The organism is Saccharopolyspora sp. NPDC002376, from assembly GCF_053593195.1.
Genome location: NZ_JBSFBZ010000048.1, coordinates 1 through 57,122, shown reverse-complemented (window position 1 = coordinate 57,122; position 57,122 = coordinate 1). Strand labels below are relative to the sequence as shown.

Genomic DNA, 57,122 nt, shown 5'->3' with positions numbered 1-57,122 from the left:
GCACGGTCAGTGGCGCGTCCTAATCTGGCAAGGTGAGCGACTCCGGCAATCCCCCGTCATCTGGTGGTTGGATCCGTCGCCTCTTCGCCGCTTGTCGACGGCACCCGGTCGCCCTCTCCTTGGCGATGGGCGCGTCGGTCACAGCGGTCGGCTTGGAGGCCCTGGTTCCGCTGCTGACCAAGGTGGCGGTGGACGATGCCGTCGCGCGCACCACCGACCGGCTGTGGTGGGTCGTGGTCGCGCTGCTGGTGCTCGGCGTGTTCCGCTTCGGCGCGGCGTTCGTGCGCCGCTACAGCGCGGGGCGGTTGGCGCTGGACGTGCAGCACGACATGCGCCGCGCGGTGTTCGCCGCGATGCAGCGGCTGGACGGCGGCAAGCAGGACGCGTTGCGCACCGGGCAGGTGGTGTCGCGGTCAATCAGCGACCTGCAGCTGGTGAACTCGCTGCTGGCGATGCTGCCGCTGGCGGCCGGGACCGCGATGCTGGCGCTGTTCGCGATCATCGCCATGCTGTGGCTGTCGCCGCTGCTCACCGTGGTTTCGCTGGTCGTCGCACCGCTGATCGCGGTGGTCACCGCGCGCAGCAAGAAGCGGTTGTTCCCGGCGACCTGGTCGGCGCAGCAGCGCGCCGCCGACATCGCCCAGCACGTCGAGGAAACCGTCACCGGCGTTCGGGTGGTCAAGGGCTTCGGACAGGAGGAGCGCGAGGTCGGGCGGCTTCGGACCCGGGCGCGGCGGCTGTTCGGCGAGCGGCTGCGCGCCGCGCGCATGACGTCCACACCGGCGGCGAGCCTGGCTGCGCTGCCCTCGGCCGGGCAGGTCGGGGTGCTGGGGCTCGGCGGCTGGATGGTGCTGCACGAGCAGGTCAGCCTGGGCACGTTCGTGGCCTTCGCCGCATACGTGGCGATGTTGTCCGGACCGGCCCGGATGTTGTCCAGCGTGGTGATCCAGGCGCAGCTGGCCCGCGCCGGTGTCGAGCGGATCAACGAGCTGATCGACTCTCAGCCCGAGGTGCAGGAGAAGCCGGACGCGGTGCGGCTGCCGGAGGGCCCGCTGGAAGTCCGGTTCGACGACGTGACCTTCGGCTACACCCGCGATCAACCGGTGCTGTCGGAGGCATCGCTGCTGGTCCGGCCGGGTGAGACGGTGGCGCTGGTGGGCCCGGCGGGCTCGGGCAAGTCGACGGTTTCGCTGCTGCTGCCGCGCTTCTACGACGTGCACTCGGGCAGCGTCGCGATCCGGCCCGCCTCCGACGGCGCGGCCGCGCACGACATCCGCGACCTGCGGTTGGACTCGCTGCGCAGCGCGGTGGGCGTGGTGTTCGAGGAAGCGTTCCTGTTCTCCGAAAGCATCCGCGGCAACATCGCCTACGGCCGTCCGGACGCCTCGGAAGCCGACGTGATCGCAGCGGCCAAGGCCGCCGAGGCGCACGAGTTCATCAGCTCGCTCCCCCACGGCTACGACACCGAGGTAGGCGAGCGCGGCCTCACCCTGTCCGGCGGGCAGCGCCAGCGGGTGGCGCTCGCGCGGGCGCTGCTGTCGAACCCGCGGATCCTGGTGCTCGACGACGCCACCTCGGCCGTCGACCCGGCGACCGAAGCGGCGATCCACGACACCCTGAGCTCGGTGACCGCCCAGCGCACGACGCTGCTGATCGCGCACCGCCGCTCGACGCTCGCGCTAGCCGACAGGATCGCCGTGTTGGACGAGGGCCGGGTGGTCGACGTCGGCACCGAGGAGGAGCTGTCGCAGCGCTGCGAGCTGTTCCGGTCGCTGCTGGCCGGGCCCGGCGAGTCCATCGACAACCGCCGCAGCGCCCTCACCCCGAACGACTCCGACATCACCCCCGAGCTGTGGCCGGAGCCGGAGGAGCCCGAACCCCTCGCCGCCGCTCCGATGGCGGGTTCGCGCGGCATGGCCGGCACGGCGATGCCGCCGACGCCGGAGCTGGTCGAAGGCATCCGGAAGCTGCCGCCGACGACCGACGAACCGCACCTGCGCGGTGAGGACCCGACCGCGCCCGACCCCGACTTCAAGCTGTCCCGGCTGCTGCGACCGATCCGCTGGGGCCTGCTGGTGACCGTGCTGCTGGTCACCGGCGACGCGCTGACCTCGATCGCACTGCCGTCCCTGGTGCGCCAGGGCGTCGACGGCGGTGTCGGCACCGGGAACGTCGACGTCCTGTGGTGGGCGACCGCGCTGGCCGCGGTGATCGTCGGCTTCGGCTGGGTGGTGGTCAAGCTGCAGACCGTCGTCACCGCCAGGACCGGCGAAACACTGCTCTACCTGCTGCGATTGCGCAGCTTCGCGCATCTGCAGCGGCTCGGCCTGGACTACTACGAGCGCGAGCTCGCCGGCCGGATCATGACCCGGATGACCACCGACGTCGACGCCCTGTCGACGTTCCTGCAGACCGGCCTGGCGACGTTCGTGGTCAGCGTGCTCACCCTGTTCGGCATCGCCGGTGCGCTGCTGATCACCGACGTGTCGCTGGCCCTGGTCGCGATGGCCGTGCTGCCGGTGCTGCTGGTGGCGACGGCGATCTTCCGCCGGGTCTCCTCGATCGCCTACGCCGAAGCGCGCGAGCGGGTCAGCACGGTCAACGCCGACCTGCAGGAGAACGTCTCGGGCATGCGGGTGGCGCAGGCGCACCGGCGCGAGAGGCACGCGGCGAAGGTGTTCGCGCAGCGCAGCGACGCCTACCGCCGTTCGCGGCTGCGCGCCCAGCGCTACATCGCCACGTACTTCCCGTTCGTCGCGCTGCTGTCCGAGATCGCCCAGGCCGCGGTGCTCGGCGTAGGCGCCGCGCGCGTCGCTTCCGGTGACCTGACGCCGGGCGTGCTGGTCGCGTTCCTGCTCTACCTCGGGTTGTTCTTCTCCCCGGTGCAGCAGCTGTCCGGCGTCTTCGACGGCTACCAGCAGGCCATGGTCGGGTTGCGGCGCATCGGTGACCTGCTGCGCACGCCGACCTCGGTGCCCGCGCCGGACGACCCGGCGCCGGTGCCCGAGCGGTTCGGCGGCGAGGTCGAGCTGCGGTCGGTGTCGTTCCGCTACCCCGGCACCGAGCAGTACGCGCTGCGCGACGTGTCGCTGCGGGTGCGCCCCGGCGAGACCGTCGCGCTGGTCGGCGCCACCGGCGCGGGCAAGTCGACGCTGATCAAGCTGATCGCCCGGTTCTACGACGTCACCGACGGCGCGGTGCTGATCGACGGGGTGGACGTCCGCCACTACGACCTGGCGGCGTTCCACCAGCGGCTGGCGGTGGTGCCGCAGGAGGGGCACCTGTTCACCGGCGACGTCGCGGACAACATCGCCTACGCGCGCCCGGGCGCCGAGCCCGTCGAGGTGGAGGGCGCGGCGCGGGCCGTCGGTGCGCTGCCGGGGATCGCGATGCTGAACAGCGGGTTCCGCCAGCAGGTCGGCGAGCGCGGCCGCGGCCTGTCCGCCGGTCAGCGGCAGCTGGTCGCGCTGGCCCGCGCCGAGCTGGTCGATCCCGACGTACTGCTGCTCGACGAGGCCACCGCGGCGCTGGACCCGGCCACCGAGTCGATGGTGATCGCGGCCAGCGACCAGCTGGCGGCGCAGCGCACCACGTTCGTCGTCGCGCACCGGCTGGCAACGGCGGCCCGCGCGGACCGCATCGTGGTCGTCGACGACGGCCGGATCGTCGAGCAAGGCCCCCATGCCGAGCTCCTCGCCGAAGGCAGCCACTACGCACGCCTCTGGCGAGCAGCGGACCCCAGCGCCCAAACCTCCAACATCGCCTAAGAGCCCGTCTCCGGAGGGCGGGCTGAACGCCTCCGGCGCTTCAAAGACAAAGAAGACCAAAGAGAGGAACCGGACACGCTCCGCAGTGGGGTGGACACTCGGAGATGACCGCATTGGTGCTGGTGAGGCGCTTGATGTGATGCTGTCTGGGATTCGGGAGAGTCGGTCACAGCCCGGGAACACGGCGTGTCGTTGAAACGTCATACTGGTTGCGGGCGACAACCCAGATGGAGTACTAGCAAGCGATGCTGAACCGCAAGTGAGGCAGCTAGGGTGCGGCCGTTGATCGTTCACGTGAGCCAACCGGGTCGATCCCGGCGCAAGCTGGGCTTTCCTGATCGATTTTGTGACAGAGCTCGTCAGCCGAACGGCCGTCCTGTGTGCCAACCTCGCGAATCGGACCGCTAGCCTGGTACCCGAGTGTGTCTGTAAATCACGAGCATATGGATTGAGGCGAACGCGAGCCGTGTCCAGCAGCCCTGCGTCACAGTTCGGCCCCAACGAGTGGTTGATCGAAGAGATGTACGAGCAGTACCTCCAAGATCCCACTTCAGTAGACTCGGCGTGGCACGAATTCTTCGCCGACTACAAGCCGGGCCAGGCAGCCACCGACAACACCGCTGCTGCCGCCGCCGCTGCAGCGGCCCCGACCACCACGGTGACCGCGACGCGCGCCGGCGAGACCAACGGTCAGGTCCCGCCGCCCGCCGCGACTGCCGCTCCGGTGGCGGCCAAGCCCGCCGCCGCTCCCAAGCCTTCCCCGCAGCAGGCCGCCAAGGCCGCCCCGGTCAAGCAGCCGCAGGCCGGTGAAGAGGTCAAGACGCTGCGCGGTGCCGCGGCTGCGATCGCCAAGAACATGGACCAGTCGCTGACCGTGCCGACCGCCACGAGCGTGCGCGCGGTACCGGCGAAGCTGCTGTTCGACAACCGCATCGTCATCAACAACCACCTCAAGCGGAACAAGGGCGGCAAGGTCTCCTTCACGCACCTGATCGGCTACGCGCTGATCCGTGCGGTCCGGGACTTCCCGAACATGAACCGCCACTACGGCGAGGACGCCAAGGGCAAGCCCGCGGCCGTCACGCCGGAGCACATCAACCTGGGCCTGGCGATCGACCTGCCGGCCAAGGACGGTTCCCGCAACCTCGTGGTCGCCTCCATCAAGGGCTGCGAGGACATGACGTTCCACCAGTTCTGGCAGGCCTACGAGGACATCATCCGCAAGGCCCGTGCCAACGCGCTGACCGCGGACGACTTCGCCGGCACCACCATCTCGCTGACCAACCCGGGTCCGTCGGGCACCAACCACTCGGTGCCGCGGCTGACCAAGGGCCAGAGCGCGATCATCGGCGTCGGGGCGATGGACTACCCGGCCGAGTTCCAGGGCGCCAGCGAGAAGGCCCTGGTCGACATGGGCGTCAGCAAGATCGTGACGCTGACCTCGACCTACGACCACCGGGTCATCCAGGGCGCCGAGTCCGGCGACTTCCTGCGCCGCGTCCACCAGCTGCTGCTGGGCGAGGACGGCTTCTTCGACGACATCTTCGCCTCGCTGCGCATCCCGTACGAGCCGGTGCGCTGGACGAAGGACATCCCGGAGGGCGCGGTCGACAAGACCGCCCGGGTGCTCGAGCTGATCGACGCCTACCGCACCCGCGGTCACCTGATGGCCGACATCGACCCGCTGAACTACCGGCAGCGGCGGCACGAGGACCTCGACGTCCTGTCGCACAGCCTGACGCTGTGGGACCTGGACCGGGAGTTCGCCGTCGGCGGGTTCGCCGGCAAGGAGCACATGCCGCTGCGCGACGTGCTCGGCGTGCTGCGCGACTCCTACTGCCGCACCGTCGGCGTGGAGTACATGCACATCCTGGAGCCCGACGAGCGCGAGTGGCTGCAGCAGCGGGTCGAGAAGAAGCACACCAAGCCGGAGCCGACCGAGCAGAAGTACATCCTGTCGAAGCTCAACGCGGCCGAGGCGTTCGAGACCTTCCTGCAGACCAAGTACGTCGGCCAGAAGCGCTTCTCGCTGGAGGGCGCGGAGACCGTCGTGCCGCTGCTGGACGCGGTGCTCGACACCTCCGCGGCGCACGACCTCGACGAGGTCGTCATCGGCATGCCGCACCGCGGTCGGCTCAACGTGCTGGCCAACATCGTCGGCAAGCCGATCTCGCAGATCTTCCGGGAGTTCGAGGGCAACCTCGACCCGGGTCAGGCGCACGGCTCCGGTGACGTCAAGTACCACCTGGGTGCCGAGGGCAAGTACTTCCGGATGTTCGGCGACGGCGAGACCAAGGTGTCGCTGACCTCCAACCCGTCGCACCTGGAGGCCGTGGACCCGGTGCTGGAGGGCATCGTCCGCGCCAAGCAGGACATCCTGGACAAGGGCCAGGAGGGCTTCACCGTCCTGCCGGTGCTGCTGCACGGCGACGCCGCCTTCGCCGGTCAGGGCGTGGTGGCCGAGACGCTGAACTTGTCGCTGCTGCGGGGCTACCGCACCGGCGGCACGGTGCACGTGATCGTCAACAACCAGGTCGGCTACACCACTGCGCCGGAGCACTCCCGCTCCAGCAAGTACTGCACCGACGTGGCGAAGATGATCGGTGCGCCGGTGTTCCACGTCAACGGCGACGACCCCGAGGCCTGCGTCTGGGTCGCGAAGCTGGCCGTGGAGTACCGCCAGGCGTTCGGCAAGGACGTCGTGATCGACATGGTCTGCTACCGACGCCGCGGTCACAACGAGGGCGACGACCCGTCCATGACCCAGCCGAAGATGTACGACGCCATCGACAAGATGCGCAGCGTCCGCAAGGTCTACACCGAATCCCTGATCGGCCGCGGCGACATGACCGTCGAAGAGGCCGAGAAGGCGCTCAAGGACTACGCGGCTCAGCTGGAGCACGTGTTCAACGAGGTCCGCGAGCTGGAGAAGCACCCGCCGGAGCCGAGCCCGTCGGTGGAGTCCGAGCAGAAGGTGCCGCGCGGCCTGGCGACCAAGATCTCCAAGGAGACCTTGGAGCGCATCTCCGAGGCGCAGATCAACCTGCCCGAGGGCTTCACCCCGCACCCGCGGGTCAAGCCGGTGCTCGAGCGCCGCGCCAAGATGGGTCGCGAGGGCGGCATCGACTGGGCGTTCGGTGAGCTGCTGGCGTTCGGTTCGCTGGTGATGGAGGGCCGCGGGGTCCGCCTGACCGGTCAGGACAGCCGCCGCGGCACGTTCGGCCAGCGCCACTCGGTGCTGATCGACCGCAAGAGCGACAACGAGTACACCCCGCTGCAGAACCTGTCGGACGACCAGGCGAAGTTCCTGGTCTACGACTCGGCGCTGTCGGAGTTCGCGGCGCTGGGCTTCGAGTACGGCTACTCGGTGGCCAACCCCGAGGCACTGGTGCTGTGGGAGGCGCAGTTCGGCGACTTCTTCAACGGCGCCCAGTCGATCATCGACGAGTTCATCTCGTCCGGTGAGGCCAAGTGGGGCCAGCGCTCCGACGTGGTCATGCTGCTGCCGCACGGCCACGAGGGCCAGGGCCCGGACCACACCTCGGGTCGCATCGAGCGCTGGCTGCAGCTGTGCGCCGAGGGTTCGATGACGGTCGCGCTGCCGTCGACCCCGGCGAACTACTTCCACCTGCTGCGGCGCCACGCGCTGGACGGCATCCAGCGTCCGCTGGTGGTGTTCACGCCGAAGTCGATGCTCCGCCTGAAGGCCGCGACCAGCCCGGTCGAGGACTTCACCGAGGGCAAGTTCACCTCGGTGATCGACGACCCGACGCAGCCGAACCCGGCCGATGTCCGCAAGATCGTGATGTGCACCGGCAAGCTCTACTACGAGCTGGCCGCGCACCGCGAGAAGGAGGGCATCACCGACACTGCGGTCGTCCGGCTCGAGCAGCTGTACCCGCTGCCGCACCGGAAGCTGGGCGCGCTGCTGGAGCGCTACCCGAACGCCACCGAGGTCCGCTGGACCCAGGAGGAGCCCGCCAACCAGGGTGCCTGGCCGTTCCTGGGCCTGGCGCTGCCGGAGCTGTTCCCGCAGCTGGTCGGCAAGCTCAAGCGGGTCTCGCGCCGTCCGATGGCCGCCCCGGCCACCGGTATGGCCAAGGTCCACGAGGTCGAGCAGGCCGAGATCGTGCGCACCGCGTTCGCCTGATCTGATCGGCTGAAGCGGGCCGTCGGTTCCACCCGGAACCGGCGGCCCGTTTTCGCACTTCAGGACGATGATGCGGTTCCGCTTCACCGCCCCGGCAAGACGTTTCGTACCCTGCTGTTCTGGTCGCACTGATTCCACGCGCCAGAAAGCGAAAACCCCCTAGGAGGAAGCGGTGTACTTCACCGACCGCGGCATCGAGGAGCTTGAGGACCGTCGCGGTGACGACTCGGTCACCCTGTCCTGGGTGGCCGACCGGATGCGCGCCTTCGTCGACCAGAACCCGGACTTCGAGGACGCCACGGAACGCCTGGCCACATTCCTCGCCCGAGACGACGCCGACGACGAGTAACCCCACTCGGCACCCCGAACGCCCGCGCGAACCAGCCAGCCAGCTGGCAACGGGACCCCGTCCCCGTCCGCGCGGGCGTTCGCGCGACTTGCCCCCGAAACGAGCGAACTGGGCGTCGAGCATTGATAGGGTCCCCCGCTTGGGGAGGACGAATGACCTATCAGGTTCTTATCGGGGAGCTTCGGAAGGCTTCGGACGCAACGCTCTCGGCGGTTGAACAAGCCGGGGAATCGAAGCTCTGTGCCGTGGGGGAAAAGATCAGCCAGGCTTTGCCCGGCTCAACGGCTGCCCCGGCGGCATCGAGCACCAGCCGCAGCTGGATGGACAGCGTGAAGCGCTGGTGTCGTTCCGGTACAACACACGCCGAAGCCCTGATCCGGAGCGCCGACACGTACGAGGCGACAGATCAGGATGCCGCGTCGGACATCAAGGCTGCGGGTGGTGCGTGATGACGACCATCGCGAACATCCGCCAGTGGAAGCCGGCCCTGCTCGACGAAGCGATCGACGATCTGAAACGCGAAGAAGATCGCCTGGTGCGGCTGGACGACGAACTCGCCGAGTCCGGCAAGCCAGCGGATTGGCAAGGCGACGCGGCCCAGGCTGCCGAGGACCGGCATCGCGACCTTGGCGAGAAGCTGCGAGAGCTCGTGGTCGAGGTGGCAGCAGTGCGCCGTGCCCTCATCGAGAACGTGGACGAGGTCCAGGCGGTGCAGCGGCAGCTGGCCGAGGCCGACTCCCTGGCGAGTTCCTACCGCTTCCACATCTGCGACGACGGTCGGATCGAAGACTTGGAGCACGTGGTGGTCGGCGGCCCCGGCAGCCGACTCGACGACGAAGACCGCTACCGGATGGAGCAGATCCGGCCCGACCTGGTGGACCGCGTCAAACGCCTGCTGACCCAGGCCGACGACGCAGACGCCGAACTGACCAAGGTCCTGCGGGACGCAGACCTGAACATGATGGAAACCAACGAGAACGGATCGCTCGCGGACGCAGCGGCCCTCGGAGACGCGCGCGGCCTCGCCGAGACGGTCGAACCACCCCCGCCAGGGACTCCGGCCGAAAATGCGCGGTGGTGGAACTCCCTACCTGCCGAAACACGAGCGGCAATGGCGGAGGCACCACCAGCATGGCTGGGCAACATGGACGGCATCCCGGCTACGATCCGGCACACCGCCAACGTCAACCGCCTCGACGACGAGCGCATGATGCTCCAAGCTCAAGCGGACCGCCTTCGATCGAAAATGGACAAGCCATACCCCGGCCCCGGCGGCAGGTTCAACAGGTCACTCGACCAAGCAGAACTCGATCGAGTCGATGCCAAGCTGCAGTCCTTGGACGAAATCGAGAAAGTCCTCGGCCCAGAGCATGACAAGCGACAGCTCTTGGTCATGGACAGCTCCGGCGAACGCATGAAAGCAGCAGTAGCGACCGGCAACGTGGACACGGCCAGCCACGTAGCGGTCTTCACCCCCGGCCTGGAAAGCAGGGTGGAAGACGGCCTTAAACCCTACGACTCAGCGATGGCCAGGCTGCAGAAAGATGCCGCCCACCAGTCACTTCGATACGGCGATGGCGGCGAGGTTGCCACCGTGACCTGGATCGGATACGAAGCTCCGCAGCTGTCCGAAACCCTGGACCCAGCCGACTCGGTCGCGACTGACAACCCAGCCAAGCACGGCGCCGAGGATCTCGCGAATTTCTACCGCGGGATCAACGAATCTCGATCAACCGAACCGCACCTCGTCGCTTTGGGGCACTCTTACGGTTCAACCACCACCGGCTATGCCTTGCAGCAAGACGGGACGGGAGTGGACGACGCCGTCGTCATGGGCTCGCCGGGCATGGGTACACCCCATCATTCGATGATCAACGTTCCAGATGGGAACCTGTACAACCTGGAATCGGACTGGGATCCCGTTGCTGACGTCGGAAGGTTTGGCTCCGATCCGTCAAACATGCCTGGTGTCGACAACCTCTCGACGCACGACGCAGTTTCGCCCGATGGGCAGCACCTTGTCCGCTCGACCGGGCACAACACGGGCAACGACGGAACGGGTTACCTCGATGCCGGAACCACCAGTCAATACAACGTAGGCGTGATAGTTGGCGGAGTTCCCGAACGAGCCGTGGACGCCAAGGGGTGACCAGAAAATTGCCGATTAGACTTTTAAAAGGCATGGCGCTTGTCGTATTCATTACTTTTGCCATGACTGGATGTGGGGGTACCCCGGTGACTTCGAAATTCGAGGGCGACGAGGCGACACAACGCGCCGAGTTGATGAGCCGCCCCAGCATCGAGGAGGCCAGCGCTCGGTATCTCGAGATGCTGGGACGGATGCGAGACGCACTGTCTGCGGAGTTCCCCTGGCTGCAGTGGGTCCACAACCAGGACCTGAACCACGCCGGGTGCGCCAACTTCGACAGCCCGGACGGAGAGATTCAGACGCTCGGGATTTGGAGTGCGAACGGCAACCTCCCGGACGAGCAGTGGCCGCGGGCGCAGCAGATCGCCGACGACATCTCACGTGAATACGGGTTCGGACCCTCACGTGCCATCGTCGATCGCCCCGCAGACCACGAAGTCGTCGGCAAAGACCAATTCGGCGCCACCTACGAATTTGGCACCGGGAAGAGAACGGTCCTCAGCGGCGGCACCGACTGCCACCTGCCGCAGGTGGCGAAGGACCGCATCGCCGCGACCGGGCGGTAGCGGCGTCACTCTTTCTGGTTGCTGTGTAGTGGGGCTAACCAGGCAGTGCAGAACTTCGCGATGGACGGTTGGGGCTGGTCGGGCCAGACTCCGTTTCGATGCAGACATCGAGAGCGGAGGAACCGTGCGCGCACTGGTGAAGACCTCGCCCGCGCCCGGCCTGGAGCTGGCCGAGGTCCCCGACCCGACACCGGGGCCAAACGACGTGGTGGTGCGCGTGCTGCGCACCGGGATCTGCGGGACCGACCTGCACATCGCGTCGTGGGACGAGTGGGCCGCCCGGACCGTGCCGACGCCGCTGGTGGTCGGGCACGAGTTCGCCGGGGAAGTCGTTGCGACCGGCAGCGCCGTCACCCGGGCCTCGGTTGGTGACTTCGTCAGCGGCGAGGGCCACATCGTGTGCGGGAAGTGCCGGAACTGCCTGGCGGGCCGCCGGCACCTGTGCGCGCACACCAAGGGGCTCGGCGTGCACCACGACGGGGCGTTCGCCGAGTTCGCGGTGCTGCCCGAGCAGAACGTATGGGTGCACCGCAGCGAGATCGACCCCGATGTGGCGGCGATCTTCGACCCGTTCGGCAACGCCGTGCACACCGCGCTGAGCTTCCCGGTCGTCGGCGAGGACGTGCTGATCACCGGCGCCGGGCCGATCGGGCTGATGGCCGCCAGCGTGGCCAAGCACGCGGGCGCTCGGCACGTGGTGATCACCGACGTCAGCGAGCACCGGCTGGAGCTGGCGCGGCGGATCGGCGTCGACCTCGCGGTGGACGTGTCCAAGACCCGGCTCGCCGACGCGCAGCAGCAGCTGGACATGAGCGAGGGCTTCGACGTCGCGATGGAGGTGTCCGGCCAGCCGGCGGCGCTGCGGGAGACCGTGGAGAACATGTCGCACGGCGGCCGGATCGCGATGCTCGGGCTGCCCGCCGAGGAGTTCTCGGTGGACTGGAGCGCCGTGGTGCTGAAGATGCTCACCGTCAAGGGCATCTACGGGCGCGAGATGTTCGAGACCTGGTACTCGATGTCGGTGCTGCTGGAGTCCGGGCTGGACCTGTCCCCCGTGATCACGCACCGCTTCCCGTACACCGAGCACGCCGAGGCGTTCGAGACGGCCCGCAGCGGTCGCTGCGGCAAGATCATCCTCGACTGGACAGCGAAGGGTTCCGCCTGATGTACACGATCGCCGACGGACTGCGCGCCGAACTGGACGAGATCCGCGCCGCGGGCCTGTACAAGGACGAGCGGGTGCTGGAGTCGCCGCAGAGCGCCCGGGTGGGTGTCGCCGACGCGGAGGTGCTGAACTTCTGCGCGAACAACTACCTGGGTCTGGCCGACCACCCCGCGCTGCTAGCCGCCGCCGAGCAGGCCCTTGCCAAGTGGGGTTTCGGGATGGCCTCAGTGCGGTTCATCTGCGGCACGCAGGCCCCGCACAAGGAGCTGGAGCGGCGGCTCTCGCAGTTCCTGGGCACCGATGACACGATCCTGTACAGCTCGTGCTTCGACGCCAACGGCGGGCTGTTCGAGACGCTGCTCGACGAGCGGGACGCGGTGATCTCCGACGAGCTCAACCACGCGAGCATCATCGACGGCATCCGGCTGTGCAAGGCCCGCCGCGGCCGCTACCGCAACCGGGACATGGCCGACCTGGAGCGGCTGCTGCGGGAGAACTCCGACGCGCGGCGCAAGCTGATCGTCACCGACGGCGTGTTCTCCATGGACGGCTACCTGGCGCCGCTGGACGAGATCTGCGCGCTCGCCGAGAAGTACCAGGCGCTGGTCGTGGTCGACGATTCGCACGCGGTCGGCTTCACCGGGCCGACCGGTGCTGGCACGCCCGAGCTGTTCGGGGTGACCGGCAAGGTAGACGTCGTGACCGGCACGCTGGGCAAGGCGCTGGGCGGCGCCAGCGGCGGTTACGTGTCCGGGCGGGCGGAGATCGTGGAGCTGCTGCGTCAGCGGTCCCGGCCGTACCTGTTCTCGAACTCGCTGGCCCCGTCGATCGTGGCGGCGTCGCTGGCCGCGCTGGACCTGGTGGCTTCGAAGCCGGAGCTGCGGCAGCGGCTGCGGGACAACAGCGAGCTGTTCCGGCGGCGGATGACCGAGGAGGGCTTCGACCTGCTGCCCGGCGAACACCCGATCATCCCGGTGATGATCGGCGACGCGGCCGAGGCGGCCCGGATGGCGGACCTGCTGCTGGCCGAGGGCGTGTACGTGATCGGGTTCTCCTACCCGGTGGTGCCCAAGGGCAAGGCCCGCATCCGCACCCAGATGTCGGCGGCGCACTCCGCCGCGGACGTGGAGCGGGCGGTTGCGGCGTTCGTCGCGGCCCGCGCCAGGATGGATAGCATCGACGTGTGATTGACCCGCGGCGGCTGCTGATCCTCCGCGCGCTCGCCGACCACGGCACGGTGCGCGCGGCGGCGGAGCGCCTCTACCTGACTCCGTCGGCGGTGTCTCAGCAGCTCACCGCGTTGGAGAACGAGGTCGGGCAGCCGCTGCTGGTGCGCCAGGGGCGGCGGGTCCGGTTGACCGCCGCGGGTGAGCTGCTGGTGGAGCACGCCAAGGCGGTACTGGCCGAGCTGGAGCGGGCCGAGGCGAGCCTGGCGGCCTGCGCGGAGGGCACGGTCGGCACCGTCGAGGTGGCGTCGTTCGCGTCGGCCATCACGCAGGTGGTGGCCCCGGCGATCGTGGCGCTGCGCGGTCGCGCACCGGACGTCCGAGTGCTGGTGCGCGACGCCGAGGCGCACAACAGCCTGATGATGCTGCTGGCCGGGGAGATCGACATCGCGATCTCGATGGAGTACACCTCCACGCTGCAGGCCGACGCGCGCCGGGTGATCCGCTTCCCGCTCTACACCGAGCCGTTCGACGTCGTGCTCCCCCGCGATCACGCGCTCGCGGACGCCCCGGAGGTGGCGTTGAGCGAGCTGCGCGACGCGGAGTGGATCGCGCCGCTGCCGGGCAACCCGTGTCGGGCGGTGGCCCAGGTGTGCTGCGAGAACGCGGGTTTCGTCCCGAACATCACGCACACCTCGGACGACTTCCGCGCCGTCGAGGCACTGGTGGCGGCGGGTACCGGGGTGGCGCTGGTGCCGCGCACAGCGATCTCCGGCGATCTGGGCGCGGTGTCGCACCCGGTCGCCGGAAAGGCACCCACCCGGCAGGTTTTCGCCGCTGTCCAATGTGGACGTGATGAGCATCCGCTGGTGCGCGTGGTGCTCGACGCCCTGCTGGAGCACCCCGGCGCCGAGTGAGTCAGCCAAGCAGCTCGTCGAACCTGCCCAGCGGGTTTTCCCTGGTCGGCAGGGCTGTCACGAACGGCAGCAGCTCCCGTTTCGCAACTTCGTGGATCCGGCGCAGCTCGGCGACCGGTTCGGGGTGCTCGTCGACCCGCAGGTCGAGGTACGGGTACAGCGCGCCGTTGTTCACGTGCAGCGCAGCGCTCTGCTTGCCTCGCCGGTCCCCGCCTGCTCGCTGGCCCGCTTCGAGCGAGGCGAGCAGTCGTTCGTGCAGCGGCTCGCCCGCGGCGGCCTCGAACTGCTCGGCCATGGCGTCCACCGTTCGCGCGTCCACCAGCATGTTCCCCGCGACGGCGTAACCGGACCCGACCCGGTGACCGCGCCACGGATGCGTTTCCGGACCGGTGTGGGCCGCAGCGCGACCACACCGGTCCACGACGATCACCTGACGCGACTCCGCTCCCGGATCCGAAGCGAGGAGCTTGCTCAGCGTCTCTTCGGCCGAGTGAGTCCGGAGCAGCTCCAAACCGTCGATCCCGAGCAGCGGGTTGATCAGCGCTTGGGTCGCGACGGTGCCGGAATCGGCGTGCGCGTGCACGGCCAGCGATCCGATCGCCGGCATGCAGGTGCTGATCGCAACACCTGCACAGCCGGCAGCCACGTCGTAGGCAGCGATCGAAAACGTGCCCGCGTACACGCCGAACCGCTTCAGCCGCGGTGTTGCCCGTGGGGCACCGCGCGCACGAGCGTCACCTCTGCCGTTCCGCCGTTGGGGACGTCGTAGGTCCGCGTTTCGCCCTGACGGGCTCCGGACAGCGCGGCACCGAGGGGCGACTCCGGCGAGTAGACGTCGAGGTCGTCATCGGCACCGTCGCGCACGCCGAGCAGGAACGTCTCGGTTTCGCCGTCGTCGAAGCGGACGGTGAGGACCATGCCGGGTTCGGCGACCCCGTCGTCCGGCGGGGTTTCACCGACCACCGCATCCCGCAGCAGCTCCTGGATCTCACGGATGCGGATGCGCCGCTGCCCCTCCTCGGTCAACGGATCGGCCTCGTCGCCACTGCCCTCGGCGCGGCGAGCGAGCAGGTCGTCGAGCTCGGCGCGCAGCCGGTCGTGCGCTTCCCTGGTCAGCCAGCGGGGTTGAGCGGTGGTCATGGTTACCTCGTGTTTCGATCGGTTCGGACGCGTTCGACTCGCAGCGTTCGGATGTGCGGGAATGCCTCTTCGGCCGATCTGGTGGCCGGTGCGCGTTTCCCTCGGGCCGAAATCGGCGGGGCGCTCAGCGGGCTGTGGTTTTCCCTCGCCGCGAGCAGCTGCATCGCATCGGCCGGAGGTTGCCGGGTACACGCCGATCACAGCAGACGTGCGCGGTTACGCAGACCATGACCAGCCCTCCCGTGTTCGACACCGGCGTTCCACACCGAGGATGGCCGAGCCACGAGCCGCACCCATTGTTCTGACCGAACAAAAACCTGATCGAATTTGTCCGCTTTTGCCATCAAGCTCCGAGCGGGAGTGTGCTTACGCGCGCGAGCTGCGTGAACGGAACTCCTCCTCCGCAGTTGCTTCCCACAGCTTCGCTTGTCGCCGCGCTGCGTCCAACAGCCGGGCGGTCACCGGATCCGGCTTCCAGCCTCCTCGACGTCCGAACGTGTGCAGGGCGCGCCGAACTGCTCGTGGAGCACGTCGACCAGTGGCCCGTCTCCGAACCAGCAGGCGGTGGTGTCCGGGCGGAACAGCAGTGCCGGGTGGTCCACTTCCGACTTCGCGCGCACCACGTCGACTCGATCCGCCCAGCCTTCGGGGACCTCCAGCGATCCGGTCAGGTCCAGCAGCACTCCGCGGCCGGAGCGCAGCAGTTCAGCCAGCCGCACCGGACCGTCGGCGGTCACCAAGTCCAGGTCGGGCACCCTGCCTTCGGCGTCCAGGCCGGACATCATGCCCGCCAGGTGGCGGTTGGTGTCGGGCAGGCGCATCAGGTCGGTGAAGATCTCGCGCAACGCCACCACGTCGTCGGTCGCGCGCGGATCGGCCAGCACCCGCTGGGCCGAAGTGTGGTGCAGCACGCGGGATCCCGCCGGATGCCGCTCGGCGTGGTAGCTGTCGAGCAGACCTTCGGGCGCCCACCCGGCCACGGTCGCGGCGAGCTTCCAGCCGAGGTTGAACGCGTCCTGCACCCCCAGGTTCAGGCCCTGACCGCCGAGCGGCGAGTGGATGTGCGCGGCATCGCCCGCGAACAGCACGCGCCCGGACCGGTACTGCTCCACCTGCCGGGTCGCGTCGCTGAACTGCGATGACGTCAGGACTTCCGCGAGCCGCGTCGCCGGACCGTAGATCGCGGTCAGCGCGCGCTGCACGTCGTCCGGGGTCGACGCGGGGCCTTCCGCGCTGCCGAAGGTGAACCGGTATCGGTCACCGCCGACCGGCACGAGCATCCCCCAGAAACCGCCGCCTTCCCCGGTCATCGTGCTGAAATGCCCGACGGTGACGGGAACCGAGTCCGAGACGGCGGCAAGCCGGATCTCCGCCAGCACCGCCTGGTACGTGCCGGGACGTCCGGGGAAAGGCATACCGAGCAACTTCCGCACGGTGCTGTGCGCGCCATCGCAGGCGACGACGTACTGGGCGCGCAGCGGTTCGCCGCCGGCGACGACGGACACCCCGGTGTCGTCCGGCTCGACGCTGGTCACCGGGTGATCGCGCAGCACCTGCACGCCTTGCGCGACGACCGCGGCCTCCAGCACTTCCTCGAACTCCGACTGCGGGATCGAGATCGGGTACGGGATCCGGGTGTTCCACGGCGTGCAGTCCAGCTCCACCGGCAGTACCGCGAAATGGCCTCCGACCTCGGCGCGCGGCAGGGCACGCGACAGCACCGGTTCGAGCAAGCCGCGGGCGTCCAGGAGTTCGGCGGTGCGGGGCTGGACTGCTCCGCCCTTGGTCTGCTCGACGCGTTCGGACAGCTTCTCCACGACCGCAGTTCGGGTCCCGGCCAGCGCCAACTCGTGCGCGATCGCCAATCCGGTCGGGCCCGCGCCGACCACCAGGACGTCCATAAAGTCCTCCTCAGTGCAAAAGTAGACTTAGTGCAATATAAACCCAAGTGCGGGGATCGTCTACCCTGAGGGTGTGGACCAGCAGACCGGGCTCCGCGAGCGGAAGAAGCAGCGCACTCGCGAAACGATCTCGAACACCGCCATCGCGCTGTTCCTCGAGAACGGGTTCGACCCGGTGTCGATCACGCAGGTCGCGGACGCCGCCGAGGTCTCGCGCCGCACCCTGTTCAGCTACTTCCCCACCAAGGAAGACCTCGTGGTGCACCGCTTCGCCGACCACGAGGAGGAAAGCGCCCGCGTCGTGCGCGCACGCCCGACGGACCAGTCCCCGCTGGACGCGCTGCGCGCGCACTTCCTCGACGGACTGCGCCGCCACGATGCGATCACGGGGATCAGCGACAACCCCGAGGTGATCGCGCTCTACGAGCTGATCCTGGACACCCCCGCGCTCTACGCGCGGATCACCAGGTTCTTCGAGAACAGCGAACGCGCGCTGGTGGACGCACTGCGCGAAACCGACGACCAGCCCGACCTGACCGCCCGACTGATGGCGGCCCAGATCACCGCCATCCAGCGCACCCTCTCGCTGAACAATTTCCGCCGCGCTGTCAACGGAATCACCGCGACGGATGCGTATCCGGAAGCGGTGACTGCTGCCGAGCTGGGCTTCGACCTCCTGCACGACGGCCTGCGGCGCTGAATGTCCCGAACCACCGCCGCGCGGTCGAGTTGATCACTACTCTGCACGCCGTAACTGGCCCCTGATCGCCAAACCACCGTCCCCCAAGGACCTCCGCGGACGTTCGGAGACGATGTGAATCTGCTGATCTACTTCCTGGCCGTGCAAGCCGTTGTCGCAGTGCTCTGGTCAAACCCCCTGCGCGGCCGCAAGCTCCTGGTCAAGTGGGGCGTGCCCGAACCGTCGGGCACCCAGATCACGATGGCGCTGCACTACCGGCGGCTGCGGTGGATCTGCTACCCGTTCCTGTTCACCGGAATGGCCGGCGTCTCCATGCTGGTGGCCGGGGATGACCGGGACGGGATGACCTCGATCCCGGCAGCTCTGCTGTTCGCCGCAGCAATCGCCGAGCTGCTGGCGCTCCCGACCAGCAAGCACGCACCACCCGTGCGGCGCCCCTTGTTCTCGCTCATCCCTCGATGGGGCGTGGCGATGTACGGCGCCGCAGTGCTGGTCACGATCGTCGTCGGGATCATCGACCTGCCCGCGGAGGAACTCGCAACATCAGCGCTGACCAGCACCAACGCCCCGAATCCTGGTATCGCACAACGACCGATTCCGATCGCCGCACCGCTGATGGCAACCGCGGTGGTTCTGCTCGCCGTCGCGGTGGTGCTGCGGATGTCCACGACGCGATCGTTCAGCGCCGACCGCGCAGTGGACCTCGCGCTGCGAGTTCGCAGCGCGAGGGTCGCACTGGCGCTCGGCGTGGTGAGCCAAATGGTTTACGTGCTTCCACTGGCCTGGTGGCGGATCCCGGTGGTCGCGAACCAGATGAATCCGGGCGACTCTGCACTGGACTGGGTGCGGCAGGCCGACCGCACCGTCGGCCTACCGCTGGTCGTACTCATCTACATCACCCTGGCCTGCTGGCCCCTGCTCGCCAGTCCACCATCGCCCAAGGGCCTGCTGCAGAAGCACCCGTCCTGACTCGACGCGATTCGCGGATCAGCGGACCCGGTTGCCCTTGCGCCAGACCGCCTGGGTGAGCGGGACGCCCGGGCGGTAGGCGAGCCAGGTGGTGCTGGGCGCGTTCAGGACGTGCACGTCGGCTCGGGCGCCTTCGCGCAGGACGCCGACCGCGCCTTCGCCGGTGTTGCGGCGCAAGGCCTTGGCTCCGCCGAGGGTTGCCGCGCGGATCGCTTCGTCGATGGTCATGCGCATCTGCAGGACCGCCGTGGTCACGCAGAAGGCCATGGACGAGGTGTAGGACGAGCCGGGGTTGCAGTTGGCGGCCAGGGCCACCGTCGCACCCGCGTCGAGCAGCGCTCGGGCGTCCGGGAGCGGCTGGCGGGTCGAGAGGTCGCACGCCGGCAGCAGGGTCGCGACCGTGTCGGAACCGGCCAGGGCGTCCACATCGGACTCGTTCAGGTAAGTGCAGTGGTCCACGCTCGCCGCACCGAGCTCGACGGCGAGCTTCACGCCGGGGCCCTGCTGGAGCTGGTTGCCGTGCACCCGGAGGCCGAGGCCGCGGGCCTTCGCCGCCTCCAGCACCCGACGGGACTGGGCCTCGTCGAACGCGCCGTGCTCGCAGAAGACGTCGCACCAGCCCACGTGCGGGGCCACCGCGTCGAGCATCTCGCCACAGACCAGGTCGACGTAGCTGTCCGCGTCCTCGCCCGGCGGCACCAGGTGCGCGCCGAGGAAGGTCACCTCGTCGGCTTCCGCGGCGACCTTCGCCGAGCGCAGTTCGTCGGCGACCGTCAGGCCGTAGCCGGTCTTGGTCTCCATGCACGTGGTGCCCTGGGCGGCTGCTTCGTCGAGGTGCGCACGCAGGTTCGCAGCCAGCTCCTCGTCGGTGGCGGCGCGGGTGGCGCCGACGGTCACCGCGATCCCGCCCGCCTGGTAGGGCTTGCCGTCCATGCGGGCGGCGAACTCGGCGGTGCGGTCGCCGGCGAACACGAGGTGGCTGTGGCTGTCGACCCAGCCGGGCAGGACCGCGCGGCCTTCGACGTCGACCCGCTCGTCGGCGTCCGGAGCGTCCGATGTGGACCCGACCCAGGCGACGCGGTCGCCGTCGAGGACCAGGGCGGCGTCGGTGAGCGTGCCCAGCTCGTCGTCGTTCGTGGTCAGCTCGCCGATTCCAGTAATAACAGTGGTTGCCATCGCTTGCTGGTCCTTGCTCCTAGTACTTGCTGATCATCTGGGTTCGCGCAGGTCGGCGATCGAGTCGCGCAGTTCTCGCGCGGCATCGATCGCGCAATGCGCTCGGTCGTGCAAGATGCGTTGACCGTCCACAATCACCTCTTGCACATCGTCAGCCCGCGCGACGACCGGAACCGCGCCGGGCTCAGCTCCCGCCAGGCGGGTCGAACCGACGTCGATCGCGACGAAGTCGGCGCGTGCTCCGACTTCGAGCCGACCGGCGTCCGTCCAGCCGAGGGACCGGTGGCCGGATTCGGCTGCCACGTCGAGCAGTTCTCCGGCGCTGAAGTGGCCGCGGGTTTCGGCGTCCAGCCGTTGGTAGGACTCGAGCGCCTGGACTTCGGCGAACGGGTCGATCACCGAGTGCCCGTCGCTTCCGATCGACAGCCCGCTGCCAGCTGCACGCAGCTCCGGGGCGGGGCCGATGCCGTCGGCCAGGTCCGCTTCGGTCGTCGGACACAAGCAGACCTTCGTCCCGCTGCCGCCCAGCAGCGCCACGTCAGCCGCGGCCAGATGGGTGGCGTGGACGGCGGTGGTGTCCGGGCCGAGCGCACCGCGCGATTCCAGCAGCTGCGCCGGCGTGCAGCCGTGCGCGGCGAGGCAGGCATCGTTCTCGGCGCGCTGCTCGGACAGGTGGACGTGCAGCGGTTTACGACGCGCCCAACCGACGACGTCCGGGATCTGCTCGCTCGGCACCGCGCGGACCGAATGCACCGCAGCGCCGAGGTGAACCCGGTCACCATCCACAGTGAACTCATCCATCCGAGCCGCCCAGCCCGCCGCGTCCCCGTCGGAGAACCGCAGCTGCACGCCCTCCAGCTCACGGCCGAAACCGCCTGCCAGATAACAGGTGTCCAGCAGCGTGATCCGGATTCCCGCGTCCCGCGCCGCCTGCACCAACGCCTCGCCCATCGCGTTCGGATCGGTGTAGCGGGCGCCGTTCGCGGCGTGGTGCAGGTAGTGGAACTCGCCGACGCAGGTGATCCCGGCCAACGCCATCTCCGCGTACACGCCGCGCGCGAGCCGGTAGTAGCTGTCCGGGTCGAGCGCCTCCGCCACCTGGTACATCTGCTCGCGCCAGGTCCAGAAGGTGCCGCGCGCACCGGTGTGCCAGCCGCGCAGTGCCCGGTGGAAGGCGTGCGAGTGGGCGTTGGCGAGTCCCGGCAACACCATTCCCGGCAGCCGCTCCGCATCGTCGGCCGGAACGTCGACCGCCACCGCGGTGATCCGGCCGCCGTCGACGTCGAACCGCACGTCCGGCTCCGGGCCCGACGGCAGCCAGGCCCATTCGCACCAGTACGTCGTCATGGCTTCACCCCGCCAGGTGTTCCAGGACGCGCGCGAGCGCTTGCGCGCCTTCGGTGCAGTCGTCGGCTTCGGCGTGCTCTTCCGGGGCGTGGCTGATGCCGGTCGGGTTGCGCACGAACAACATCGCGGTCGGCACTTCAGCAGCGAGGACACCCGCGTCGTGCCCGGCACCCGTGGCCAGCGCCGGAGCGTCGTTCAGCAGTCCGCTGAGCTGGTCGCGGAACGCCGGGTCGAAGTGGACCGTGTCGCCGTAGGACTCCTCGACGACCTCCACCTGGCAGCCCTCGGCGGCGGCGAGTTCCTGCGCGGCGCCGGTCAGATCCGTCACCATGGAGCGGGTTCCCCGGTCCTGCGGCGACCGCGCGTCCAACCATATGTCCACAGTGGACGCGATGACGTTGGTGCCGCCCGGGGTCGGCACCAACCTGCCGACCGTCGCCCGGCCGTCGGCGACCGATCCGGCGGCCCGGCGTGCTTCCACCACCAGCTGCGCGGCGGGCAGCATCGGATCCCGTCGGTCGGCCAGCAGCGTCGCGCCCGCGTGGTTTCCCTGGCCGCTGAACCGGAACCGCCACCTGCCGTGCGCCAGGATCGAGGAGGCCACCGCGACCGGCCGGTCCAGGTCGATCAGCCCGCGCCCCTGCTCCACGTGCAGCTCGACGAACTGCCCGATGCGCCGCAGCGCCTCCTCGTCCCGCCCCACCCGGGACGGGTCCGCGCCGAAGGAGCTCATCGCCTCGGCGAAGGTGACGCCGCTCGGGTCGCGCAGCGCGCGGGCGCGGTCGGCGTCGATGGTCCCGGCCAGCAGTCGCGAACCCAGGCACGGCACGCCGAACCTGCCACCTTCCTCCTCGGCGAACACCACCACCGCCATCGGGCGCTGCGGACGGAAACCCTTCGCCCGCAACAGATCCACGGCGCTCAGCGAGCTGACCACGCCCAGCGGTCCGTCGAAGGCGCCGCCTCCGGGCACCGAGTCCAGGTGGCTCCCGGTGACCACTGCGTCGTCGCCAGGCTCACCCCACCACGCCCAGATGTTGGCGTTGCGGTCGGTGGTGACCCGCAGGTCACGGGCCTCGGCCTGCTCGACGAACCACTCGCGCAGCTCCCGCTCGGCATCGTCGAAGACGTGCCGCGAGTACCCGCCGCGCCGCCGATCCGCGCCAACCCCGTCGATCGCCGCCAACAACGCATCAGGTGTGACCACCTCGACCCCTTCCCACGGACCGCGATCTCAATCAGTTTCAGGCAGAACTGACGCCTGGTTCGTCCTGACAGCTTTAGGCAGAACTGACCGCTCAGCTCACCAGCGGCGTGCGGACGCCGCGCTCCGCCGCGACCTGCTCGGCGCGCTGGTAACCCGCGTCGACGTGGCGGATCACCCCCATGCCGGGATCGTTGGTCAGCACCCGCGCCAACTTCCGCCCCGCCAGCTCGGTGCCGTCGGCGACGGTGACCTGCCCGGCGTGCAGCGAACGCCCCATGCCGACCCCGCCACCGTGGTGCAGCGACACCCACGTGGCCCCAGAAGCCGTGTTGACCAGCGCGTTCAGCAGCGGCCAGTCGGCCACCGCGTCCGAGGTGTCGGCCATCGCCTCGGTCTCCCGGTACGGCGAGGCCACCGAACCGCAGTCCAGGTGGTCGCGGCCGAGGACCACCGGCGCCTTGAGCTCGCCGGAGGCGACCATCTCGTTGAACCGCTCGCCAGCAGCCGCGCGCTCGCCGTAGCCGAGCCAGCAGATCCGCGCGGGCAGGCCTTGGAACGACACCCTCTCGCCCGCCATCCGGATCCACCGGGTCAGGTGCTCGTCCTCGCCGAACAGATCCAGGATCGCCCGGTCGGTCGCGGCGATGTCGGCCGGATCCCCGGACAGCGCCGCCCACCGGAACGGGCCCTTGCCCTCGCAGAACAGCGGCCGGATGTAGGCGGGCACGAACCCCGGGTAGTCGAACGCGCGCTCGTAGCCGGCGAGCTGGGCCTCCCCGCGCAGCGAGTTGCCGTAGTCGAACACCTCCGCACCGGCGTCGAGGAACCCGACCATCGCTTCGACGTGCTCGGCCATCGACTCGCGCGCCCGCTCGGTGAACTCGTCGGGCTTGCCGGCCGCGTAGTCGGCCCAGTCCTCCAGCGCGACGCCCTTCGGCAGGTAGGACAGCGGGTCGTGCGCGGAGGTCTGGTCGGTGACGATGTCGACCGGCACCCCGCGCCGCAGGATCTCCGGCAGCACCTCGGCGGCGTTGCCGATCACCGCGACCGAGTACGCGCGCCGCTCCTCCTTGGCTGCCACGGCTTTGGCGATCGCATCGTCGAGGTCAGCGGCGACTTCGTCGAGGTAGTTGTGCCGGACGCGGCGGTGCGCGCGCTCGGGGTCGCACTCCACGACCAGCGCCACGCCGTCGTTCATGGTCACCGCCAGCGGCTGCGCGCCACCCATGCCGCCGAGCCCTGCGGTGAGCGTCAGCGTGCCCGCCAGGGATCCGCCGAAGCGCTTCGCCGCGACCGCGCCGAACGTCTCGTAGGTGCCCTGCAAGATGCCCTGCGTGCCGATGTAGATCCACGAACCGGCGGTCATCTGCCCGTACATCATCAGGCCGAGCGCGTCGAGGCGGCGGAACTCCGCCCAGTTCGCCCAGTCGCCGACCAGGTTGGAGTTGGCGATCAGCACGCGCGGCGCCCACTCGTGGGTCTGCAGCACCCCGACCGGCTTGCCCGACTGCACCAGCAGCGTCTCGTCCTCGCGCAGCTCGGTCAGCTCGCGAACCATCGCGTCGAAGGACGCCCAGTTGCGCGCAGCCTTGCCCGTGCCGCCGTAAACCACCAGGTCATCGGGCCGCTCGGCGACCTCGGGGTCGAGGTTGTTCTGCAACATCCGCAGCGGCGCTTCGGTGCTCCAGCTGCGCGCCGTCAGCGTCGTACCGCGCGGGGCGCGCACGGGTCGGGCTTGGCTCATGACACCCTCCACTTCACACGAACTCGGTGCTGGCGGCCCGCACGGCGCCAGAGCGGATCAGGTCTTCGACTTCGGCGATCTCCGGGGCGACGTGCCAGAGCTGCGTCAACACCGCGCGGGCCCGGCCGCGGGCGACCGAGACCACCTGGTCGCGGGCCAGCGGTTCCGGACCGAGGTTCAGCGCGTTTTCACGCATACCTCCATACCAACGCCACTACGCGATTCGCATAAGCCCGGATAGGGTGAGAGCGTCTGGCATTCCAGACTGCGGGAGGTTGCAGTGGGCGACAGCAGCGACGTGCCGGCGCTGCGGCGGGGTCTGGCGATCCTGCGGCTGCTGGCTGGGCGGGCCGGACCGGTGTCGGCGGGCGTCATCGCCCGCGACCTGGACCTGCCGCGCTCCACCACCTACCACCTGCTGGCTGAGCTGGTGGCGGCCGGATTCGTCACCCACCTGCCCGAGGAACGACGCTACGGCCTGGGCATGGCGACCTTCGAACTCGGCTCCGCGTACCTGCGCCACGACCCCCTGGAACGCCTGGCCGGACCGCTGCTGCGCCGCCTGGTCGACCAGGTCGGCACCACCACGCACCTGGGCGTCCTGCACGGCGGCGAGTCGCTGTACCTGCTCAAGGAACGCCCGTCCCAGCCGCAGACGCTGGTCACGGACGTCGGCGTGCGCCTGCCCGCCCAGCTGACCGCGTCCGGCCGAGCGATGCTCGCGCACCTGCCCGCGGCGCAGGTGCGCGCCCTGCTGCCCTCCAGTGAGGTGTTCGTCCGCCGGACCGACCGCGGCCCCCGCAACCTCCCCGAACTGCGCCGCCTGCTCGGCACGGAGCAACGCCGCGGCTGGGCCGTCGAGGACGGCTTCGTCACGACGGGCTTCGCGTCGGTGGCGTCGGCGGTGTTCGACCACGGAGCCCGCCCGATCGCGGCGATCAGCGTGACCTTCCGCCACCTGTGCGAAGGCCCGGAGTGCGGCGAAACCTGGTCCGACCTGGCCACCCACGTCCACCGAACAGCAGCAGAACTGACCACCAGAATCAGCGGCCGCGCGACCTGACGGCGACCACGACGCCCGAGCACAGCTGTTGACGCGGTGGCGACGTCCGTCGATGGGTCTCCTACCTGTATCCGCAGGCTGACTGGTGCCACTACCGCGTGAACGGTGGCGATACAGCGCGGACGCTGGTGAGCACCGCCTCCGGCGGCGGAGCGATCGGTGGTGAACGGCCGTCGATTTTGCTTGAAATTGGCTGGCTCCGGACCGCAGCGTTCCGTCCAGAACGACGCCAATTTCAGGCAAAATTGCCTCGCGCACGAGGTGACCACCTACCGCTTTGAACCCAAAATCAGCCCCGTCCCAAACCGGCATCGTTCCCCGAAAAGCCCGCCCTGTATCACCGCTGTCGGCTCGGAAGCGACCGTCTCACGGCCACAGCACCCCAGGGTGACGGAAGCGCGCAGGGCGCCTCCATGCACTGGAGACGCCCTGCGCGCGTGCGGTCAGAGGCCTGCGCTCGTGACGAATTCCTTGGCGAGGTCTGCTGGGTTGGCCTTTTCGACCTCGAGGCGGCGGTTGAGGTCCGTGAGCTTGTCCGTGGTCAGGGCATTGGAGACCTTGTTCAGGGCTTCGGCCTGCTGCGGGGTCAGCTTTCCCTTGTGCGCCAAGGGGACCACGTTCTGGGCCGGGAACATGTTCTTCGGGTCGTCCAGCTTCACCAGCTTCTCCTCCCCGATCTGGGAGGACGTGGTGAACAGGTTCGCGACCTGGATCTGCCCGTCGACCAGCGCGTTCACCGTGATCGTGCCGGCCTCGACCGGGCGGATCTCCTTGAACGTGCAGCCGTAGTCCTCGGCGATCTTGGACTCCCAGCGGGACTTCCACTCCGCCGGGGCGCCCAGCACCAGCTCACCGCAGCGCGGCCCGAGGTCGGCCATCGAACGCAGCCCGCTGTCCGCGGTGGCCGAGGTGACGGTCAGGACGTCGGAGTCCTCCGCCGGGGACTGCTCGAGCAGCTCCATCTCGCCCGGCACGGCCTGCTTGAGCTGGTCGTAGACCTGCTGCGACTCGGTCGCCGAGGACTTCGGGTCCAGGTACTCCAGCAGGTTCCCGGTGTAGTCGGGCACCACCGCGAGCTCGCCGTTCTTCACCGCGTTGACGTAGAACTCGCGGGCCCCGATGCGGGGTTTGGTCTCCACCTCAGCGCCGGTGGTCTTCAGCGCCTCGGCGTAGATGTGCATCAACAGCTCGCTCTCCGCGAAGTCCGCCGAGCCGAGCACCAGGGTTCCGCCCTGGTTCCCGTTGTTCTCCAACGGGTTCTGCGATCCGCAGCCGGTCAGCAGCAGCGCCGCCGCAGCAGCGCACACCAGCAACCGCTTCATCAGTCGTTACCTCCTCGTCGAGCGGCCAGCTGCAGACCGCGCGGCACCAGCAGCCGGGTCGCGCCGGCCAACACCAGATCGAGCAGCACCGCCAGGACCGCGATGACGATCGCGGCCGAGGCCATCTGCGCGTAGTCGCTGATCTTCAAACCGTCCAGCAGGATCCGTCCCAGCCCGCCGAGGCCGACGTAGGCGGCGACGGCCGCGGTAGCCACCACCTGCAGCATCGCGCTGCGCACCCCGCCGAGCACCAGCGGCAGCGCGGTCGGCAGCTCCACCTGCCACAGCCGCTGCCCGGACGTCATCCCCATGCCCTTGGCGGCGTCCACCGCGTCGGCCGGAGCGTTGCGGATCCCGGCGTAAGCGCCGGAGAGGATCGACGGGATCGCCAAGATCACCAGCCCGGCCAGTGCGGGCAGTTCGCCGAGCCCGAAGCCCAGCACCAGAATCGTCACCACGCCCAGGGTCGGGAGCGCGCGCATCGCGTTGCTGAGCCCGACCACGAACACCGAACCGCGCCCGGTATGTCCGATGTAGACGCCGAGCGGCACGGCCACCACCGAGGCCGCCGCCACCGACACCACGCAGTAGTAGAGGTGCAGCAGGGTCTGCGCCAGGATCCCGCCCGGCCCGGTCCAGTGCGCGGGGTTGATCAACCACGCGATCAAATCGCCGATCACGCCGCCTTCACCCCCACTCGCGCCCACGGGGTGAGCAGCCGCCACAGCACCACCAGCAGCAGATCCACCACCAGCGCCAACAGCAGGGTCAGCACGATGCCGATGAGGATCTGCTCGGGGTAATCGCGCTGGAACCCGTCGGTGAACAACCGGCCCAGACCACCGATGCCGACCAGCGCACCCACGCTGACCAGGCTGATGTTGCTGACCGACGCCACCCGGACCGCGGCGGCCAGCACCGGAACCGATAGCGGCAGCTCAACGGTGAGGAACCGCCGGGTGGGCCGGAAGCCCATCGCGGTGGCGGCGGCGACGATGTGCGTGGGCACCGAGTCGAGCGCGTCCTTGACCGGACGCACCAGCAGCGCCGCGGTGTAGAGCGTCAGCGCGATGATCACGTTGATCGGCGACAGCAGCGGGGTGCCCAAGATGCCGGGGATCAGCACGAACAGCGCCAGCGACGGGATCGTGTAGACGACGTTCGAGGTGCCCTGCAACGGGCCGCGCAACCAGCGCACCTGCTGCGCCAGCCGCCCCAGCGGCAACGCCAGCAGCACGCCGAGCACCAGCGGCACCAGGGCCAGGTAGACGTGTTGGGCGAGCTGGCCGAACACCAGCTCGCGATTGCTCGGACTGCCGAAGTAGTCGATCACGGCAGCCCCTGGGGTCGGCGGTGCCGCTCGATCGCGCCGAGCACGTGCTCCGCGGTGACCACACCGACGTACCCACCGTCACCATCGACCACTACGCCCAACCCGGTCGGCGCCGACAGCGCAGCATCCAACGCACCGCGCAGTGGAGTGCCCCGCGTGTACAGCGATCCACCTGCGACGAGCCGGTCTTCGGCCAGCGCACCGTCCACTTCGGTCTCCGGCGGCAGCCAGCCGCGCGGCCGACCGGACTCGTCCAGCGCCAACCGCCACAGATCCTGCCGGTTCACCCGAGCACCGAGCTCGACGGTGTCCACCGGCTGCGGCCGCAGGCCATCGGAGTCCACGAAGGACAGTCGGCGGTAGCCGCGGTCGCGACCGACGAACGCGGTCACGAAGTCGTCGGACGGTTCGGCCAGCAGGTCGTCGGGTTCGGCGTACTGGGCGAGGTGTCCGCCCTGCCGCAGCACCGCGACCTTCTCCCCCAGCTTGATGGCCTCGTCGATGTCGTGCGTGACGAACAGGACCGTCTTGTCCAGCTCGTCCTGCAACCGCAGCAGCTCGTCCTGCAGCCCCTCGCGCACCACCGGGTCGACAGCGCTGAACGGCTCGTCCATCAGCAGCACCGGCGGATCGGCCGCCAGCGCCCGGGCCACCCCGACGCGCTGCTGCTGACCGCCGGAGAGCTGAGCCGGGTAGCGCTTGCCCAGCTCCGGCTGCAATCCGACCAGCTCCAGCAGCTCCCCAGCGCGCTTGCGGGCCTCCTGCTTGCTGCGTCCGTGCAGCAGCGGCACCGTCGCGATGTTGTCGAGCACGTTGCGGTGCGGGAACAACCCCGCCTGCTGGATCACGTAACCGATGCCACGGCGCAGCTCCGCCGGGTCGCGCTCGCGCACGTCAGTACCGCCGACGAGCACCTTGCCCGACGACGGTTCGATCATCCGGTTCACCATCCGCATCAACGTGGTCTTCCCGCACCCCGAAGGGCCGACCAACACGGTGATGGTGCCTGTCCCCACCGACAGACTGAGCTCGTGGACGGCGACGGTGCCGTTCTGGTACTCCTTGCGCACGGCTTGGAACTCGATCAAGCGAGCCCCCTCAAGTAGTCGCGGTCCGCTTTAAACCCGGCCGACCCTAGCTCGATCGATGGCATCGTGCGATCGGCGAGACACACGCGTGATCTCGTTCCTCCTGCTGGGAGCGCGACCTCCGAGCAGGGCCCGTAAGCTAATTCACCCGATGAACACTGCTCCGAATGCCGCCACTCCTGATCCCGTCGACGCCGTGCAAGGGTTGCTCACCGACGCCGGTGTTCTCGCACGTCACCTGCGCGAAGTCCTCGCTCAGCTAACCGGTGAGCCCGTCGAGCTCGACGAGCTGATCCGCCGCACCGCGGTGGCGCGGCGAACCGTCGAGGACCTGCTCGCCGCGATCGGTTCCGACCTGGAATCCACCGGCAGCGCGCACCGGCTGTCCGCGCAGGCCCGCGACCGCTACCGGGAACGCTTCGCGCTGGACGAGCTGGGCGCGGCCGCGCCGGCCGAGGCCGAGCAGTTGGCGCTGATGCGCGAGTTCGTCGAAAGCGGTCCGCGGCCAGCGGCGGCTCTCGACCACGTCACCGCCACCCCGGAAACCGCGCTGCGCCGCGCCGAATGGCTGCGCGACAACTACGACCTGCGCGGCGCCAACATCCTCTGCCTGGGCGACCACGACCTGACCTCGCTGGCGCTGGGGCTGGTGGTGCCGTCGGCGTCGGTGACCGTCGTGGACCTCGACGAGCGGATCCTGCAGCACATCGACACCGTTGCCGCCGAACGCGGCTTCGACGTCCGCACCCTGCACACCGACCTGCGCTTCGGGGTCCCGTCGGCGGTGGAAGGCTGGGCCGACCTGGTGTTCACCGACCCGCCCTACACCCCGGAGGGCATCGGCCTGTTCGCCGCCCGCGCCGCCGAATGCCTGGCCGGACCGAACAGCCGACTGCTGGTCGCCTACGGCTACAGCACGCGGACGCCCGCGCTGGGGCACAAGGTGCAGCAGGAACTGCTGCGACTGGGCATGGTGTTCGAGGCGATCCTGCCGCAGTTCCACCGCTACTTCGGCGCGCAGGCCATCGGCAGCGCCAGCGACCTGTACGTGTGCCAGCCGACCGCGCACACCCGCAAGCTCGCGCTGCGGCAGGCACCCGGCATCTACACGCACGGGCCGCAGTCGGTGGAGGCGATCGAAGCGACGGCGTCGCCGGAGTTCCTGGGCGCGATCGGCGAACGCCTCGGCAGCCCAGTCTCCTCGCTGCGCGATCCCGGCTGGTCGAAGCCGATCCGACGGCTGCCGCAGCCGCCGGTGTACGATCTGCGGTCGGATCCGGGCCCGTGGCTGGCGCGGATGTTGCTGGCGGGCAACGCCGACCGGGTCAGCTTCCTGGTCGACAACAACCACCCGGACATCACCAACGAACGCGCCCAGCACGCGCTGTCCGAGCTGGTCGAGGCGAAGTACCGGCTGCGCTTCCACCGCAGCACGCCGGACGCCAAGCACGCCCTCGTGGTGGCCGACCTGGTGGAGTCGGACTCGGTGGCGGGATACCTGCTGCAGCGAACGCACGGCAAGCTCGGCAACGTCTGGCGCGAAGCCCTGATCGCGCACGTCGACCCCGAGCTCACCAAGCGCGAGGCCAAGGAACGAGTCGCCGCGCTCGCCCCGACACCGACCGACCTGGACCTGCGCCTGATCGACCTCCCCCGCCACCGAATCGCCGACCTGCTAGCCGTCACCGTCTAGTCGGACGGTGGTGAAGCGGAGGAACTGCTGGACCATCGGGCCCAGGACCACCGCGATCAGCACCGTGCCGAAACCGGCGGTTCCGCCCAGCAGCCAGCCGATGGCCAGCACGACGAGTTCGATCGCGGTGCGCACCAGCCAGATCGGCTTGCCGGTGACGCGGACCGCGCCGGTCATCAGGCCGTCGCGCGGCCCGGAACCGAACCTGGCGCCCAGGTAGACCGCGTCGAAGAAGGTCAGCATCAGCAGGCCCAGCAGGAGATAGCCGACCTGCTGGGCCAGCGAGCTCGGTGCGGACACGAAGCGCGCGACGAAGTCCGCCGAAGTGCCGACCAGGACCACGTTCAGGAACGTGCCCAAGCCCGGTAGCTCGCGCAGCGGGATCCAGCAGAGCAGGACGGCCACGGCGATCAGGTTCGTCGCCCACCCGAACGACAGCCCGGTGCGCAGCGACAACCCCTCCGAGAGCACGCTCCAGCTCGCCGCCCCCAGGGAGGACTCGACCAGGAAGGTGAGCGCCGCCCCGTACCCGACGAGTCCGATGAGCAGCTGGAGCAGCCGCCAGGCCTTCTTCTCCGCCCGGAGCTGCTCGACGGCCGTCATCCGCCTGGCCACGAACTGGCCGGACTTCTCTTGCGCTACCGCAGTCACAGGTGTCCTCGAACGTCCGCTGGTTCCGAGGATCCGCACGACACGGCGGATCCCTGCCCCGATCCTCGAACCAGCCACCCCGGCTCAGCGAGAGCCACCTGAAGATCACTGGCCTTCCGCGCCCTGGGAAGGAACGGATCAGGCGCCAGGGATGGGCATCGGGCCGCGGGCGATGAGGTCGCGGAACTTGCGGGCCGGGAGGGCGCCGGAGAACAGCCAGCCCTGGTAGGCGTCCACGCCGACGCCGGCGAGCACGTGGAACTGGGTGGCGGTCTCCACGCCTTCGGCCACGCATTGCCGGCCCATCGCTCGGGCCATGTCCACCACCGCGCGCGCCACCGCGAAGTCCGAGGCGTCGCCGCCGACTCCGGCGACGAACCGGCGGTCCACCTTGATGATCTGCGCGGGCAGGTCCTTGAGCCGCGCCAGCGACGAGTAGCCGGTGCCGAAGTCGTCCACCGCGAACCGCACGCCGCGCGCGACCAGCTCGGCCATCTCGTGGCGGGTCCGCGACGGCAGGTCCACCAAAGCGGTCTCCACCAGCTCCAGGATCACCCGGTTCCAGCAGATGCCGGTCTCGGCGACGATGTCGGCGACCGCGTCGACGAACTCCGGCCCGCCCGGCACCAGCCCGGCCAGGTTCACCGCCACACCCACCGGTCGCCCACCCTGCACCTGCCAGGTCGCCGCCTCCCGCAGCGCGGTCCGCAGCACCCATCGGTCCAGCTCACGCAGCAGGTCGCCCTGCTCCGCGATGGGCAGGAACGCGTCCGGCGCGAGCATCCCGCGGTCCGGGTGCGGCCAGCGCACCAGCGCCTCAGCAGTCACCACCGCGCCGTCGGCGTCGACGACCGGCTGGTAGTGCAGGGCCAAGCCGTCGCTGTTCAGCGCCTCCCGAAGCTGCCCCTCCAGGTGCAGCTGCCGGTCCGCCGACGCCATCAGCGCCGGGCTGGCCAGCGAGACCTTGCCGGCACCGCGGCCCTTGGCCTCGAACATCGCCGCATCAGCGAAGCGCAGCAGGTCCTCGCCACCGGAGGCGGCGCCGTCGGGCACCGCGGCACCGATCGACGCCGACACCCGGATCAGCTGGCCGTGCACCGGAACAGCAGTGCGCAGCAGGCTGGAAACCCTGGTGGCCAGCGAGTCGACCCCGCCGACTGCGTCGATGTCCGAGCAGATGATCACGAACTCGTCGCCGGACAACCGGGCCGTCGTGCACCCCTCGGGCAGCCCGCCCTCCAACCGGCGGGCCAACGCAACGAGCAGCTCGTCGCCGGCGTCGTGACCCAGTGAATCGTTTACCCGCTTGAAGTTGTCGATGTCGCAGAACAGCACCGCGACCCGGTCCGAATCGGCCCGGCCCAGCAGCTGGTGGAGCAGGTCCTTGACGGCGGTCCGGTTCGGCAGACCGGTGAGGTCGTCGTGGTTGGCCTGGTAGCGCAGGGCTTCGGCAGCGCGGCGCCGCTCGGTGATGTCCTGGAACACCACCAGCCAGAAATGGGTGCCGTCGTCCTGCACCGAGGCGGAGGTGCGCAGCTCGCAGTACACCGGTTCGCCGTCGGAGCGCACCAGAACCCGCTGCGGCACCCGACGGCGGATCCCGGAGTTCTCCGCCGGGGTGGGCAGGTTGGTGTTCTGCTCGTCGGGGTGGGTGATGTCCTTCGCAGACAGCCCGCGCAGCTGGTCGAGCTGGTAGCCGAGCAGGTCGCACAGCGCGTCGTTGGCGTCGACCAACCGCTCCGCCCGGTCGAACAGGCCGATGCCGACCGGAGTGATGCTCACCAGGTCGCTGAACCGCTGGCTGGAGCGCTCCATGCGGGTCACCACGGCCCGCTGCTCGGTGACGTCCTGCGCGGTGCCGACCAGCAGGTTGCGCCCGTCGGCGTCCTTGATCGCGGTGCCGTGCAGCCGCAGGATCCGGGTGGTGCCGTCGATGAGCAGGTAGCGGTGCTCGACCTCGATCGGGTCGTGCTCCTCGACCAACGGCTGCCAGGCCCGCTGCACCCGGCCGCGCTCGTCGGGGTGCACCCGGTCCAGGTAGCTGTCGAAGGTGATCGGCGTGCTGGCGGGCTTACCGATGATCTCGTGCAGCATGTTCGACAGCCGCATGACGTTGGACTGCGGGTCCCACTCCCAGGTGCCCAGCCGGGCGATCCGCTGCGCGTCCTGCAGCTTGCGCCGCTCATCGCGGAGCTGCCGCTCCAGCGCCCGGTGCTCGGTGACGTCCTGCACGGTGCCCTGCACCCGCTCGGCCCGACCCGCCCGGTTGTACTCGGTTCGCCCGGTGCACAGGTAGACGCGCTTGCCCGCGAGGTCGCGCAGCTCCACTTCCAGCAGTTCGTCCTCGGGGGCGGTGAGCACGTCGAGGTAGAACTGGCGGGCCCGTTCCCGGTCGTCGGGGTGGGTCCTCTCGATCATGGCCGGCGCGCCTTCGGCGTTTTGCGCGCCGGAATCGCCGAGGAACTCGCCGAGCACCGGGCTGCGGTAGAACTCGGCGGTCTCCGGGTAGAACACCCAGCTGCCGACCTTGGCGATGCGCTGCGCCTCGATCAACCACCGGCGCTCGTTGCCCTGCTCGGCCTGCACGTGCGCCGAGTCGCGCCCGCTCTCCGCCAGGTCCGAGACGTCGACCAGCACGGTGACCCGCAGCCGGTTGTCCTCGGCGTGCGGCCAGCTCAACGGGCGGACCGGGTACTCGCCGCTCCTGGCGCGCAGCAACGAGACCTGACCGTCGCGGGTCACCAGGTCCGCGAGCCGGCAGCCGATCAGCGCCGCGGGCGCGGTCTCGCCCGCCAGCTTCGCCGCCTGCTCGGTGGCCCGGACGACGATGCCGTCCGCGGTGCTGAGCAGCGCGGGCGCGTCCGGCAGCGGCAGCAGGGCGAACTCCTCGGAGCGGGCACCGGCAAGGCCGAGTCCGCCGGATCTCGTCCGGGCCCTCTCGCTCCGCTCGGTCAACAGCACCCCTCCCGCGTAGCAGCCGCGCGACCGCTGCCCCGGGTTGCACACCATCCCACTGATGAGTGATCTACAACACAACAGGTCGTGCGGCCGACAATACCGGTCGCCGCACCGGCGGTAACGCCATGGTGCCGTGCACAGGACCGGATTCCCTGGATAGGTGACTGTCGTCGCCCGACCTGATGACGCCAAGTGGCGAAAGTCCACAGTCGTTGACGCAACGGGGCCGGGGAGTCCGATCGACTCCCCGGCCCCGTCCAGCACAACTCCGGCCCGGCGCCGCCCGGTCCAGCCGCGGCAACGCCGACTCTTCGGCAGGCCGTCGTGCGCATCAGTGCGATCAGCCCCTGGCGACGCCTTCAGCCCGAGCCGCCTTGGCCACGGCGGCGCTGACCTCGGGTGCGACCCGCGGGTCCAGCGGGCTGGGCACGATGTAGTCCGCGCTGAGGTCGTCGGCGGCGACCGCGGCGATCGCCTCGGCGGCCGCAACCTTCATCCCGTCGGTGATCTTGCGGGCACCGACGTCCAGCGCGCCCTGGAAGATGCCGGGGAAGGCCAGCACGTTGTTGATCTGGTTCGGGAAGTCGCTGCGCCCGGTGGCCACCACGCTGGCGTACTTCTTCGCGACCTCGGGGTGGATCTCCGGGTCCGGGTTGGACAGCGCGAACACGATCGCCCCGTCGGCCATCGTGGCCACCAACTCCTCGGGCAGCTGCCCGACCGAAACGCCGATCACGACGTCGGCACCGTTGAGCGCCTCGGCCTGACCACCGGTGATCCCGCGCGGGTTGGTGAACTCCGCCAGCTCCTGCTTGATCGGGGTCAGACCCTCCCGGCCCGCGCTGATCACACCGCGCGAGTCGAGCACGATGATCTCGCCGACACCGGCGGTGTGCAGGATCTTCGCGCAGGCCACGCCGGCCGCACCGGCGCCGGAGATCACCACGCGCAGCGAGTCCAGCTCGCGACCGGTGACCCGGGCGGCGTTGCGCAGAGCGGCGAGCACGACCACGGCGGTGCCGTGCTGATCGTCATGCATGACCGGGCAGTCCAGCGCCTCGGAGACCCGGCGCTCCAGCTCGAAGCAGCGCGGCGCGGAGATGTCCTCGAGGTTGACCGCACCGAACGACGGACGCAGCCGGACCAGGGTCTCGACGATCTCGTCGACGTCGGTGGTGTCCAGCACCAGCGGGATCGAGTCGAGCCCGGCGAAGGTCTTGAACAGGGCGGACTTGCCCTCCATGACCGGCAGCGAAGCTCGCGGGCCGATGTCGCCCAGCCCGAGCACCGCGGTGCCGTCGCTGACCACGGCCACCAACCGCTGCGTCCAGGTGTAGCGGTCGACCAGCGACGGGTCGCTGGCGATGGCCCGGCTGACCTGCGCCACGCCCGGCGTGTAGGCGATCGAGAGGTCGCGCGCGCTGCTCAGCGGCGCGGTCACCTCGACCCCCAGCTTGCCGCCTTCGTGCGCGGCGAAAATTTCTTCGTTGGTCAATTCAGCACCGTTCGCGGTGCGGTCGTTAACGGCGGTCACGGCGTCCCTCCTGTAGCCATGCCTTCGGCCCGGGCACGTACCGGGCCGGGCGAATGGGTGACGCGAAGTCACCCGGGTAACACCACCGCACCGGGCGTTCCAGTCAGGTGGTGCGTGAATGAACCGAACACAGCTACCCCGGTCGGATAGCGGCTCGGCGGACGCTGCGGTTCGAACAGTGTGCCAGGCCTCCAGATCAATGTCAGCGACCGAGATCACACAAGCCCACCAGCATCTTCAACAAAATGTCAACGAATTCTCGCAGTACGGACGTCCTATTTCGATTCGAAAAGGTCCGTACGTACGTACGGTTTTCATAATTTGCGGAGGCCAGAACGAACTAGGGTTTTTTCGCGGCCTTTTGCAGTACGCGCGTCCTATTAACCCCGCCCCTCCGAACCGTCCCCTATCCCGACCCATAGGCTTTCGGACGTGCAGGCACGTCGACTTGAGAACACGGGCGCGTTCGAGTTCACCCCGAAGTCCTTCCCGGACCAGCGCGGCCTCTTCGTCGCACCGTTCCAGGAGGCGGCGTTCACCGAAGCCGTCGGACACCCGCTGCGGGTCGGGCAGACCAACCACAGCGTGTCCGCGCGCAACGTCATCCGCGGTGTGCACTTCTCCGACGTGCCGCCCAGCCAGGCCAAGTACGTGTACTGCCCGCAGGGCGCGCTGCTCGACGTGGTGGTCGACATCCGGGTCGGCTCGCCCACCTTCGGCCGCTGGGACGCGGTCCGGCTGGACTCCACCGAATACCGCGCCCTCTACGTGCCGGAAGGCCTCGGGCACGCCTTCATCGCGCTCACCGACAACACGGTGATGAACTACCTCTGCTCCACCCCGTACAACCCGGGCGCCGAGCACGGCATCAACCCGCTCGACCCGGAACTCGCGCTCCCCTGGGACGAGCTGGACGGCGAACCGGTCCTGTCCGAGAAGGACCGCACCTCCCCCACCCTCGCCGAGGCCGCCGAGCAGGGCCTGCTTCCGGACTACGAAACCTGCCTCGCCCACTACGAAACCCTGCGAGCCTGACAGCTCAACGCAGGCGCCCCGGGTTCGGCCACAGTCGCCAGCGGACGACACCGAGGACTTCGGCCGGGCCGAGTTCCCGCGAATCCGTCGAGCCGAAGCTGTTGTCGCCCTCGACGTGCCAACCGCCGTCCTCGCGGCGCACCGCGCGCTTGATCGACAGCTGTCCCGGCCGCTGCGCCCACCGGACCAGGACGACGTCGCTCGGGCGGGCGCGACCGCGCAACCGCAGCAGCACGACATCGCGGTCTCGCAGCGTGGGAACCATGGACGGACCCCGCACCAGCAAGCGCCGCCACGGCCACCGCCCGAGCGATCTCACAGCCCACCTCCAGTAGGACGTCGAGGATCTTCCAGAGTAGGGTCGGCCCTGTCGGAGCACTCACTGTCAGGGAGGAAAAATGCGACTGCTGTCGCGCATCCTCAGCCCCCGCCTCGAGGCCACCGCGCACTGCGACCTTCCGTGCGGCGTGTACGACCCGGCCCAGGCGCGCATCGAGGCTGAGTCCGTCAAGGCGGTCCAGGAGAAGTACCAGGCCAATGAGGACCCGGAGTTCCGCACTCGGGCGATTCTGATCGCCGAGCAGCGCTCCGAGTTGGTCAAGCACCACCTGTGGGTGCTGTGGACCGACTACTTCAAGCCGCCGCACTTCGAGAAGTACCCGCAGCTGCACGAGCTGGTCAACAAGGCCACCAAGGCAGCCGGTGCCGCCGGCACCAAGGGTTCGATGGACCCGCAGAAGGGCCAGGAACTGCTGGACCACATCGCGGAGATCGAGAAGATCTTCTGGGAGACCAAGCAGGGCTGAGGCCACAGGCTTCATCAAGACGCCGACCAGCGAAAACATCCTTTCGTTGGTCGGCGTCTTTTTCGTCTTTCGGCCTGCTTCCACGGCCTGACGACGGCCTGGCACCAACACACCGGCAGCCCGCTCTCCCGCAGAATCCCTTGGGTGGGCCTTCGCCACCCTCTTCGTCGCCGGGTGCACCGGCCTCGTCGGCAAGACCAGCTGAACGCACCACCGGGCCCCAGGCGATGGGACGTCCATAATCGACTGTCGTGGACGTTCTCGAACCGATTCACCTTGGGCAGCACCGGCTTTCCGATGGGCGAAACCTCGCCTGGGCCGAGTGGGGGCCGCGGGACGGGCTGCCCGTGCTGCTCTGTCCAGGCGCGGCGACGAGCCGTCATCTCGGCTTCGGCACCGGCGTAGTCGATGCGCTCGGCATCCGGTTGATCTCGGTCGACCGGCCCGGGCTCGGCGCCTCCGATCCGGCGCCGGGCCGCACGCTGAACAGCTTCGCCGAGGACATCGCCGAGCTGCGCCGGGCGGTTCTGGGCTCGGCCGAGCTCGCCGTCGTCGGGTACTCGGCGGGCGGGCCGTTCGCGCTGGCCTGCGCGGCGGCCGGGGTGGCAGTGCGGGCCGCGGTCGTCGCGGGCGCCGACGAGTTCGCGTCCTTCGACAGCGGCCTGTCGGACGACCTGCGGAGCATGGTCGAGCTGGTGGCGGCGGACCCGGCCGCCGCCGAGCAGTCCTTCGCCGAGTTCGGCAGCGCCGATTCGCTGTGGCAGCTGATCACCCGGTTCAGCCCGGAGGTCGACCTGGCCGTCTACCGGGCGCCGGGGTTCGAACCGGTCTTCCGGCAGGCGATGGCCGAGGGCTTCGCCCAGGGCCCGGCCGGGTACGCCCGCGACACCGTCCTGGCCATGAGCCGCTGGCCGTTCGCCGTCGCGGACATCCGCACGCCCGTGGACCTCTGGTACGGGCGGCTGGACACCAGCCCCAGCCACTCCCCCGACTACGGCGCCACGCTGGCCGAACGCCTCCCGGACGCGCACCACCACCTGATCGCGGATGCGGGCGGCTCTCTGCTGTGGACGCACGCCGAGGCGATCCTGCGCCGGTTGGCGGGCGCCGACCGCTGAACCGGTCGGCGCCCGGAGCTCAGCGGCCCAGGAACCGCTCCGCCGAGGCGTCGACGTCGGCCATCACCGCAGGTCACCGGGCACTGTCGAGATCGTTCGCACCAGCTGGTGCGAACCGGCGTCACCGACCAGCTCGGCGCCTACCCGGGCCCCGGAACTGTCCACATTGCACAGTTCGATGCTCCGGCAGGAACCCGCCCTGACCACCACCGAGCCCCGCGGCAACCTGCCCTCCGCGTTCTCGCCGCTGATCGGCCGCGCCAGGCGGAGCGGGGCGATCCGGCCGGAAGATCACCCCCGAGGCGTACCACGGCTTCGTGATCGGCCTCTCGGCTTCGATCTCCGCCGGTACCGACTGGCGGCTCGCGGCGGACGTGCTGCTCGCCGGAGTCGCGGCCGGCTGAACCACCTGTCCTGATCGGTGGGGCGCTTGTCCTTGAGGACATTGCACCGGAGCGGCCAAGCTTGGTGGTGTGCGCAGGAACCGAGTGATCATCGTGGTTCACGACGACATCCAGCTGTTGGACGTCGCGGGGCCGCTGGCCAAGGCCGGCATCCTCACCGGCCGACCGGCGACCACGCACTGGGCGGTCCGCGACGAGCTGGCCGAGCTCGGAGCGCAGGCCAGCACTGATCGCGTGGTGGTGGACGGCGACGTGATCACCGGGGCCGGAGTGTCGGCGGGCATCGACATGGCGCTGCTGCTGGCGGCACGGCTTTGGGGCGAGGACACGGCGAAGCTGATCCAGCTCGCCCTGGAGTACGACCCGCAACCGCCGTTCGACGCGGGCTCGCCCGAGAAGGCCGGGCCGGAGCTGGTGGCGGCCGTTCGTGGAGGGGTGCTTCCCGAGTAGCGCGGTTACGCTCGGGCCGTGGCACAGGACGAGCACCACGTTTACCTCCTCCGACACGGCACCACCCAGTGGTCCCAGACCGGCCAGCACACCAGCCGCTCCGACATCCCGCTCACGGTCGAAGGCGAACTGCGTGCTCGCCAAGCCGGGCAGACCCTGTCCGCGCTGCGCCCGCCCGGACCCGTCACCGTGCTCGCGAGCCCGCGCCAGCGCGCGCAGCGCACGGCGGTGCTGGCTGGTCTGGACGACATCGTCACCGAACCGCTGCTCGCGGAATGGGACTACGGCGACTACGAAGGCCTGACCACTCCCCAGATCCGCGAGCAGGTCCCGGACTGGACGGTCTGGACGCACCCCTGCCCGGGCGGCGAGACCGCAGCGCAGGTCACGGCGCGCGCTGACGACGTGCTGGCCCGCATCACCGACGCCGCGTCCGATGTGGTGCTGGTCGGGCACGGCCACTTCAGCCGCTGCCTGATCGCCCGCTGGCTCGGGCTGCCCGCCACCGAAGGCGCGCGCTTCGCCCTGGACCCGGCCGGGATCACCGTGCTGGGCTGGGAGCGCGACGTGCCGCAGATCGTGCGCGCCAACATCCCGCCCTGGCAGCAGGGCTGATACTCCACCGGCCGGCCGGCGCCGAATATGCTGCTCCGGTAGGCAGAACCCGTGGAGGTACCGATGATCCGCCGTGCGACCGAAGCCGACGTCCCCGCCATGGTCGAGCTGGTGCACGAACTCGCGCTGTACGAGAAGGCGCCCGAGAAGTGCCACCTGACCGAGCAGCAGCTGCGCGAGGCGGTGTTCGGCCCGAACCCGGCGCTGTTCGGGCACGTGGCCGAAGTGGACGGTGCGGTCGTCGGGCTCGCCCTGTGGTTCCTGAACTTCTCCACCTGGGAGGGCGTGCACGGCGTCCACCTGGAGGACCTGTTCGTGCGTCCCCAGCAGCGCGGCAGCGGTCTGGGCAAGGCCCTGCTGCAGACGCTGGCGAAGGAGTGCGTCGACCGCGGCTACGCGCGGCTGGAGTGGCAGGTCCTGGACTGGAACGAACCGGCGATCAACTTCTACAAGGCCGCCGGTGCGATCCCGATGGAGGAGTGGACGACCTTCCGCCTGACCGGCAACGCGCTGAGCGCCTTCAGCGCCTGAGAACCGCAGTCAAAGCCTGTCCTTGTCGCACCGCTACGCAGAAACGAGTTCGGAGACAGGTTTCAGTCCTCGCGGTCCGCGTCGGGGGCGGCATTGCCGTAGTAGGACCACTGCCGCCCCTCGCGGTTGAACATGAAGTACAGGACGGCGATCGCCGGCACCGCGAGCACCGTGCCGATCACTGGCTGCCCGGACGGCCCGAACGCGTACCAGGCGGTGCCCAGGAGCATCAGCTGCAGCAGCAGCGCCGGGGTCCGCGCCCAGTGCTTGCCCTTGAGCATGCCGATGCCCGCCGCGAGCACGCCCGCCGACAGCAGGGCGTAATACCCGGCCTCGGCGAAGGTCTGGCCGCGGTCGAACTCCCCGACCCCGCCGATGTCGGTGGCGGTGCTGCGGATCAGCAGCGCGGCGACGAAGATCAGCCCCGCCACGGCCTGCAGCGTGGTCAGGAGGCCGGCGATGCGCACGGTGCGCGGGACAACTTCGGTCAACACAGTCGCTGTTGCCCTTCCGGAAAGCCGAATTCGGTGACTCTGCGTATGCCCTTCCGATGGTAATACCGCCCGAACGTCGCATGGCTGCGACCACGGTCACCGCGCGATGATCGACTCATGGCTGCCACGGCGATCGCGGATATCGGGGTGTCCGCTGCGTCGTCCGTGCGCCCGACCGGCTCGAGTGGACGACGAACGGATGCGCTCCGGGGTTGCGCATCCGGGATCCACCGGGTCCCGGCGGAGGTCAGCGGCACGGCGCACCCGCTCCTGGTGCTTCAGCCGACCCGCCCCGCCCGCGTCGGGCATCGCGGCCGATCCCACTGCCGATCGCGGCGGAAGGGGGCCCTGCTGGAGAGCTGAACCGCTGGACGGTGCACGGACGCCCGGAGGCCTTCCCCTAGGCTGCGGGTGTGCGCGCCGTACTCGTCGTTAACCCGCAGGCGACGTCCACCACTGCGGCCGGCCGGGATGTTCTCGCCCACGCGCTGGCCAGCGAGCTGAAGCTGGACGTCGTCGAAACGCAGTACCGGGGTCACGCCGCCGACGCCGCCCGCGCGGCCGTCCAGGACGGCGCGGACCTGGTGATCGCGCACGGTGGCGACGGCACGGTGAACGAAGTGGTCAACGGCATGTTCGCGGCAGGCGAGGTCGGTGACCGCGAGATGCCGACGTTGGGCGTGGTGCCCGGCGGTTCGGCCAACGTGTTCGCCCGCGCCTTGGGGCTGCCCAGGGATCCGGTCGAGGCCACGCACCGCCTGCTGTGCGCGGTCGCGGAGCGCAGCTCCCGATGGGTCGGGCTGGGCCGCGCCGATGAGCGCTGGTTCACTTTCAACGCAGGTGTGGGCTGGGACGCAGAAGTCGTCGCCGAAGTGGAGCGGCTGCGCTCGAACGGCCGAAACGTCACGCCCGCGCTTTATGCCCGCACCGCGCTCGCCTGCTACTTCCGAATGGCTCGCCAGGAGCCGCAGATCGGATTGCAGATCGGCGACGAATCGCAGGTCAGCGGGTTGCACAGCGTGTTCGTCTCGAACACCGACCCGTGGACCTACCTGGGGTCCCGACCGGTCCGGATGAGCCCGGAGACCAGCTTCGACACCGGTCTGGGCGTCTTCGCGCTGCAGAACATGCGTGCTTACCCTGTGTTACGACATGTAGCGGAAATGCTACGCGGTAGAGCGAAACCACACGCAAGAAACTCAATTGAGCGTGCAGACGTGGGCCATCTTTGCGTAACCTGTACGGAGCCGTTGCGCTTGCAGGTCGATGGTGACTGCCTGGGTGAACGTTCGGAGATCGAGTTCTTCTCAGTTCCGGAAGCTCTCCGCGTCTCCGTATAACCTTCACGTAACGGATGGACGTCGTTGCCGACTCGCGACCCCCGTCTGCGACCGGCGGCACACTGAAACCCCTGGTCAAGCTCTATAGATCTTTCAGGTGAGTTCCCTCACCACGCGAGATCGAACTCTTGACATCGCGGCAGTTCGTGAAAGTATTCACAAGCACACGGACTCCGTGAAAGCATTCACAAACACCCCGAACGTACGAGCGGCGCGCGTTGGCGCGCCTAGCGAGGAGCAAGGAACGATGGACTGGCGCCACGATGCGGTTTGCCGTGACGAGGACCCGGAGCTGTTCTTCCCCGTCGGGAACAGCGGTCCTGCCGTGCTGCAGATCGCCGAGGCGAAGGCCGTTTGCCGCCGTTGTCCGGTCGCCTCCGAGTGCCTGGCTTGGGCACTGGAGAGCGGGCAGGACGCTGGCGTCTGGGGCGGTATGAGCGAGGATGAGCGACGTGCCCTCAAGCGGCGCAACGCTCGCACCCGGGCCCGCACCAACGCCTGAGTAGCGAAGCTCGCTGAAGACGCAGCGGGTCGATCGCACCCCCGGTGATCGACCCGGCGTCTTCGCCCCGGTCGCAAAGAACGGCCATCGCACCGAAAAACCCACACACCCCGACGAGACCCGGCTGATCCGCGTCGACGTCGGAACCGGAAGAACCGCTCAGCTCACAGCTCGTTCGAGCCGGCGGATCCGGACTCCGACGAGATCGGCCGCGATGCGACACCCAACCGTTGCATCACCAGGATCGACGCACCGCGCGGCGCCCAACCCACCGGGCAGACGTCAGCGCCGGTACTTCAGCGGAACTCGCAACACCGCCTCAGTACCCCGCTGCCGCCCGCGACCGCGCAAGCTCAACGACCCTCGGAGCTCGGATTCCACGAGGGTCCGCACGATCTGCAGGCCGAGGCGTTCGGCGCGTTCGAGGGAGAATCCCTTCGGAAGGCCCTGACCGTCATCCGAGATGACGACGTCCAGCCAACGCGCCGAACGCTCCGCCTGCACCACGACTTCGCCGCCCTGCCCTTCCGGGAAGGCGTGCTCGAAAGCATTCTGTACCAGCTCGGTGAGCACCATCACGAGCGGGGTCGCCAACTCGGCGGACACCACCCCGAACCGACCTTCGCGACGCACCTTCACGCCGGTCTCGGCCGCGGCGACGTCGCTCATCATCGGGATCACGCGGTCCACCACGTCGTCCAGGTCGACCCGCTCGTCCACCGACATCGACAACGTCTCGTGCACCAGCGCGATCGACGTCACCCGCCGCACCGACTCGTCCAGCGCGAGGCGCGCCTCGTTGTTCCCGGTCCGCCGCGACTGCAGCCGCAACAGCGCGGCCACCGTCTGCAGGTTGTTCTTGACCCGGTGGTGGATCTCGCGGATCGTCGCGTCCTTGGACATCAGCGCGCGATCCCGCCGCTTGACCTCCGTGACGTCGCGGACCAGCACCAGCGCACCAGCCTGCTGCCCGCGCGGGCGCAGCGGTAGCGCCCGGAACAGCACCGTCGCACCGCGCGCCTCGGCTTCGATGCGCATGCTGGGCTGACCGCCCATCGCGCGCCGCACCCGCTGAGCCACCTCGTCGGCGTCGAACGGATCGTTGAGCAGCGACCGGGTCAGCGGCGCGAGCTGCGCGCCGACGAGGTCCGCGGCGTGGCCCATCCGGTGGTAGGCCGACAGCGCGTTCGGGCTGGCGAACACGACGGTGCCGGAGCTGTCGAGGCGGATGAGTCCGTCGCCGACCCGCGGGCTGGTGTGCACGTCGGGCGCCGGCTCCGGCGTGGGGAAGGTGCCGTCGGCGACCATCTGGCACAGGTCGGCAGCACTGCCCAGGTAGGAGATCTCCAGCGGGCTCGGCACCCGCGGCACCGCGAGGTTGGTGTCTCGGCTGAGCACCGCCACGACTTCGTCGCCCAGCCGGACCGGGATCGTCTCGCGGCGCACCGGCACTCCGAGGTGCCAGCGCGGATCCTCCTCACGGCAGATCCGGCCTTCCCCGGCCGCGCGCCGCAGCTGCGGGTGCTCATCCTGCGTGACCTCGGTGCCCACCACGTCCTCCGGATGGGCGGTGGGGGCCGTCGTCGGCCGGGCCTGGGCCACGCACAGGAAGCGGGCTTCCGGATCTTCCTGCGGGCCGATCGGCACCCACAGCAGGAAGTCGGCGAAGGACAGGTCCGAGAGCAGCTGCCACTCGGCGACCACGAGCTGCAGGTGGTCGGCCGCGGTACCGGACAGCCCGGTGTGCTCGGCGAGCAGGTCACTCAGCGTGGACAAGATCAGCCCCTCTCCTCACCGCGGCCCGGTAGACCCCGTGTTTAGGAAACCACGACCGGAACCACCCGCCAGCGGCAGGTGGTGGGCATGTCAAACTGAATGCTCGAAACCCCAGCGGAGACCGGGTCGGCCTCGACGCCAGACAGGTCACCGGACTGGTCGGACAGCAGAGCTCGAGGAGGCGCCATGGGCAAGCGGGCCCGCAAGAAGAAGGACCGTAAGAAGAACAAGGCCAACCACGGCAAGCGCCCCAACTCGTGAGCGTCGGCGGCATCCGCCGTCGAACACGCGAATGGCCCCGGACCAGACTGGTCCGGGGCCATTCGACGTTCTGGGGTCATTCAATTGAGGTCCGCTTGGTTCGCACCTCTACCGTGGTTCCGTCGGGACCTCGCTCGATGGTCACCTCGGCCTTGCTCAGAACGGCTTCCCGTATTGAGCTCCGGAGTCGTTCCTTCAACTCCGTCGGCGCGTGCTCACCGCTGCACTTGCGGTGCAGCAGGGCCTTGATGTGCTCCTCGATGCCGAAGTGCTCCAGGCAGCTCCCGCAACCGTCGAGATGCTCCTGCACCGCAGCGCGTCGCTGCTGGTCGCACTCGTTGTCCAGGAACAGCCACACCTCGGCGAGCACGTCCTCGCAGGAGGCTTCGTCGGACTCGCCGCAGTTCATGAAGTGCTCACCTCCCGCTGGGTCTCCCGCAAGAAACCGCGATCGCGGGCGACGTCGGTGAGCATCTCACGCAGCTGCCTGCGACCACGGTGCAACCTCGACATGACGGTGCCGATGGGTGTGCCCATGATCTCGGCGATCTCCTTGTACGCAAAGCCTTCCACGTCCGCGAGGTAGACCACCATGCGGAACTCCTCGGCCAGCTGCTGCAGCGCGGCCTTCACGTCGGTGTCCGGCAACAGGTCCAGCGCCTCGACCTCGGCCGAGCGCAACCCGCTGGAGGTGTGGTTCTCCGCCTGCGCGAGCTGCCAGTCGGCGATCTCATCGGTCGGCTGCTGCTGCGGCTGGCGCTGCCGCTTGCGGTAGCCGTTGATGTAGGTGTTGGTGAGGATGCGGTACAGCCAGGCCTTCAGGTTCGTGCCCTGGGTGAACGACTTGAACGCGGAGAACGCCTTGAGGTAGGTCTCCTGGACCAGGTCCTCGGCATCCGGGGCGTTTCGCGTCATGCGCAGAGCCGCACCGTAGAGCTGGTCCAGCAGCGGCATCGCGTCCTGCTCGAAACGCGCGGCGCGCTGCTCGTCGGTCTCCTCGGTGCGGTCGGAGTCGCGCCCAGTCACGTCCGGGTGCTCTGGGGTGCTTGGCACCAGGCTCCTTTCCCGCCGCCTGGATGGAGTGACAGCAGGCGACGAACCCATGCGCTCGTTCGCATGGTCCAGGTTCGAGGATACGCGCGCCCTACTGCGACTACCTGTCGGTGACGGCCGTCCGCACTCAGGGCGCTCCAGCACGCAGGTGTTCGTCGAATCCATGGTCACGCCCGGTCCAACGGACTGCCGCAACCTGTTATTCCGGCCTTCTAGAGTGACGCGCATGGCAGGTAAGGGCACTCCCGCTACGGCGCTGTTGGCCAAGCGCAAGGTTCCGCACGAGGTGCACGCGTACGAGCACGATCCGCGCGCCGATTCCTACGGGTTGGAGGCCGCCGAGGCGCTCGGTCAGGCTCCGGAGCGAGTCTTCAAGACGCTGGTCGCGGAGGTGGACGGCAAGCTCGCTGTCGGCGTAGTGCCGGTCACCGGGCAGCTCGACCTCAAGAAGCTCGCGGCCGCGGTGGGCGGGAAGAAGGCCAAGATGGCCGAGGTGGCGGCGGCCGAGCGCGCCACCGGTTACGTCGCGGGCGGCATCTCACCGCTCGGTCAGAAGAAGCGGCTGCCGGTCGTGATCGATTCCTCCGCTGCCGGCTTCGGCACGATCTGCTGCAGCGCCGGGAGGCGCGGCCTGGAGATCGAACTCGCCGCTGCGGATCTCGTCGAACTGCTCGACGCGGTGCTCGCCGACATCTCCGCTTGATCAGCGCGCGGGGGAGTGGCCCGACGGACGATGACGAACCACTCCCCCGACGCTGGTGCCACTGCCGCGCAACAGTCGCACCGGGGAACCGAACGGGCTTGGGGGATGACGCCCAGTCCGGGAGGTGTGGGAGTCCGCTGCGAACCGGATCGCGGTCGGGGGCGCCGAACTCTCCGCATGATCGTCCGAAGTTGACGCGAACGGAGCAACGCCGCCGATTTCAAATGATGATTGTCGCAGGTCAGAGCCCTGTGTGATCACCCGTTCGGGGAAATGGCACCTCTCGAACGGGCTACGACTAGTCGATCAGACGGAGTACCCGGCCCAGCCATTCCTGGGCAGCGCGGTGGACCGCGTCGACGTCCGCCTTCAGCGAGTGGTCGCCGGGCACCAGGACGACCTCGCGGTTGTGCGACGGTTCGGGCTGCCCGAAGGCGTCCCGCTCCCCCTGCACCACCAACACCGGCGCTTCGACACCGTCGAGCTCCGGCATCCGGGACTTCTCCGGCTTGCCCGGCGGGTGCACCGGGAATGCCAGGCACAGCACCGCCGAAGCCGCACCGGCCTCCGCGGTCCGGCACGCCACCCGCGCGCCTGAAGACCGGCCGCCGAAGAGCAGCGGGAGATCGGCGAACCAGCGCTCACCGAGGTCCTCGGCCACCGCGAGCCACGCCGCGTCCAACTGCTTGGCCGGGGCCGGGGCCCGTCGACCGGCCACCCGGTACGGCTGCTCGACGAGCGCCACGTGCACGCCGGATTCGGTGGCCGCGCGGGTCACCGCCACCAGGTCGGGCGCGGCGATGCCGCCACCCGCGCCGTGCCCGAGCAGCAGCGCGGCGCGCCCCTCCTCGGCGCAGTGCAGCTCGGCCCGAGCCGGGCCGTGCGGAGTTTCGACCTCGACGCTGGTCATGACTCGAACAGCGCTGCCTGCTCGGCCGGTTCGGGCACCGGCTCGGTCTGCCGCAGCAGATCCGGGTGGTTGTTGCGCATGCTGTTCACCTCGGTGGAGACGGGGTGGAGCACCAGATCGTCGAGCATCCCCTCTGCGGGGGTCAACAGCTCGCTGATCTCACTCCGCTGCGGGTCGAGCCAGTCCGCCCACCGGTCCTGCGGCAGCACCAGCGGCATCCGGTGGTGCACGTCTGCCAGCTCCCCAAGCGCGTCGGTGGTTACCACCGCGCAGGTCACCAGCGGTCGGTCGGTCGAATCCGGCGCCCACCAGGCGGAGAACACTGCGGCCATCGCCAGGCTCGCCCCGTCGCTGCGTCGGCACAGGAACGGCTGCCGCCGCCGGTCACCCGGCTTCCACTCGTACCAACCCGTCGCAGGCATCAGGCAGCGGCGGCGCCGCGCGGACTCGGCGTAGGCGGGTTTGGTGGTGATCGACTCGGCGCGGGCGTTGATCATCGGCGGCCCGCTGTTGATGTCCTTCGCCCAGGTCGGCACCAAACCCCACCGCACCGGGCGGATGCTGCGCTCGGCACCGCGCTGGACGACGATCGGCACCGTCTTCGTCGGCGTCACGTTGAAGTCCGCGAGCACCTCACCGCCGGTGCGATCAGCCGCCGCGAACTGCTCGGCCAACGCCGCCGGATCGTGCTCGACGGCGTACCGACCACACATCAGAACTCCACCCCACGTCGACTCACTTCAGCCCGGGGTCCAAACCTACCGCCTGCGGTTGCGGCTCGAGCGGCACGCGTTCGACCAGCTCGGCACCGTTGTTGCGGACGCTGTTGACCGCGGTGGACACCGGGCGCAGCTCCAGCCCGGCCACCAGTTCCTCCGACGGGGGCGCGAGCAGATCGGAGACGTCCGGCTGGTCCGGGTCGAGCCAGTGCTCCCAAGCGCTGGACGGCAGCAGCAGCGGCATCCGGTCGTGCACTTCGGACAACTGCCCGATCGCGCCGGTGGTCAGCACCGAGCAGGTCACCAGCGGTTCGGCGTCCTCGACCTGCGGATCCCGCCAGGTCGCGAAGATGCCGGCCATCGCCAGGCTGGAGCCGTCCGGGGAGGTCATGAAGAACGGTTGCTTGCGGTCGCCTTCGCGCTTCCACTCGTACCAACCGTCGGCCGGCACCAAGCACCGGTAGCGCTTGATCGAGGTGCGGAAGGCGGGTTTGGTCGTCACGGTCTCGGACTTGGCGTTGATCATCCGGCTGCCGATGGACTTGTCCTTGGCCCACATCGGCACCAGACCCCAGCGCATCACGCGGACGCTGCGCTCGGTCCGCTCGAGGTCCTTCTCCCCGGCCTCGTCCTGCGTGTGCCGCTGCACCACGGTCAGCACCCGCTTGGTCGGCGCGACGTTGAAGTCCGCGCCGGGGGCCGCACCACCGGTGCTGTCCAGGGCGGCGAACTCGGCCGCGAGCTTGCCCGGATCCTTCGTGGAGGCATACCTGCCGCACATGCCCGGTCGAACCTCCGTACCTCGCAGTGGTGTGGTCGACCCCATCCTGGCAGTCCGGATCGTCGCAGGCGAGCGGCACGAACAGGTCTCCGCGGCGAGATGCCACTCCAGCAACTCGAGGCGCCAACGCGCCCCCGGCGCTGAATTCGCCGGGCGAGGTGGGGGATCATTGGCCCATGACCCAGCTCTGGCCTGCTCCTACCGCCTCCGGCGCGGTGCGCGCGACCGTCCCGGTGCCCGGTTCGAAGTCGATTACCAACCGGGCCCTGGTCCTCGCCGCGCTCGCCGACGGCCCGTCGACGCTGCGAGCTCCGCTGCGCAGCCGGGACACCGAGCTGATGGCCAGCGCGCTGCGCGCACTCGGCGTCGAGGTGCTGGACGGGCCGGACAGCTCGTGGCAGATCACCCCCGCCGCGCTGCGCGGACCGGCCGAGGTCGACTGCGGCCTGGCGGGCACGGTCATGCGATTCGTGCCACCGATCGCCGCGCTCGCCTCCGGTCAGATCACCTTCGATGGCGACCCGCACGCCCGCAAGCGCCCGCTCGGCACGGTGCTGGACGCGCTGCGCTCGCTCGGCGCCGACATCGACGGCGATGCCCTGCCGTTCCAGATGCGGGGCACCGGGAAGCTGCCCGGCGGATCGGTGACCATCGACGCTTCCGCGTCCTCGCAGTTCGTCTCTGGGCTGCTGCTGTCGGCACCGCGGTTCGAGCAGGGCGTGGTGGTCCGGCACTCCGGCGAGCCGGTGCCATCGCTGCCGCACATCGAGATGACGGTGTCGATGCTGCGCGCCGCCGGGGTCGAGGTCGACGACCAAGAAGCCGACACCTGGCGAGTGGCCCCAGGCCCGATCCGCGCGCTCGACCTGGACATCGAGCCGGACCTGTCCAACGCCACCCCGTTCCTCGCCGCCGCGGCCGCCACCGGCGGAACCGTCACCGTCCCCGGCTGGCCGACCCGGACCACGCAGGCCGGCGACGCGATCCGCGACATCCTCGCTGAGATGGGCGCGCAGGTGCAGCTCACCGGCGACGGCCTGACCGTCACCGGCCCCGCCGAGCTCAACGCGGTCGACCTCGACCTGCACGACGTCGGCGAGCTCACCCCCACCGTGGCCGCGCTCGCCGCGCTCGCGACCGGGCGCTCCCAGCTGCGCGGGGTCGCGCACCTGCGCGGGCACGAGACCGACCGGCTCGCCGCGCTGCAGACCGAGCTGACCAAGCTGGGCGGCGCGGTCGAGCAGACCGAGGACGGCCTGATCATCGAGCCCCGGCCGATGCACGGCGGGGACTGGCACTCCTACGCCGACCACCGGATGGCCACCGCCGGTGCGATCCTCGGCTTGAAGGTCCCCGGAGTGCTGGTCGAGGACATCGCCACCACCGGCAAGACCATCCCCGACTTCCCCGGGATGTGGGCGGAAATGCTCGGAGAGTCGGTGTGAGCCCGGAGGCGGTCTGATGAGCAAGCGAGGCTGGAGCCACCTCGACGAGTCCGACGTGCGGGTGCGTCCCGGCAAGGGCAGCCGACCGCGCAGCAAGCAGCGCCCGAAGCACGCCGACGCCGAGTCCGCGATGGTCGTCGCCGTCGACCGCGGCCGCTGGACCTGCGCACTGGACGGCCGACCGGACCGGATCGTCACCGCCATGCGCGCCCGCGAGCTCGGCCGCACTCCGGTAGTGGTCGGCGACCTGGTGGACCTGGTCGGTGACACCTCCGGCAAGCCCGACACGCTGGCCCGGATCGTGCGCGTCGCTGACCGGACCAGCGTGCTGCGCCGCACCGCCGACGACACCGACCCCTACGAGCGGGTCGTGGTTGCCAACGCCGAACAGCTGATCATCGTCACCGCGCTCGCCGATCCGCCGCCGCGACCCGGGTTCATCGACCGCTGCCTGGTCGCGGCCTACGCGGGCGGTCTCGCACCGGTGCTGTGCCTGACCAAGTCCGACCTTGCCGAACCCGGCGAGTGGATCAGCACCTACCGCTCGCTGGACATGCCGATCGCGATCACCAGCCTCGACGCGGAACCCGAGCAGCTGCGCGAACTCCTCGTCGGCCGGGTGTCCGCACTGGTCGGGCATTCCGGGGTCGGCAAGTCCACTCTGGTCAACCGGCTGGTGCCGAGCGCCGACCGGGCGACCGGTGAGGTCAGCGGCGTCGGCAAGGGACGGCACACTTCGACCTCCGCGGTCGCCCTGGCGCTGCCCGAGCAGGGCTGGGTGGTCGACACCCCGGGCATCCGCTCGTTCGGCCTGGCGCACGTGACCGCCGACGATGTGATCGCGGCCTTCGAGGGATTCTCCGAAGCGGCGGAGGAATGCCCGCCGAACTGCGGACATCTGGGCGGTTCCGACGACCCGGACTGCCACCTGGACACCTTCGCGGCCGACGGCGGCGGTGCGGAACAGCTCACCTCGCTGCGCCGCTTGCTGCGTTCTCGAGCAGGGCTCGACGACGCCTGACCGCGGAAAACGCAAATCTCAGCCCGCATCCCCCCGTTCGGGACGCGATCGTCCCCTGTGGCATGACGACTTCGTTGTTAGCGTGGTTCGCGGTCGACGTGAGCGAAGGATGTTTTCGCAGCTCACGCATGCCGTCGCGCGGTTTTCCGCCGCGCGAGCCGAAGAGCCGTCAACGGCCCGAGGAGCGCGCCCGATGTCCCGAGCCCGCACCAGGACCGCGGTGATTTCCGCTGGTCTCACCCTGATCGCAGCACTCGGCGGATGCGCCGGCGAACCACCGGTCCCGACGAACGCCATCGCCGCCAACCCGGACCCCCGTCCCACCGCCGAAGCCATGTTGTCCCAGGTCATCAACAGAATCGACGCACGCGGCAGCACGCACAGCCAGGTGCGCGGAAGCCTCGGCGTGGTCGGCGACCTCACCGCCGACGGCATCGTGCGCTACCGCGGCCAACAGACCGATCTCGCGCTCAACGGCCAAACCCGCGGCACCCGCAACCAACCACCGCAGCGCATCGATCTGTCCATCGTGGACGGAATTGGCTACCTGCAAACCCCGCTGGCCCGACCCGCGCCGGACAAGCCGTGGCTGCGCATCTCCCCCGGTGCGGGCGATTTCAGCTCCAAGCTGCTCAGCCCCGTCCTGGACCAGGTGCAGGAGGCCGTCGACCCGCGCGCCACGTTCAGCGGAGTCGAGAAGGCCACCCGCATCCAGAGCAGCGCGCCCGACCAGGTCGACGGCAAGCCCACCATCCGCTACCAGCTGCGCATCGTCACCGCGCAAGCCGCCGACACCGCCACCGACCCGCAGCAGCGAACCCGGTTCCAGAAGGCCGCCGACGCCGGTGAGCCCGAACTCGAATACCAGCTGTGGCTGGACGAATCCGGCCTGCCCGCGCAGTTCGCCGCCACCGGTCAGGTCGCCCAGGCCGGCCAGGTGTCGCTGACCTCGACCTACCGGGACTGGGGCGCTGCCACCGAAATTCACGTCCCCCCGGCCGAAAAGGTCGGTGTGTTCCAGGACGTCCCGCCGCAGGTGCAACGACCGAGGTGACAGGACATACCCAACAATTTCCACCGAAAGTGCGATCGGCCGGCTCGATGCGCTGTTACGTTCGCCGTATTGCATTCTTCGCGCAGAAAGGACGTTTCGTGCGTCGCATTGCCACCGCCTTGTCCGCTGTCGCTCTGGCAGCCTCCCTCGGGGCCTGCAGCCAGGGTGGGTCGCCGTCCGGCTCGAACAACGCCGACGAGACCAACTCCGGCCCGTCGATCACGGACGTCTCGTCCCTGGTCAACGTGGCGAAGACCACCATGGACGAAAAGAAGACGGTCACCGTCTCCTTCGAGGGAACCGGTCCGATCGCCGAGCTGTACGAGAACATGAAGTGCCAGGTCGACGTCGAGAAGGCCGCGATGGGCTGCGGCGGCGGCGAGATCGAGATGACGATCAACGGCGACGGCATCTTCATGAAGAGCCCGGATATAGCCCAGCTCGCCGGTGACCCGAGCAAGCAGTGGGTCAAGATGCCCGCGACTGAGGAAATGACCCAGCAGTTCGGCGAGCTGGGCAAGATCAGCGACCTCGAGGCCATGCTGCCGCCCGGCTCCAGCATCCAGTCGAGCGCTGAGGAGCAGGTCGAGGGCCAGGACGCGACCCGCTACGACGTCGTGACCGACCTCAAGAAGGCCGCCGAGGAGGCCCCGGAGGCCCAGAAGGCGGGCTTCAAGGTCCTGCTGGACTCCGGCGTCAACGAGATCAAGCAGACCGTCTGGGTCGACGCCGACAAGCTGCCGCTGAAGGTCACCGTGATCAGCCCGGCGATGAAGATCCAGGGTCAGGACATCCCGGAGACGACGCTGACCATGCACTACGCGGACTGGGGCAAGCCGGTGGAGATCACCACGCCGCCCGCCGACCAGGTGCAGGACATGCCGAGCACCCCGGGTCTGCCTGGCTGACGCCCGCTGACGTCCGCCGGGCGGTCCAGCATCGCCCGGCGGACTCACCCCGCTACATCAACTCCAGCAAGAACGGCACTTCCTGCGGCGCGTACCAGGCCAGTTCGTGGTCCTCCGCGTCGCCCAGCGCGAACTCCGCATCCGGATCGCCGAGATCGGCGGCGTCGATCACCGCCGCCGCCGCGCGCACCGCGTCTTCAGCCTCCGTCGCGTCCACGTGCACTGCGGCGATCTGCTTCCACTGCACCGGCCCGGACACCTTCACCACCGCGTGGTCCAGATCCGGGCGCAGCGTCACGTCATCGACGTCGGCGGAGATCACCACCCGCCGCAGTTCCGGCTTCTCATCAGCGCTCGGCTCACCGGCGATCAGCCGCAGCGACGCCCGCGACGCCTCCCGCATCGCCGCGTACTCGAGCTCTTCGGTGTCGCCGCTGGCGTAGGACTCCCGCAGCGCAGGCGTCAGCGCGAACGCGGTCCCGCCCAACGGCTGCAACTGCTTGTCGGCCACCAGTTGCCGAAGCATCGGCAGCGTGGCGGGCAGGTAAACCCTCATGCCTCGACCATCCCCATCTTCTCCTCCACTGCATCAGCTCCAGCTGGAACGCGACCACGACCGGCGGGCGGGGAAACCCTCACGCCTCGACCGTGCCGATCATCTCGTCCACCGCTTCCCCGATCATCGCCGCCAGCACGTCCACATCGGGCATCGCATCCCGATCGGCGTTCAACCCGAAGTACACGCCGCCGTCGTAGGAGGTCACCCCCACCGACAGCGACTGGTTCTTGGCCAGCGGCACCACCGGGAACATCTCCATCATCCTCGCCTCCGCCGCGTACAGCGGCACCTGCGGTCCGGGAACGTTGGTCACCAGGACGTTGAACAACCGGTCCGAGAACTGGTTGGCCACCCGCGCGCCCAGCGCGTGCAGCGTCGGCGGCGCGAACCCCGACACCTTGACCAGCGCCCCGGCTGCCACCGACTGCCCGGACTCCGCGTGCGCCCGCATGGCATGGCTGACCTGGTGCAACCGCACCGTCGGATTGCCCTCGCCGACCGGCAAGTCGACCAGGTACGCCGAGACCTTGTTGCCCACCGAACCGACCGGCAGGCTGCTGGTCTCCGGATAGGTCGCCCGCGCCTCGGCGTCGTCGGAGCGGACCGACACCGGGACCATCGCGCGAACCGTGGTCGACGGCGCGACCACCTCACCACGAGACAGCAACCAGTTCCGCAGCGCCCCGGTGACCACCGCCAGCACCACGTCGTTGACCGTGCTGCCATGCGCCCGGCGAACCGCTCGCAAGTCCTCGAGCTTCGCCCGCGCGACGGCGAACCGGCGTTGTGCGGAGGTCGGCGCGTTCAACGGCCCGCTGGGCGCCGGGACCACCGCGGTGCGCAGCGCTGAAGCAACACCGCCCAACGCGCGGGAGACCTTCTGCACCGTGGCAGTCACGTCCACCATCGCCGCGCGGACGTTCTCGACCACCTCGCCCGGTCGCTGCACGGCGTCGGTCATCGCCTCCACCACCAACTCGGCCAAGCCCGGCTCCGGGCGCGGCATCCACAGCTCGTCGACGTCCGGGACCTGCCGATTCCGCTCCACGTCGAAGATCACCTGACCGATGTCGAGCGCACCGATGCCGTCCACCATCGCCTGGTGGGTCTTGGTGATCACCGCGACCCGGTTCTTCGACAGGCCTTCCACCAGGTACACCTCCCACAGCGGGCGGGTGTGGTCGAGCTTGCGCGACATCAACCTGGCGGCCAGGTCGTACAACTGCGTGTCGCTGCCCGGTTTGGGCAACGCTGAGCGGCGGACGTGGTAGGTGAGGTCGAAGTCCTGGTCATCCACCCACACCGGCCGCGCGAGCTTCCCCGGCAGCTGCATGACCCGCTGCCGGTAGCGCGGCACGAACCCCAGCCGGCGGTCGATCAGCGACAGCACCCGGTCGTAGTCGAATCCGCTGCGGGGGCGCCGGAACACCGCAACACCGCCGACGTGCATCGGCGTGGTGTAGTCCTCGAGGTAGAGGAAGGACGCGTCTACTGCAGAGAGACGATCGGACATGTCCGCGATCCTGGCACACACACGCCCGGTACCGAGGGGTTCCAGTGGCCCGCCGCCCACAACCGCATGTGACACTTGGTCACGTGACCAGCGAAGTTTCCCCGAAAGACCGATTCGTCACCGTCTACGGCCGCAAGCCCGTGCTGGAGGCGCTGACCGACCACGACCTCCGCGTCGACAAGGTGGTCCTGGCCGAGGGCCTGCGGGGACCGATCATCGAGGAGATCAAGGAAGCGGCCGCCGACCGAGCGGTCCGCGTCCACCGGGCGAGCGCTCACCGGGTCAAGGTGCTGGCCGGCAACGGCCGCCACGACCAGGGCGTGCTGGCCGACGTGGTGGCCCGCAAGATGCGTCCGCTCACCGACGCCCTCGAAGACCCAGCAACCGCGCCGGGCAAGATCCTGCTGCTGGACGGCCTGACCACGCCGGCCAACGTCGGCATGATCCTGCGCACCGCGACGGCCGCCGGGATCGACGGCATCGTGGTGCCGCACCGAGGAGTCGCCAGCCTCGACCCGCTGGTCATCAAGGCCTCGGCCGGCGTCGCGTTCCACGCCCCGGTGCTGCGGACCCGCACTGCTGGTGAGGCCGCGGAGATGCTCAGCGACGCGGGATACCCGCTGTACGCGCTAGAAGCGGACGCCACCGACACCATCTACGGCACCGAGTTCGGTTCCCGCGCGGTGTTCGTGCTGGGCAGCGAGACCGCGGGTCTGTCCGAAGAGGTGCAGTCCCGGATCACCCAGCCGCTGGCCATCCCGATGGCGGGCGGCGTGGAGTCGCTCAACGTCGCCAGCGCTGCCTCGGTGCTCTGCTTCGAACTCCTCCGCCGCAACCTCTCCTGAGGCGAATATCCACGCTGTTGTGCGGGGAACCCACCACCTGGGTTCCCCGCACAACAGCGATCAGAAAAGTTCTGGGAATAACAGAAGGCCTCTCCTTCCCAGCGCATAGCCGGAAAGGAGAGGCCTCCTGTGAATAGTGTGTCGGCGGTGTCTTACTCTCCCACACCCTGTCGAGTGCAGTACCATCAGCGCTGGGGAGCTTAGCTACCGGGTTCGGAATGGGA

53 protein-coding genes and 1 rRNA gene are annotated in these 57,122 nt (G+C 69.4%); 28 read left to right on the top strand and 26 right to left on the bottom strand.

What is annotated here, in order from left to right:
• Window positions 1-32: 32 nt before the first annotated feature.
• From ACWCO2_RS27115 to ACWCO2_RS27075, 9 genes are all read left to right on the top strand, one after another.
• A complete protein-coding gene (locus ACWCO2_RS27115) occupies window positions 33-3,767 on the top strand; it encodes an ABC transporter ATP-binding protein (protein ID WP_450130594.1) in 3,735 nt (1,244 codons plus the stop codon).
• Between the two features lie 520 nt (window positions 3,768-4,287).
• A complete protein-coding gene (locus ACWCO2_RS27110) occupies window positions 4,288-7,917 on the top strand; it encodes a multifunctional oxoglutarate decarboxylase/oxoglutarate dehydrogenase thiamine pyrophosphate-binding subunit/dihydrolipoyllysine-residue succinyltransferase subunit (protein WP_450130598.1) in 3,630 nt (1,209 codons plus the stop codon).
• Between the two features lie 172 nt (window positions 7,918-8,089).
• Entirely contained in the window at window positions 8,090-8,266 is a 177-nt protein-coding gene (locus ACWCO2_RS27105) for a DUF6104 family protein (protein ID WP_270949096.1), read from the top strand.
• 152 nt (window positions 8,267-8,418) lie between these two features.
• Entirely contained in the window at window positions 8,419-8,715 is a 297-nt protein-coding gene (locus tag ACWCO2_RS27100) for a hypothetical protein (protein ID WP_450130593.1), read from the top strand.
• Window positions 8,715-10,415, top strand: coding sequence for an alpha/beta hydrolase (locus tag ACWCO2_RS27095; protein ID WP_450130592.1), 1,701 nt, complete (start codon window positions 8,715-8,717; stop codon window positions 10,413-10,415). The genes ACWCO2_RS27100 and ACWCO2_RS27095 overlap by 1 nt, the downstream gene beginning before the upstream one ends.
• A 32-nt stretch (window positions 10,416-10,447) precedes the next feature.
• Entirely contained in the window at window positions 10,448-10,981 is a 534-nt protein-coding gene (locus tag ACWCO2_RS27090; protein WP_450130591.1) for an LppA family lipoprotein, read from the top strand.
• A 124-nt stretch (window positions 10,982-11,105) separates the two neighbouring features.
• A complete protein-coding gene (gene tdh / locus ACWCO2_RS27085; RefSeq protein WP_450130590.1) occupies window positions 11,106-12,146 on the top strand; it encodes an L-threonine 3-dehydrogenase in 1,041 nt (346 codons plus the stop codon).
• Window positions 12,146-13,333 carry a glycine C-acetyltransferase gene (locus tag ACWCO2_RS27080; protein WP_450130589.1) on the top strand — a complete coding sequence of 396 codons (1,188 nt, stop codon included), beginning with the start codon at window positions 12,146-12,148 and terminating at the stop codon, window positions 13,331-13,333. Before tdh ends, ACWCO2_RS27080 begins: the two co-directional genes overlap by 1 nt.
• Window positions 13,330-14,229: a LysR family transcriptional regulator gene (locus tag ACWCO2_RS27075; protein ID WP_450130588.1), complete on the top strand. Its 900-nt coding sequence runs from the start codon at window positions 13,330-13,332 to the stop codon at window positions 14,227-14,229. Before ACWCO2_RS27080 ends, ACWCO2_RS27075 begins: the two co-directional genes overlap by 4 nt.
• A gap of 1 nt (window position 14,230) precedes the next feature.
• Here ACWCO2_RS27075 and ACWCO2_RS27070 read toward each other — a convergent pair whose 3' ends face one another.
• The 3 genes from ACWCO2_RS27070 to ACWCO2_RS27060 all read right to left on the bottom strand — a co-directional run bounded on the left by ACWCO2_RS27070 (window position 14,231) and on the right by ACWCO2_RS27060 (window position 17,270).
• A complete protein-coding gene (locus ACWCO2_RS27070; protein ID WP_450130587.1) occupies window positions 14,231-14,911 on the bottom strand; it encodes a DUF1028 domain-containing protein in 681 nt (226 codons plus the stop codon).
• Window positions 14,912-14,922: 11 nt separating this feature from the next.
• A complete protein-coding gene (locus tag ACWCO2_RS27065; protein WP_450130586.1) occupies window positions 14,923-15,369 on the bottom strand; it encodes a GreA/GreB family elongation factor in 447 nt (148 codons plus the stop codon).
• 458 nt (window positions 15,370-15,827) lie between these two features.
• Window positions 15,828-17,270 carry an FAD-dependent monooxygenase gene (locus ACWCO2_RS27060; protein ID WP_450130585.1) on the bottom strand — a complete coding sequence of 481 codons (1,443 nt, stop codon included), beginning with the start codon at window positions 17,268-17,270 and terminating at the stop codon, window positions 15,828-15,830.
• A 73-nt stretch (window positions 17,271-17,343) separates the two neighbouring features.
• On the opposite strand from ACWCO2_RS27060, the gene ACWCO2_RS27055 reads away from it, so the two are divergent.
• Entirely contained in the window at window positions 17,344-17,970 is a 627-nt protein-coding gene (locus tag ACWCO2_RS27055) for a TetR/AcrR family transcriptional regulator (protein WP_450130584.1), read from the top strand.
• Between the two features lie 114 nt (window positions 17,971-18,084).
• Window positions 18,085-18,939, top strand: coding sequence for a hypothetical protein (locus tag ACWCO2_RS27050; protein WP_450130583.1), 855 nt, complete (start codon window positions 18,085-18,087; stop codon window positions 18,937-18,939).
• An 18-nt stretch (window positions 18,940-18,957) separates the two neighbouring features.
• On the opposite strand, the gene hutI is transcribed toward ACWCO2_RS27050, so the two are convergent.
• The 5 genes from hutI to ACWCO2_RS27025 form a co-directional block, all read right to left on the bottom strand.
• The gene (hutI, locus tag ACWCO2_RS27045) at window positions 18,958-20,115 is read right to left on the bottom strand and encodes an imidazolonepropionase (protein ID WP_450130582.1); all 1,158 of its coding nucleotides are present in this window, start codon (window positions 20,113-20,115) and stop codon (window positions 18,958-18,960) included.
• Window positions 20,116-20,148: 33 nt separating this feature from the next.
• On the bottom strand, window positions 20,149-21,462 hold the full coding sequence (locus ACWCO2_RS27040; protein ID WP_450130581.1) for a formimidoylglutamate deiminase: 1,314 nt from the start codon (window positions 21,460-21,462) through the stop codon (window positions 20,149-20,151).
• Window positions 21,463-21,466: 4 nt separating this feature from the next.
• A complete protein-coding gene (locus tag ACWCO2_RS27035; RefSeq protein ID WP_450130580.1) occupies window positions 21,467-22,669 on the bottom strand; it encodes an allantoate amidohydrolase in 1,203 nt (400 codons plus the stop codon).
• A gap of 91 nt (window positions 22,670-22,760) precedes the next feature.
• Complete coding sequence (gene hutU / locus ACWCO2_RS27030) at window positions 22,761-24,413, bottom strand: urocanate hydratase (RefSeq protein WP_450130579.1); 1,653 nt, start codon at window positions 24,411-24,413, stop codon at window positions 22,761-22,763.
• A gap of 13 nt (window positions 24,414-24,426) precedes the next feature.
• Window positions 24,427-24,609, bottom strand: coding sequence for a hypothetical protein (locus tag ACWCO2_RS27025; RefSeq protein ID WP_450130578.1), 183 nt, complete (start codon window positions 24,607-24,609; stop codon window positions 24,427-24,429).
• 84 nt (window positions 24,610-24,693) lie between these two features.
• On the opposite strand from ACWCO2_RS27025, the gene ACWCO2_RS27020 reads away from it, so the two are divergent.
• On the top strand, window positions 24,694-25,476 hold the full coding sequence (locus ACWCO2_RS27020) for an IclR family transcriptional regulator (protein WP_450130577.1): 783 nt from the start codon (window positions 24,694-24,696) through the stop codon (window positions 25,474-25,476).
• 443 nt (window positions 25,477-25,919) lie between these two features.
• On the opposite strand, the gene ACWCO2_RS27015 is transcribed toward ACWCO2_RS27020, so the two are convergent.
• The 4 genes from ACWCO2_RS27015 to ACWCO2_RS27000 are packed head-to-tail and all read right to left on the bottom strand — an operon-like array spanning window position 25,920 to window position 29,219.
• Window positions 25,920-26,798 (bottom strand): ABC transporter substrate-binding protein, encoded by an 879-nt coding sequence (locus ACWCO2_RS27015; RefSeq protein WP_450130576.1) that lies wholly within the window; start codon window positions 26,796-26,798, stop codon window positions 25,920-25,922.
• The gene (locus ACWCO2_RS27010) at window positions 26,798-27,478 is read right to left on the bottom strand and encodes an ABC transporter permease (protein ID WP_450130575.1); all 681 of its coding nucleotides are present in this window, start codon (window positions 27,476-27,478) and stop codon (window positions 26,798-26,800) included. Before ACWCO2_RS27010 ends, ACWCO2_RS27015 begins: the two co-directional genes overlap by 1 nt.
• Complete coding sequence (locus ACWCO2_RS27005; protein ID WP_450130574.1) at window positions 27,475-28,131, bottom strand: ABC transporter permease; 657 nt, start codon at window positions 28,129-28,131, stop codon at window positions 27,475-27,477. Before ACWCO2_RS27005 ends, ACWCO2_RS27010 begins: the two co-directional genes overlap by 4 nt.
• Window positions 28,128-29,219: an ABC transporter ATP-binding protein gene (locus tag ACWCO2_RS27000; RefSeq protein WP_450130573.1), complete on the bottom strand. Its 1,092-nt coding sequence runs from the start codon at window positions 29,217-29,219 to the stop codon at window positions 28,128-28,130. Before ACWCO2_RS27000 ends, ACWCO2_RS27005 begins: the two co-directional genes overlap by 4 nt.
• 151 nt (window positions 29,220-29,370) lie before the next feature.
• Here ACWCO2_RS27000 and ACWCO2_RS26995 point away from each other — a divergent pair, with 151 nt between their 5' ends.
• Window positions 29,371-30,912, top strand: coding sequence for a bis-aminopropyl spermidine synthase family protein (locus ACWCO2_RS26995; RefSeq protein ID WP_450130572.1), 1,542 nt, complete (start codon window positions 29,371-29,373; stop codon window positions 30,910-30,912).
• Here ACWCO2_RS26995 and yczE read toward each other — a convergent pair.
• The 3 genes from yczE to ACWCO2_RS26980 form a co-directional block, all read right to left on the bottom strand.
• Window positions 30,895-31,563 carry a membrane protein YczE gene (gene yczE, locus ACWCO2_RS26990; RefSeq protein WP_450130571.1) on the bottom strand — a complete coding sequence of 223 codons (669 nt, stop codon included), beginning with the start codon at window positions 31,561-31,563 and terminating at the stop codon, window positions 30,895-30,897. The genes ACWCO2_RS26995 and yczE overlap by 18 nt on opposite strands.
• A 138-nt stretch (window positions 31,564-31,701) precedes the next feature.
• Entirely contained in the window at window positions 31,702-34,524 is a 2,823-nt protein-coding gene (locus ACWCO2_RS26985) for a sensor domain-containing protein (protein ID WP_450130597.1), read from the bottom strand.
• Between the two features lie 337 nt (window positions 34,525-34,861).
• Complete coding sequence (locus ACWCO2_RS26980) at window positions 34,862-36,055, bottom strand: NAD(P)-dependent malic enzyme (RefSeq protein ID WP_450130570.1); 1,194 nt, start codon at window positions 36,053-36,055, stop codon at window positions 34,862-34,864.
• A gap of 432 nt (window positions 36,056-36,487) precedes the next feature.
• Here ACWCO2_RS26980 and ACWCO2_RS26975 point away from each other — a divergent pair, with 432 nt between their 5' ends.
• Entirely contained in the window at window positions 36,488-37,090 is a 603-nt protein-coding gene (locus ACWCO2_RS26975) for a dTDP-4-dehydrorhamnose 3,5-epimerase family protein (protein WP_450130569.1), read from the top strand.
• Window positions 37,091-37,094: 4 nt separating this feature from the next.
• Here the strand turns inward: ACWCO2_RS26975 and ACWCO2_RS26970 are convergent, their stop codons facing one another.
• On the bottom strand, window positions 37,095-37,355 hold the full coding sequence (locus ACWCO2_RS26970) for a S26 family signal peptidase (RefSeq protein ID WP_450130568.1): 261 nt from the start codon (window positions 37,353-37,355) through the stop codon (window positions 37,095-37,097).
• A gap of 133 nt (window positions 37,356-37,488) precedes the next feature.
• Between ACWCO2_RS26970 and sodN the strand changes: the two genes are divergently transcribed.
• The 5 genes from sodN (at window position 37,489) to ACWCO2_RS26945 (ending at window position 41,014) form a co-directional block, all read left to right on the top strand.
• Window positions 37,489-37,896: a superoxide dismutase, Ni gene (sodN, locus tag ACWCO2_RS26965; RefSeq protein ID WP_270949062.1), complete on the top strand. Its 408-nt coding sequence runs from the start codon at window positions 37,489-37,491 to the stop codon at window positions 37,894-37,896.
• A 251-nt stretch (window positions 37,897-38,147) separates the two neighbouring features.
• Window positions 38,148-39,014 carry an alpha/beta fold hydrolase gene (locus ACWCO2_RS26960; RefSeq protein ID WP_450130567.1) on the top strand — a complete coding sequence of 289 codons (867 nt, stop codon included), beginning with the start codon at window positions 38,148-38,150 and terminating at the stop codon, window positions 39,012-39,014.
• Between the two features lie 473 nt (window positions 39,015-39,487).
• Window positions 39,488-39,868 (top strand): DJ-1/PfpI family protein, encoded by a 381-nt coding sequence (locus ACWCO2_RS26955; RefSeq protein ID WP_450130566.1) that lies wholly within the window; start codon window positions 39,488-39,490, stop codon window positions 39,866-39,868.
• Between the two features lie 18 nt (window positions 39,869-39,886).
• Window positions 39,887-40,483, top strand: a complete 597-nt coding sequence (locus ACWCO2_RS26950; RefSeq protein WP_450130565.1) for an acid phosphatase — start codon at window positions 39,887-39,889, stop codon at window positions 40,481-40,483.
• A gap of 63 nt (window positions 40,484-40,546) precedes the next feature.
• Complete coding sequence (locus ACWCO2_RS26945) at window positions 40,547-41,014, top strand: N-acetyltransferase family protein (RefSeq protein WP_450130564.1); 468 nt, start codon at window positions 40,547-40,549, stop codon at window positions 41,012-41,014.
• Between the two features lie 62 nt (window positions 41,015-41,076).
• On the opposite strand, the gene ACWCO2_RS26940 is transcribed toward ACWCO2_RS26945, so the two are convergent.
• Window positions 41,077-41,508, bottom strand: a complete 432-nt coding sequence (locus ACWCO2_RS26940; protein ID WP_450130563.1) for a hypothetical protein — start codon at window positions 41,506-41,508, stop codon at window positions 41,077-41,079.
• 413 nt (window positions 41,509-41,921) lie between these two features.
• Between ACWCO2_RS26940 and ACWCO2_RS26935 the strand changes: the two genes are divergently transcribed.
• On the top strand, window positions 41,922-42,848 hold the full coding sequence (locus tag ACWCO2_RS26935; RefSeq protein ID WP_450130562.1) for a diacylglycerol/lipid kinase family protein: 927 nt from the start codon (window positions 41,922-41,924) through the stop codon (window positions 42,846-42,848).
• 247 nt (window positions 42,849-43,095) lie between these two features.
• Window positions 43,096-43,350 (top strand): WhiB family transcriptional regulator, encoded by a 255-nt coding sequence (locus tag ACWCO2_RS26930; protein WP_093157940.1) that lies wholly within the window; start codon window positions 43,096-43,098, stop codon window positions 43,348-43,350.
• Between the two features lie 282 nt (window positions 43,351-43,632).
• Here the strand turns inward: ACWCO2_RS26930 and ACWCO2_RS26925 are convergent, their stop codons facing one another.
• On the bottom strand, window positions 43,633-45,126 hold the full coding sequence (locus ACWCO2_RS26925; protein ID WP_450130561.1) for a histidine kinase N-terminal domain-containing protein: 1,494 nt from the start codon (window positions 45,124-45,126) through the stop codon (window positions 43,633-43,635).
• Between the two features lie 186 nt (window positions 45,127-45,312).
• Here ACWCO2_RS26925 and ACWCO2_RS26920 point away from each other — a divergent pair, with 186 nt between their 5' ends.
• A complete protein-coding gene (locus ACWCO2_RS26920) occupies window positions 45,313-45,387 on the top strand; it encodes a 50S ribosomal protein bL37 (RefSeq protein WP_103908190.1) in 75 nt (24 codons plus the stop codon).
• Between the two features lie 76 nt (window positions 45,388-45,463).
• Here the strand turns inward: ACWCO2_RS26920 and rsrA are convergent, their stop codons facing one another.
• Window positions 45,464-45,796 carry a mycothiol system anti-sigma-R factor gene (gene rsrA / locus ACWCO2_RS26915; RefSeq protein WP_450130560.1) on the bottom strand — a complete coding sequence of 111 codons (333 nt, stop codon included), beginning with the start codon at window positions 45,794-45,796 and terminating at the stop codon, window positions 45,464-45,466.
• Window positions 45,793-46,440 carry a sigma-70 family RNA polymerase sigma factor gene (locus ACWCO2_RS26910; RefSeq protein ID WP_450130559.1) on the bottom strand — a complete coding sequence of 216 codons (648 nt, stop codon included), beginning with the start codon at window positions 46,438-46,440 and terminating at the stop codon, window positions 45,793-45,795. Before ACWCO2_RS26910 ends, rsrA begins: the two co-directional genes overlap by 4 nt.
• A 226-nt stretch (window positions 46,441-46,666) precedes the next feature.
• Here ACWCO2_RS26910 and ybaK point away from each other — a divergent pair, with 226 nt between their 5' ends.
• Window positions 46,667-47,143: a Cys-tRNA(Pro) deacylase gene (gene ybaK / locus ACWCO2_RS26905; protein ID WP_450130558.1), complete on the top strand. Its 477-nt coding sequence runs from the start codon at window positions 46,667-46,669 to the stop codon at window positions 47,141-47,143.
• Between the two features lie 298 nt (window positions 47,144-47,441).
• On the opposite strand, the gene ACWCO2_RS26900 is transcribed toward ybaK, so the two are convergent.
• From ACWCO2_RS26900 to ACWCO2_RS26890, 3 genes are read right to left on the bottom strand one after another with little or no spacing between them, the layout of a single operon-like run.
• The gene (locus ACWCO2_RS26900; protein ID WP_450130557.1) at window positions 47,442-48,053 is read right to left on the bottom strand and encodes an alpha/beta hydrolase family protein; all 612 of its coding nucleotides are present in this window, start codon (window positions 48,051-48,053) and stop codon (window positions 47,442-47,444) included.
• Complete coding sequence (locus ACWCO2_RS26895) at window positions 48,050-48,766, bottom strand: SOS response-associated peptidase (protein WP_450130556.1); 717 nt, start codon at window positions 48,764-48,766, stop codon at window positions 48,050-48,052. The genes ACWCO2_RS26900 and ACWCO2_RS26895 overlap by 4 nt, the downstream gene beginning before the upstream one ends.
• A gap of 22 nt (window positions 48,767-48,788) precedes the next feature.
• Window positions 48,789-49,553: an SOS response-associated peptidase gene (locus ACWCO2_RS26890; protein ID WP_450130555.1), complete on the bottom strand. Its 765-nt coding sequence runs from the start codon at window positions 49,551-49,553 to the stop codon at window positions 48,789-48,791.
• A gap of 176 nt (window positions 49,554-49,729) precedes the next feature.
• Here ACWCO2_RS26890 and aroA point away from each other — a divergent pair, with 176 nt between their 5' ends.
• From aroA to ACWCO2_RS26870, 4 genes are all read left to right on the top strand, one after another.
• A complete protein-coding gene (aroA, locus tag ACWCO2_RS26885; protein ID WP_450130554.1) occupies window positions 49,730-50,998 on the top strand; it encodes a 3-phosphoshikimate 1-carboxyvinyltransferase in 1,269 nt (422 codons plus the stop codon).
• A 16-nt stretch (window positions 50,999-51,014) separates the two neighbouring features.
• Entirely contained in the window at window positions 51,015-52,019 is a 1,005-nt protein-coding gene (gene rsgA / locus ACWCO2_RS26880) for a ribosome small subunit-dependent GTPase A (RefSeq protein ID WP_450130553.1), read from the top strand.
• 193 nt (window positions 52,020-52,212) lie between these two features.
• Entirely contained in the window at window positions 52,213-53,073 is an 861-nt protein-coding gene (locus ACWCO2_RS26875; protein ID WP_450130552.1) for a hypothetical protein, read from the top strand.
• 98 nt (window positions 53,074-53,171) lie between these two features.
• Window positions 53,172-53,981, top strand: a complete 810-nt coding sequence (locus ACWCO2_RS26870) for a hypothetical protein (RefSeq protein WP_450130551.1) — start codon at window positions 53,172-53,174, stop codon at window positions 53,979-53,981.
• Window positions 53,982-54,033: 52 nt separating this feature from the next.
• Here the strand turns inward: ACWCO2_RS26870 and ACWCO2_RS26865 are convergent, their stop codons facing one another.
• Both ACWCO2_RS26865 and ACWCO2_RS26860 read right to left on the bottom strand, forming a co-directional pair.
• Window positions 54,034-54,537, bottom strand: a complete 504-nt coding sequence (locus ACWCO2_RS26865; protein ID WP_450130550.1) for a DUF6912 family protein — start codon at window positions 54,535-54,537, stop codon at window positions 54,034-54,036.
• 79 nt (window positions 54,538-54,616) lie between these two features.
• Window positions 54,617-56,053, bottom strand: a complete 1,437-nt coding sequence (locus ACWCO2_RS26860; protein WP_450130549.1) for a WS/DGAT/MGAT family O-acyltransferase — start codon at window positions 56,051-56,053, stop codon at window positions 54,617-54,619.
• An 83-nt stretch (window positions 56,054-56,136) separates the two neighbouring features.
• Between ACWCO2_RS26860 and ACWCO2_RS26855 the strand changes: the two genes are divergently transcribed.
• A complete protein-coding gene (locus tag ACWCO2_RS26855) occupies window positions 56,137-56,898 on the top strand; it encodes a TrmH family RNA methyltransferase (RefSeq protein ID WP_450130548.1) in 762 nt (253 codons plus the stop codon).
• A 139-nt stretch (window positions 56,899-57,037) separates the two neighbouring features.
• Here the strand turns inward: ACWCO2_RS26855 and rrf are convergent.
• Window positions 57,038-57,122, bottom strand: a 5S ribosomal RNA gene (gene rrf / locus ACWCO2_RS26850); the annotation flags it as partial.

Bases quoted from the DNA above. Each gene is read 5' to 3' on its own strand.
- ACWCO2_RS27060 (WP_450130585.1), bottom strand. From the start codon at position 17,270: ATGGACGTCCTGGTGGTCGGCGCGGGCCCGACCGGATTGGCGATCGCG.
- hutU (WP_450130579.1), bottom strand. From the start codon at position 24,413: ATGAGCCAAGCCCGACCCGTGCGCGCCCCGCGCGGTACGACGCTGACG.
- ACWCO2_RS26895 (WP_450130556.1), bottom strand. From the start codon at position 48,766: ATGTGTGGTCGGTACGCCGTCGAGCACGATCCGGCGGCGTTGGCCGAG.
- ACWCO2_RS26930 (WP_093157940.1), top strand. From the start codon at position 43,096: ATGGACTGGCGCCACGATGCGGTTTGCCGTGACGAGGACCCGGAGCTG.
- rsgA (WP_450130553.1), top strand. From the start codon at position 51,015: ATGAGCAAGCGAGGCTGGAGCCACCTCGACGAGTCCGACGTGCGGGTG.
- ACWCO2_RS27080 (WP_450130589.1), top strand. From the start codon at position 12,146: ATGTACACGATCGCCGACGGACTGCGCGCCGAACTGGACGAGATCCGC.
- ACWCO2_RS26860 (WP_450130549.1), bottom strand. From the start codon at position 56,053: ATGTCCGATCGTCTCTCTGCAGTAGACGCGTCCTTCCTCTACCTCGAG.
- ACWCO2_RS26970 (WP_450130568.1), bottom strand. From the start codon at position 37,355: ATGGTTCCCACGCTGCGAGACCGCGATGTCGTGCTGCTGCGGTTGCGC.
- aroA (WP_450130554.1), top strand. From the start codon at position 49,730: ATGACCCAGCTCTGGCCTGCTCCTACCGCCTCCGGCGCGGTGCGCGCG.
- ACWCO2_RS26890 (WP_450130555.1), bottom strand. From the start codon at position 49,553: ATGTGCGGCAGGTATGCCTCCACGAAGGATCCGGGCAAGCTCGCGGCC.
- ACWCO2_RS27015 (WP_450130576.1), bottom strand. From the start codon at position 26,798: ATGAAGCGGTTGCTGGTGTGCGCTGCTGCGGCGGCGCTGCTGCTGACC.
- ACWCO2_RS27095 (WP_450130592.1), top strand. From the start codon at position 8,715: ATGACGACCATCGCGAACATCCGCCAGTGGAAGCCGGCCCTGCTCGAC.
- ACWCO2_RS27025 (WP_450130578.1), bottom strand. From the start codon at position 24,609: ATGCGTGAAAACGCGCTGAACCTCGGTCCGGAACCGCTGGCCCGCGAC.
- ACWCO2_RS27090 (WP_450130591.1), top strand. From the start codon at position 10,448: ATGGCGCTTGTCGTATTCATTACTTTTGCCATGACTGGATGTGGGGGT.
- rsrA (WP_450130560.1), bottom strand. From the start codon at position 45,796: ATGAACTGCGGCGAGTCCGACGAAGCCTCCTGCGAGGACGTGCTCGCC.
- ybaK (WP_450130558.1), top strand. From the start codon at position 46,667: ATGGCAGGTAAGGGCACTCCCGCTACGGCGCTGTTGGCCAAGCGCAAG.
- ACWCO2_RS27065 (WP_450130586.1), bottom strand. From the start codon at position 15,369: ATGACCACCGCTCAACCCCGCTGGCTGACCAGGGAAGCGCACGACCGG.
- ACWCO2_RS26900 (WP_450130557.1), bottom strand. From the start codon at position 48,053: ATGACCAGCGTCGAGGTCGAAACTCCGCACGGCCCGGCTCGGGCCGAG.
- ACWCO2_RS27040 (WP_450130581.1), bottom strand. From the start codon at position 21,462: ATGACGACGTACTGGTGCGAATGGGCCTGGCTGCCGTCGGGCCCGGAG.
- ACWCO2_RS26875 (WP_450130552.1), top strand. From the start codon at position 52,213: ATGTCCCGAGCCCGCACCAGGACCGCGGTGATTTCCGCTGGTCTCACC.
- ACWCO2_RS27100 (WP_450130593.1), top strand. From the start codon at position 8,419: ATGACCTATCAGGTTCTTATCGGGGAGCTTCGGAAGGCTTCGGACGCA.
- sodN (WP_270949062.1), top strand. From the start codon at position 37,489: ATGCGACTGCTGTCGCGCATCCTCAGCCCCCGCCTCGAGGCCACCGCG.
- ACWCO2_RS26995 (WP_450130572.1), top strand. From the start codon at position 29,371: ATGAACACTGCTCCGAATGCCGCCACTCCTGATCCCGTCGACGCCGTG.
- hutI (WP_450130582.1), bottom strand. From the start codon at position 20,115: ATGGCAACCACTGTTATTACTGGAATCGGCGAGCTGACCACGAACGAC.
- ACWCO2_RS26865 (WP_450130550.1), bottom strand. From the start codon at position 54,537: ATGAGGGTTTACCTGCCCGCCACGCTGCCGATGCTTCGGCAACTGGTG.
- ACWCO2_RS26945 (WP_450130564.1), top strand. From the start codon at position 40,547: ATGATCCGCCGTGCGACCGAAGCCGACGTCCCCGCCATGGTCGAGCTG.
- ACWCO2_RS27110 (WP_450130598.1), top strand. From the start codon at position 4,288: ATGTACGAGCAGTACCTCCAAGATCCCACTTCAGTAGACTCGGCGTGG.